Origin of the sequence: Streptomyces sp. NPDC048057 (assembly GCF_040653095.1) — a bacterium.
Classification (GTDB): domain Bacteria; phylum Actinomycetota; class Actinomycetes; order Streptomycetales; family Streptomycetaceae; genus Streptomyces.
The window spans coordinates 1-46,487 of sequence record NZ_JBEZNF010000045.1 but is presented as its reverse complement, the minus strand read 5'-3'; the positions used below and the strand labels follow the sequence as shown (position 1 = coordinate 46,487).

General features: G+C 72.4%; 42 protein-coding genes and 3 pseudogenes. 20 read left to right on the top strand and 25 right to left on the bottom strand.

Features of this window, described 5'->3' with window-relative positions; all coding sequences use genetic code 11:
• The first annotated feature begins 222 nt into the window (after window positions 1–222).
• The gene (purU, locus tag AB0E05_RS34145; RefSeq protein ID WP_361971053.1) at window positions 223–1,074 is read left to right on the top strand and encodes a formyltetrahydrofolate deformylase; all 852 of its coding nucleotides are present in this window, start codon (window positions 223–225) and stop codon (window positions 1,072–1,074) included.
• A gap of 97 nt (window positions 1,075–1,171) precedes the next feature.
• Here purU and AB0E05_RS34140 read toward each other — a convergent pair whose 3' ends face one another.
• Both AB0E05_RS34140 and AB0E05_RS34135 read right to left on the bottom strand, forming a co-directional pair.
• Window positions 1,172–2,632 carry a zf-HC2 domain-containing protein gene (locus AB0E05_RS34140; RefSeq protein ID WP_361971051.1) on the bottom strand — a complete coding sequence of 487 codons (1,461 nt, stop codon included), beginning with the start codon at window positions 2,630–2,632 and terminating at the stop codon, window positions 1,172–1,174.
• A complete protein-coding gene (locus AB0E05_RS34135) occupies window positions 2,632–3,213 on the bottom strand; it encodes a sigma-70 family RNA polymerase sigma factor (protein WP_361971049.1) in 582 nt (193 codons plus the stop codon). The genes AB0E05_RS34140 and AB0E05_RS34135 overlap by 1 nt, the downstream gene beginning before the upstream one ends.
• A gap of 414 nt (window positions 3,214–3,627) precedes the next feature.
• Between AB0E05_RS34135 and AB0E05_RS34130 the strand changes: the two genes are divergently transcribed.
• Entirely contained in the window at window positions 3,628–4,143 is a 516-nt protein-coding gene (locus AB0E05_RS34130; protein WP_361971047.1) for an EF-hand domain-containing protein, read from the top strand.
• 189 nt (window positions 4,144–4,332) lie between these two features.
• On the opposite strand, the gene AB0E05_RS34125 is transcribed toward AB0E05_RS34130, so the two are convergent.
• Both AB0E05_RS34125 and AB0E05_RS34120 read right to left on the bottom strand, forming a co-directional pair.
• The gene (locus tag AB0E05_RS34125) at window positions 4,333–4,986 is read right to left on the bottom strand and encodes a response regulator transcription factor (RefSeq protein ID WP_361971045.1); all 654 of its coding nucleotides are present in this window, start codon (window positions 4,984–4,986) and stop codon (window positions 4,333–4,335) included.
• Window positions 4,987–5,219: 233 nt separating this feature from the next.
• Window positions 5,220–6,365, bottom strand: coding sequence for a histidine kinase (locus AB0E05_RS34120; RefSeq protein WP_361971043.1), 1,146 nt, complete (start codon window positions 6,363–6,365; stop codon window positions 5,220–5,222).
• A 426-nt stretch (window positions 6,366–6,791) separates the two neighbouring features.
• On the opposite strand from AB0E05_RS34120, the gene AB0E05_RS34115 reads away from it, so the two are divergent.
• Window positions 6,792–7,835, top strand: a complete 1,044-nt coding sequence (locus tag AB0E05_RS34115; protein ID WP_361971041.1) for a CPBP family intramembrane glutamic endopeptidase — start codon at window positions 6,792–6,794, stop codon at window positions 7,833–7,835.
• On the opposite strand, the gene AB0E05_RS34110 is transcribed toward AB0E05_RS34115, so the two are convergent.
• Window positions 7,810–9,366 carry an MFS transporter gene (locus AB0E05_RS34110; protein ID WP_361971040.1) on the bottom strand — a complete coding sequence of 519 codons (1,557 nt, stop codon included), beginning with the start codon at window positions 9,364–9,366 and terminating at the stop codon, window positions 7,810–7,812. The two genes, AB0E05_RS34115 and AB0E05_RS34110, sit on opposite strands and share 26 nt — an antisense overlap.
• Before the next feature lie 150 nt (window positions 9,367–9,516).
• On the bottom strand, window positions 9,517–11,088 hold the full coding sequence (locus AB0E05_RS34105; protein WP_361971038.1) for an AMP-binding protein: 1,572 nt from the start codon (window positions 11,086–11,088) through the stop codon (window positions 9,517–9,519).
• A 166-nt stretch (window positions 11,089–11,254) separates the two neighbouring features.
• Between AB0E05_RS34105 and AB0E05_RS34100 the strand changes: the two genes are divergently transcribed.
• From AB0E05_RS34100 to AB0E05_RS34090, 3 genes are all read left to right on the top strand, one after another.
• Window positions 11,255–12,400 carry an acyl-CoA dehydrogenase family protein gene (locus AB0E05_RS34100; RefSeq protein ID WP_361971035.1) on the top strand — a complete coding sequence of 382 codons (1,146 nt, stop codon included), beginning with the start codon at window positions 11,255–11,257 and terminating at the stop codon, window positions 12,398–12,400.
• A 1-nt stretch (window position 12,401) separates the two neighbouring features.
• Window positions 12,402–13,310, top strand: coding sequence for an acyl-CoA dehydrogenase family protein (locus tag AB0E05_RS34095; RefSeq protein WP_361971033.1), 909 nt, complete (start codon window positions 12,402–12,404; stop codon window positions 13,308–13,310).
• Between the two features lie 400 nt (window positions 13,311–13,710).
• A complete protein-coding gene (locus AB0E05_RS34090; protein ID WP_361971031.1) occupies window positions 13,711–14,181 on the top strand; it encodes an ATP-binding protein in 471 nt (156 codons plus the stop codon).
• A 268-nt stretch (window positions 14,182–14,449) separates the two neighbouring features.
• Here the strand turns inward: AB0E05_RS34090 and AB0E05_RS34085 are convergent, their stop codons facing one another.
• On the bottom strand, window positions 14,450–15,376 hold the full coding sequence (locus AB0E05_RS34085) for a cyclase family protein (RefSeq protein WP_361971030.1): 927 nt from the start codon (window positions 15,374–15,376) through the stop codon (window positions 14,450–14,452).
• Between the two features lie 126 nt (window positions 15,377–15,502).
• On the opposite strand from AB0E05_RS34085, the gene AB0E05_RS34080 reads away from it, so the two are divergent.
• From AB0E05_RS34080 to AB0E05_RS34070, 3 genes are read left to right on the top strand one after another with little or no spacing between them, the layout of a single operon-like run.
• On the top strand, window positions 15,503–16,408 hold the full coding sequence (locus AB0E05_RS34080) for an SDR family oxidoreductase (protein ID WP_361971028.1): 906 nt from the start codon (window positions 15,503–15,505) through the stop codon (window positions 16,406–16,408).
• Window positions 16,409–16,421: 13 nt separating this feature from the next.
• A complete protein-coding gene (locus AB0E05_RS34075) occupies window positions 16,422–17,600 on the top strand; it encodes an acyl-CoA dehydrogenase family protein (protein ID WP_361971026.1) in 1,179 nt (392 codons plus the stop codon).
• Window positions 17,597–18,646, top strand: a complete 1,050-nt coding sequence (locus AB0E05_RS34070) for an alcohol dehydrogenase catalytic domain-containing protein (protein WP_361971024.1) — start codon at window positions 17,597–17,599, stop codon at window positions 18,644–18,646. The genes AB0E05_RS34075 and AB0E05_RS34070 overlap by 4 nt, the downstream gene beginning before the upstream one ends.
• A 42-nt stretch (window positions 18,647–18,688) precedes the next feature.
• On the opposite strand, the gene AB0E05_RS34065 is transcribed toward AB0E05_RS34070, so the two are convergent.
• Window positions 18,689–19,414 carry a hypothetical protein gene (locus tag AB0E05_RS34065; protein ID WP_361971022.1) on the bottom strand — a complete coding sequence of 242 codons (726 nt, stop codon included), beginning with the start codon at window positions 19,412–19,414 and terminating at the stop codon, window positions 18,689–18,691.
• A gap of 123 nt (window positions 19,415–19,537) precedes the next feature.
• Entirely contained in the window at window positions 19,538–20,527 is a 990-nt protein-coding gene (locus AB0E05_RS34060; RefSeq protein ID WP_361971020.1) for a helix-turn-helix domain-containing protein, read from the bottom strand.
• 71 nt (window positions 20,528–20,598) lie between these two features.
• Here AB0E05_RS34060 and AB0E05_RS34055 point away from each other — a divergent pair, with 71 nt between their 5' ends.
• Window positions 20,599–21,897, top strand: coding sequence for an MFS transporter (locus AB0E05_RS34055; protein ID WP_361971018.1), 1,299 nt, complete (start codon window positions 20,599–20,601; stop codon window positions 21,895–21,897).
• Between the two features lie 253 nt (window positions 21,898–22,150).
• Here AB0E05_RS34055 and AB0E05_RS34050 read toward each other — a convergent pair whose 3' ends face one another.
• From AB0E05_RS34050 to AB0E05_RS34030, 5 genes are all read right to left on the bottom strand, one after another.
• Window positions 22,151–22,657: an FBP domain-containing protein gene (locus AB0E05_RS34050; RefSeq protein WP_361971016.1), complete on the bottom strand. Its 507-nt coding sequence runs from the start codon at window positions 22,655–22,657 to the stop codon at window positions 22,151–22,153.
• A gap of 19 nt (window positions 22,658–22,676) precedes the next feature.
• Window positions 22,677–23,345, bottom strand: a complete 669-nt coding sequence (locus AB0E05_RS34045) for a flavin reductase family protein (RefSeq protein WP_361971057.1) — start codon at window positions 23,343–23,345, stop codon at window positions 22,677–22,679.
• Window positions 23,346–23,408: 63 nt separating this feature from the next.
• Window positions 23,409–24,218 carry an enoyl-CoA hydratase-related protein gene (locus AB0E05_RS34040; protein ID WP_361971014.1) on the bottom strand — a complete coding sequence of 270 codons (810 nt, stop codon included), beginning with the start codon at window positions 24,216–24,218 and terminating at the stop codon, window positions 23,409–23,411.
• Window positions 24,215–26,446 carry an acetate--CoA ligase family protein gene (locus AB0E05_RS34035; RefSeq protein WP_361971012.1) on the bottom strand — a complete coding sequence of 744 codons (2,232 nt, stop codon included), beginning with the start codon at window positions 26,444–26,446 and terminating at the stop codon, window positions 24,215–24,217. Before AB0E05_RS34035 ends, AB0E05_RS34040 begins: the two co-directional genes overlap by 4 nt.
• A 444-nt stretch (window positions 26,447–26,890) precedes the next feature.
• The gene (locus AB0E05_RS34030) at window positions 26,891–28,174 is read right to left on the bottom strand and encodes an NAD(P)/FAD-dependent oxidoreductase (RefSeq protein ID WP_361971010.1); all 1,284 of its coding nucleotides are present in this window, start codon (window positions 28,172–28,174) and stop codon (window positions 26,891–26,893) included.
• A gap of 147 nt (window positions 28,175–28,321) precedes the next feature.
• Here AB0E05_RS34030 and AB0E05_RS34025 point away from each other — a divergent pair, with 147 nt between their 5' ends.
• Window positions 28,322–28,807 (top strand): OB-fold domain-containing protein, encoded by a 486-nt coding sequence (locus tag AB0E05_RS34025; protein WP_361971008.1) that lies wholly within the window; start codon window positions 28,322–28,324, stop codon window positions 28,805–28,807.
• A gap of 24 nt (window positions 28,808–28,831) precedes the next feature.
• Here the strand turns inward: AB0E05_RS34025 and AB0E05_RS34020 are convergent, their stop codons facing one another.
• The 4 genes from AB0E05_RS34020 to AB0E05_RS34005 form a co-directional block, all read right to left on the bottom strand.
• Complete coding sequence (locus AB0E05_RS34020) at window positions 28,832–29,524, bottom strand: pyridoxal 5'-phosphate synthase (protein WP_361971006.1); 693 nt, start codon at window positions 29,522–29,524, stop codon at window positions 28,832–28,834.
• 5 nt (window positions 29,525–29,529) lie between these two features.
• Window positions 29,530–30,069 carry a tetratricopeptide repeat protein gene (locus tag AB0E05_RS34015; protein ID WP_361971004.1) on the bottom strand — a complete coding sequence of 180 codons (540 nt, stop codon included), beginning with the start codon at window positions 30,067–30,069 and terminating at the stop codon, window positions 29,530–29,532.
• A gap of 176 nt (window positions 30,070–30,245) precedes the next feature.
• Complete coding sequence (locus AB0E05_RS34010) at window positions 30,246–30,593, bottom strand: VOC family protein (protein ID WP_361971055.1); 348 nt, start codon at window positions 30,591–30,593, stop codon at window positions 30,246–30,248.
• Window positions 30,594–30,684: 91 nt separating this feature from the next.
• Window positions 30,685–31,818 (bottom strand): acetyl-CoA acetyltransferase, encoded by a 1,134-nt coding sequence (locus tag AB0E05_RS34005; protein WP_361971002.1) that lies wholly within the window; start codon window positions 31,816–31,818, stop codon window positions 30,685–30,687.
• A 345-nt stretch (window positions 31,819–32,163) separates the two neighbouring features.
• Between AB0E05_RS34005 and AB0E05_RS34000 the strand changes: the two genes are divergently transcribed.
• Window positions 32,164–33,402, top strand: a complete 1,239-nt coding sequence (locus AB0E05_RS34000; RefSeq protein WP_361971000.1) for an acyl-CoA dehydrogenase family protein — start codon at window positions 32,164–32,166, stop codon at window positions 33,400–33,402.
• Window positions 33,399–33,902, top strand: coding sequence for a nitroreductase family deazaflavin-dependent oxidoreductase (locus tag AB0E05_RS33995; RefSeq protein ID WP_361970998.1), 504 nt, complete (start codon window positions 33,399–33,401; stop codon window positions 33,900–33,902). Before AB0E05_RS34000 ends, AB0E05_RS33995 begins: the two co-directional genes overlap by 4 nt.
• 14 nt (window positions 33,903–33,916) lie before the next feature.
• Here the strand turns inward: AB0E05_RS33995 and AB0E05_RS33990 are convergent, their stop codons facing one another.
• On the bottom strand, window positions 33,917–34,627 hold the full coding sequence (locus AB0E05_RS33990; RefSeq protein WP_361970996.1) for a L,D-transpeptidase family protein: 711 nt from the start codon (window positions 34,625–34,627) through the stop codon (window positions 33,917–33,919).
• Window positions 34,628–35,401: 774 nt separating this feature from the next.
• Between AB0E05_RS33990 and AB0E05_RS33985 the strand changes: the two genes are divergently transcribed.
• From AB0E05_RS33985 to AB0E05_RS33970, 4 genes are all read left to right on the top strand, one after another.
• A complete protein-coding gene (locus AB0E05_RS33985) occupies window positions 35,402–36,244 on the top strand; it encodes a hypothetical protein (protein WP_361970994.1) in 843 nt (280 codons plus the stop codon).
• Window positions 36,245–36,317: 73 nt separating this feature from the next.
• Window positions 36,318–37,445: a helix-turn-helix domain-containing protein gene (locus AB0E05_RS33980; RefSeq protein WP_361970992.1), complete on the top strand. Its 1,128-nt coding sequence runs from the start codon at window positions 36,318–36,320 to the stop codon at window positions 37,443–37,445.
• Window positions 37,442–38,062 (top strand): transcriptional regulator, encoded by a 621-nt coding sequence (locus AB0E05_RS33975; protein WP_361970990.1) that lies wholly within the window; start codon window positions 37,442–37,444, stop codon window positions 38,060–38,062. The genes AB0E05_RS33980 and AB0E05_RS33975 overlap by 4 nt, the downstream gene beginning before the upstream one ends.
• A complete protein-coding gene (locus tag AB0E05_RS33970) occupies window positions 38,059–39,534 on the top strand; it encodes a pyruvate, phosphate dikinase (protein WP_361970988.1) in 1,476 nt (491 codons plus the stop codon). The genes AB0E05_RS33975 and AB0E05_RS33970 overlap by 4 nt, the downstream gene beginning before the upstream one ends.
• Before the next feature lie 32 nt (window positions 39,535–39,566).
• Here AB0E05_RS33970 and AB0E05_RS33965 read toward each other — a convergent pair whose 3' ends face one another.
• Both AB0E05_RS33965 and AB0E05_RS33960 read right to left on the bottom strand, forming a co-directional pair.
• Window positions 39,567–40,154 carry a histidine phosphatase family protein gene (locus AB0E05_RS33965; protein WP_361970986.1) on the bottom strand — a complete coding sequence of 196 codons (588 nt, stop codon included), beginning with the start codon at window positions 40,152–40,154 and terminating at the stop codon, window positions 39,567–39,569.
• A 189-nt stretch (window positions 40,155–40,343) separates the two neighbouring features.
• Entirely contained in the window at window positions 40,344–41,276 is a 933-nt protein-coding gene (locus tag AB0E05_RS33960; RefSeq protein WP_361970984.1) for an NmrA/HSCARG family protein, read from the bottom strand.
• 103 nt (window positions 41,277–41,379) lie between these two features.
• Between AB0E05_RS33960 and AB0E05_RS33955 the strand changes: the two genes are divergently transcribed.
• Window positions 41,380–41,964: a helix-turn-helix domain-containing protein gene (locus AB0E05_RS33955; RefSeq protein WP_361970982.1), complete on the top strand. Its 585-nt coding sequence runs from the start codon at window positions 41,380–41,382 to the stop codon at window positions 41,962–41,964.
• A 248-nt stretch (window positions 41,965–42,212) separates the two neighbouring features.
• Here AB0E05_RS33955 and AB0E05_RS33950 read toward each other — a convergent pair whose 3' ends face one another.
• Together AB0E05_RS33950 and AB0E05_RS33945 are read right to left on the bottom strand one after the other, a co-directional pair.
• On the bottom strand, window positions 42,213–42,569 hold the full coding sequence (locus AB0E05_RS33950; protein ID WP_361970980.1) for a peptidase inhibitor family I36 protein: 357 nt from the start codon (window positions 42,567–42,569) through the stop codon (window positions 42,213–42,215).
• Between the two features lie 519 nt (window positions 42,570–43,088).
• Window positions 43,089–43,817: pseudogene (locus AB0E05_RS33945) on the bottom strand (methyltransferase domain-containing protein); the annotation flags it as partial.
• Window positions 43,818–43,845: 28 nt separating this feature from the next.
• On the opposite strand from AB0E05_RS33945, the gene AB0E05_RS33940 reads away from it, so the two are divergent.
• On the top strand, window positions 43,846–44,283 hold the full coding sequence (locus AB0E05_RS33940; protein WP_361970978.1) for a MerR family transcriptional regulator: 438 nt from the start codon (window positions 43,846–43,848) through the stop codon (window positions 44,281–44,283).
• Window positions 44,284–44,644: 361 nt separating this feature from the next.
• On the opposite strand, the pseudogene AB0E05_RS33935 reads toward AB0E05_RS33940, so the two are convergent.
• Window positions 44,645–44,806, bottom strand: a pseudogene (locus AB0E05_RS33935) (nucleotidyltransferase); the annotation flags it as partial.
• 112 nt (window positions 44,807–44,918) lie between these two features.
• Here AB0E05_RS33935 and AB0E05_RS33930 point away from each other — a divergent pair.
• Window positions 44,919–45,251: pseudogene (locus tag AB0E05_RS33930) on the top strand (IS5/IS1182 family transposase); the annotation flags it as partial.
• A 214-nt stretch (window positions 45,252–45,465) separates the two neighbouring features.
• Here AB0E05_RS33930 and AB0E05_RS33925 read toward each other — a convergent pair.
• Entirely contained in the window at window positions 45,466–46,224 is a 759-nt protein-coding gene (locus tag AB0E05_RS33925) for a MerR family transcriptional regulator (protein ID WP_361970977.1), read from the bottom strand.
• Between the last annotated feature and the right edge of the window lie 263 nt (window positions 46,225–46,487).

Here is a 46,487-nt window from a genome sequence, read left to right as displayed (position 1 = left end):
CGCCAATACTCCGCATTGGCTCCCTCCTCCGCCTTGAGATCCACGGCACCAGACCCCGCTCCCTGATCCAGCCTGATCCATAAGACACGCCCTAGGTCGCGCCCGGGCGCACCGCACGGGGCACCGTGCTGCCGATTGCATGGCTTTTGTCCGTGAATGTTCCGCCTGTCCGCACGGCGGACGTGAGCGCCTCCGGGGCGGCCGGTGTGGCACGCTACGAGGATGACGGACCAGTACGTTCTGACGCTCTCCTGCCCGGACAAACAGGGCATCGTGCACGCCGTGTCGAGTTACCTCTTCATCACCGGGTGCAACATCGAGGACAGCCAGCAGTTCGGGGACCAGGACACGGGTCTGTTCTTCATGCGGGTGCACTTCTCCGCCGAGCCGCACGTGACCGTGGACAAGCTGCGGGCCAGCTTCGCCGCCGTCGGCGACGCCTTCCAGATGGACTGGCAGATCCACCTCGCCGACGAGCCCATGCGGGTCGTGCTGATGGTCAGCAAGTTCGGCCACTGCCTGAACGACCTGCTCTTCCGCTCCCGGATCGGCGCCCTGCCGGTCGAGATCGCGGCCGTGGTCTCCAACCACCGGGACTTCGCCGAGCTGGTCGGCTCGTACGGCATCCCCTTCCACCACATGCCGGTCACCAAGGACAACAAGGCAGAGGCCGAGGGCGCGCTGCTGGAGCTGGTGCGGGAGCTGGACGTCGAGCTGGTGGTGCTCGCCCGCTACATGCAGGTGCTCTCCGACGACCTGTGCAAGCAGCTCAGCGGCCGGATCATCAACATCCACCACTCCTTCCTGCCGAGCTTCAAGGGTGCCAAGCCCTACCACCAGGCGCACGCCCGCGGCGTGAAGCTGATCGGCGCGACGGCGCACTACGTCACCGCCGACCTCGACGAGGGCCCGATCATCGAGCAGGAGGTCGAACGGGTCGGCCACGACCTCACGCCGGAGCAGCTGGTGGCGGTGGGCCGGGACGTCGAGTGCCAGGCGCTGGCGCGTGCGGTGAAGTGGCACGCGGAGCACCGGATCCTGCTGAACGGCAGCCGTACGGTCGTCTTCGCCTGACGTCCACCGGACCGTCGGTCGTGGTGCGCGTCGGGCGGTGCGGCAGGCCGGGTCGGTCGGGTCGGTCGGGTCGGTTGGGTCGGGTCGGGTCGGCGTGTCACATGCGGCTGAGCGACGCGGCTGCGAAGAGCACGTCCCGAATCGCCTCGCGGTCTCCGTACTGACCGACCGCCGCCTCCTCCGGCGGCACGTGCCCGGCGACCAGCTTGCAGAACTCCACCCCTTCGAGGGCGACCTGCGCCACCGCGCGGTCCGGGGAGCCGAGGGCCGCCGGCGAGTCGAGCGAGATGTACCAGTCGCCGCCGCCCGCGCCCTCCACCTCCAGCCGCACCGAACGCCCCGGCGCTCCCGCGGCCACCAACTCCTTCACCGGCCCGGCGAGCCCGGCCCGCCTGCGCGCGGCGAGCGTCGCCGGCAACAGCCGTGCCACCAGGTCGATCATCCGCTTGAGGTGCGCACCGCGCGGCGGGTCGTACGGATAGTCCACCGCGTCCGCGATGTCGTCGGCGTGGATCCAGCACTCGAAGGCGCGGTCGACGAGCGCGTCCCGCAGCGGCAGCGAGAAGTCCCCGTACGACACGGACATCTCGGCCGCGCCGTGCGCCGCGAAGGACACCGTACGGATGAGGGTGTGGCTCTGCGCCCGCCACAGGCGGTGCGCGGCGCGCCCGGTGGGGAGGTTCTCGGAGCGCCAGAACTTCTCGGTGCGCTCCGTCGGCGGCTTCGGGCCGTCGCGGCCGAGCGGGTCGTCGAGACCGAGGGCGTTCGCCACGAGTCCGTCGACGGTCATCAGATGGCCGATGACGCCGCCGACGGTGGTCATGCGCCGCACCGACTCGCGGCCGTCGAACCACAGCAGGTGCAGGGGTGCGTCCCACTCGGCGTCGCCGATGTCCCGCAGCAGTGCGTCCAGCCGGGCGGTCTCCGCGTCGTACGGCGTGGCCCAGTCGGGCACCGGGATGCGGGCGGGCCGGCGACCGAGGCAGTTCTCCAGCACCCGGAAGCGCAGCGAGGGCGGAAGGTCGAGCTCGCGTTCGGTGTGCAGCAACTCGACGGCGCCGCGCAGCCGCTGTGCCTCGTCGTGGCAGGGAGCACAGACCTTCAGGTGCGCGTCGACGGCGGCGGTCTCCTCGGCGGAGCAGGCGGACAGGGCCCATGCGCCGAGCAGGGACTTGAGCACGCCGTGGGAGGGCGGCGACGCGGGCACGGCGCGGTCGGCTACCTCCGGGCTGTCGCCCGTGCCTTCGGCACCCGCGGTCTTCGCCGGCTCTTCTCGTTCGTCCGTTGCTGCTGCTGACTCTGGTGTTTCGGGCATATCGGCCTCGGCCGGTCGGTCGGCTGGCGTGGTTCCGTTGGCGGGCGGGGAGGTCTGGCGCGACGTGGGCGCTGGGGGAGGCGGGGGGACGCGTGGTGCGACGTTCCTCCTGGGCCGGGGCACCCCGGAGTCCTTCCGACGCGGGGGCGGCGCGAGGCCGTCACCGGCCCGCCGGGGGGCGGGTATGCGGGGTACGCCCTGCACCTCCTCGTGCTCGCCGTCGCCGTCGTCCCAGTGCGCCATCACAGGGAGCGCCCGTATCCAGGGGGTGACGAGCCCTCCACGGGCCGCGTGTGCGCCGTGGACAGCAACTGGAGGCCGAGCCGTAGTCTGCGCCTGGCCTCGTCATCGGTCACTCCCAGATGCGCTGCGGTCTGTCGGTAGTCACGTCGCTCGAAGTAGGCCAGCTCCAGCGCCTTGCGCAGGGGAGCGGGCATCGAGGTGCGTATGTAGTCGGCCCGGGCCTCGGCCGCCGCCCTGCGCACCCGCTTCTCCAACTCCTCGGTGGTGCCCGTGCCGCCGTCCGCGAGCGCGGCGGCACCGGTGCGACGCAGTCGCGACACGGAGTGCTGGTTGGTCAGCTTGGCGACCCAGGACCGCAGGGAACCCTGCTTGGGGTCGTACTCGTCCGGATGCTCCCAGACGTAACCGAACACCTCACGGGTCACCTGGTCGGCCGCCTCGTCGTCGTCGAGCACCCGATGGGCCAGGCTGTGCACGAGGGAGGCGAGCTTGTCGTACAGCTCGCCGAGTGCCGCGGCCTCGCCCCTGGCGAGCCGCTGCTGCATCTTGCGGTCCCAGCGCGGCTGCGTGTCCTTCGCCATCCGTTCCGTCCCCCAAGCCTTGCTCGCGCGTACCGCCCTTGCCTGTGGACACCGACCCTCGCGCCGTGCGCCGCTCTCCGCGGTGTCCCACGGAGCGTCACGATGCAGTTGGTGCCCTCGATGTCCTTTCCCCGTCAACGAATGTAATGCGCGTGACGATGCCCGCACGCCCCTTTGCTCCAAGTGCGCCCCCGAAGGAGGGTTGAGGTGGTAGAGGGACTTCGGCCCCGAAGTGCTCCCGTTCGAGGCCCGAAGGGGACCCCGAGCGGGACCCTGGGGGATCCCGAGCGACGCCCGGCGACCTCGCCTTCGAAACTGTGATCACCCCTTCACCTGTGGTTGGTTTCACGTTCCCGAGCAGGCAATTGGCGGGTACTTGCACGCGTCAGCCTCCCGGGGCCGTACGCTCCCCGCATGGACAGCGCAGAGTACGAGCGCAAGATCGCGTCTCGCTTCGCCGCATTCGATCAGGACGGCAACGGCTACATCGACCGCGAGGACTTCAGCGGGGCGGCGGCCCGCCTGCTCGCCGAGTTCTCCACCACTCCCCGCTGCGACAAGGGGCAGGCCCTCTACAACGGCGCCGAGGCGTTCTGGCAGGGCATGGCCGGCATCGCCGACGTGGACGGCGACCAGCGCGTCAGCCGCCAGGAGTTCGTCACCGGGGCGGTGAAGCGCCTCCGCGACAACCCCGAGCGCTTCGCGGAGATCGCCCGCCCCTTCCTGAGCGCCGTGATCGCCGTGGCCGACGCCGACGGTCAGGGCATGACCCCCGCAGCGGCCGAGCGGGTCCTACGAGTCCTGGGCGTCGGCACCGAGGTGACGGCCCAGGTCGCCACCGCCCTGGACACCGACGGCGACGGCCGCATCGGCGAGGACGAGGTCCTACGAGCCTTCGCCTCCTACTACGTGACGCCGGAGCAGCCCTAACTCCTGGTGGGGCCTGGAACTCCCTGGAACTCCCGACGGAGCCGGGGGCTCTAAGCGGAGCTGGGAACTTCTGGTGGAGCCCGGGAGCTGCTGGAAGCTTCGGGTGGCTTCCGGGCGCTCCCGTTGGCTTCCGATGGCTTCCGGTCAGTGCCCCCGGGGCGTGTTCCGTTCAGGAGCATTTTGTTCCGTTCAACCGCCGTTCACATAGTCCTCCCCGGGGATCACCAGGCCCGATTCGTACGCCATCACGACCGCCTGTGTGCGGTTCTGCGCATCGAGCTTCATCAGGACGTTGCTCACATGCGTCTTGACGGTCTCCAGGCTGACCACGAGCCGCTGCGCGATCTCCGGGTTGGACAGCCCCTTCGCCATCAGCCGCAGGGTGTCCTGCTCCCGCCCGGTGAGCGGTAGCGGCAAGGGCGGTACCGCCGACGCCGGGCGGGCGGTCACCAGCCGGCGGACCGCGTCCGGAAAGAGGAGCGAGTCGTCCGTGGCGACCAGGTGGACGGCGCGGGCGATGCGGTCCGACGGCGCCCGTTTCAGTACGAACCCGTCCGCGCCGGCGCGCAGCGCTTCGTACACGTACTGGTCGCTCTCGAACGTGGTGATCACCACGACCTTCGGCGGCTCGTCCAACTCGGCCCGCAGCCGCCGCGTGGCCTCGATGCCGTCCATGCCGGGCATGCGGACGTCCATCAGGACCACGTCCGGCCGCAACTCGGCCACCAGCGGCAGCACCTCCGTCCCGTCAGCGGCCTCACCGACCACGTCGAGCTGTGGCTTCGCCGACAGCAGCGTCCGCAGACCGGTGCGGGTCAACTCCTCGTCGTCCGCGATGAGCACGGTGACGGCACCAGCTGACCCCGCGTCTGCCTCAGTCTCCGTATCTGGCCCCGGCCCCGGCCCCGGCGCCAACGCCAACGCCGAGGCCGTTGTCGTGCCGGCGGGTGCGGGTGAGGGGCTTGGTGGGGTGGCCGTGGCTGCGGTCGCAGTGACGGGTGTGGGCTGGGGCGATGGTGCGCGTGCGGTCGGGGCAGTGGTGTCGTTCATCGACCCCTCCTCTCCTCGTCCGTGGGTCATGGCTCCGGGTGCAGCGGGAGGCTGGCGGCGAGCCGCCAACGGCCGTCGGGCGTGGGGCCGCAGTCGAGGTCACCGCGCAACAGGCTGACTCGTTCCTCCAGATTCTTCAGTCCGTAGCCGAGACGGTCGGCCCGGGCCGGGCGGAACCGTCGGACGGCGGACTTCGGTATCTCGTTGGTCAACTCGACCTCCAACCGGTCCGATGTCACAGTCAGTCGCAACTCCATGGTGGGCTCGACCGCGTGGCGCAGCCCGTTCGTCAGCCCCTCCTGCACGATCCGGTACGCCTCCCGGGAGACGGGGCTCGGGATCCGTTCCAGCTCGCCACTGATTTCTATCTGGACCTCGACGCCGACCTGGTGCACTCGGTCGACCAGCGCGGGCAGCTCGGCCAGCGTGGGCCCGACCACGGTCGCGGCCGGGGCGCCACCGCCCCGCCGCAAGGCACCCAGAACGTGGTCCAGGTCGTCCAGTGCGTCGCGCGAGGTCTCTTCGATGCTGTTGAGGGCGCGCCGTGCGGCTGCCGGGTCGCTGTCCATCAACTCACCGGCCACCGCTGCCTGGATCGTGGCGGCGGTGAGGGTGTGGCCGATGGAGTCATGCAGCTCCTGCGCCAGACGATTGCCCTCCGCCAGCACGCGCATCCGCTCTTCCAACGCGGCCACCCGCTCGGCCTGTCCCGGCCCGATGAACAGCGGCGCGAGCCAATGGAGCGCTGCGGTGCCCAGAGCGACGACGAACCAGGTGAACAGCAGCGCGACAACGGCCAGCGGCACCGTCCACGCTCCGTGCCACCCCGCCGCGACGTCCGTACTCACGGTGAGGAAGCGAAGGTCCTCCCCACCGCCGTTGAGCCACACCGCGATGGAGAGGAGCGCAACGGCGGTCGATATCGCCGCCACCACCGTCACGCATCCGCCGACGACTGAACTCACCAGCAACCACGCTCCCGTACGCAGCCGCTCGGGCGCCTCCGCACGGGTGGGCGCGGGCAGCTCGGTGCCGAGCGACGCGTTGGCCAGCCACACGGCACGGCGGCGGGCGGAGTGCAGCAGCCCGCAGATCACGACGAGGTCCGCCGCGAGCGCGCCGACGGCGAGCGTGCGCCAGCCGGAGGACCACGTGCGGGTGCTGGCTCCCAAGAAGAGGAGCGCGGTCAGCAGCGCGATGAGACCGATGCACGTGCCAACGACGACGTGCCCGAGGCCGCGCACGGTATGTCGAGGGCGAAGGTGCTGGCGCACCGAGCGGCCCGACAGGCCCGCATGGCCTGCGAGGTGTTGACGCGGGCGGGTTATCGCACGCGCTGGAGAGTCCGGACGGGTGGCTGGACGAGTCGGAGGTGTTGGCAGGGATGAGGGACGGTCGTGGGCCTGTTTGCTCTTCCACACCTCTCCGATTTTGCAGATGGCTGCGCGATGCCGCCTCCCCCAGGTGAGGGAGATCCAATCTCGCTCACGATCGCGATGTGGCGGCCGGCCGGCCGGCGGACAGTGGTCGACATGCTGCGTGCCCCACGAGCCGCAGAAATCCACAGTCATGCCCATGGGAGAGAAGGTCTGCACGCCATGACGTACGTCGTCCCGACCAAGGCCACACCACTATCGAGGAAGGACCGCACCCGCGGGTTGTGGGTGTTCTTGTTGATCACTTTCGGTGGCGCGTGGGTGGGGATGTTCCTGCCGCTGTTCACCGACCTCTCTCCGCTGAACCCGTTCGGGCAGATCATCTTCGGCTGCATGCCCGCTCTCGGCGCGGTGGTCGCCCGCCTCGCCACGGGCGAAGGCTTCGCCGATGCCGGGCTCCGCCCTCGTTTCCGCCGTGCGTGGAAGCACTATCTGCTGGCCTGGCTCGGGCCGTTGGCTTTTGCCGTCACGGCGTTGGGGACAGCTCGCGTGCTCGGTGTCTGGGATGGTGACCTGACGCAGCTCGGCGACGGGGTGGGCGGAGTGCCGGGGTGGGCGGTGGTGCCGCTGCTGATGCTCGCGGCACTGCTTCTGACGCCCATCTACTGGGGCGAAGAGTTCGGTTGGACCAGCTATCTCAGGCCCCGGCTGTGCAACGGACGGCCCTTGGCGGCGGTGGTCGTCGCGGGCGCGATCTGGGCGGTGTGGCACTATCCGCTGGCCTTCAACGGCTACATCGAGTTCGAGCATCTGCTGCTCGGGCTGGCGATCTGGTCGATGGCCTTCCTCATCCAGCAAGTCATGCTCGCGGCGCTCGCCGTGCGCAGCCGCACGGTGTGGACCGCGTCGCTCGCCCATGCGGGGAACAATCTCGTGCTCTCCCTGCTCATGGAGATCCTTGTCCTGAACGGCGGCGACGGCAAGGGCGGCGGGCCCGGTCAGATAACGGTCACGCTGTTTCCCCTGCTGCCCATGGCGCTGGTCTGCATCTGGATCCTGTGGAGCGGCAAGCTGGCGGCCCCGGGCGGTGACGCAGGCGATGAGAGCGAGCGCAGGGGGCTTGCCTCCCAAGACTTTTCGGCGCTGACCTCCAGCTCGCTCAACACCTCCATATCCTCCGCGACCTCCACGACCTCGAAGTCCTCTGCGTCTTTCGATTCTTCTGGTTCTTCCGGCTCCTTCAGTGCCCCGAGGAGGTCACGATGAAGCGACGCGGCACCAAAGCCGTCACCAGGACCGTCACGGTGGCCACGATGCCTACGGACACCCATGACGTCGTCGTGAGCGCGGCGTCGAAGGCAGTCCGGGCGGCGGCCAGGACGTCGGGGTCGCCCAGTTGCTCGGCGTCGCCGATGGACTGTTGCGCGGCCGATGGTTGGCCCGTCATGCGGTCCGCATATGCGGCGGCGTGGATGGAGCCCAGCAGCGCCACCCCGAGGCCCACTCCGAGTTCGTACGAGGTCTCCGAGACGGCACCGGCCTGCCCGGCGCGTTCCGCAGGTACCGCCGACACCAGGACCGCGGCTGCCGTGGTGATCGCGATGCCGTCGCCGAGCCCGAGGGCGATCAGGACCACCGCGACGTACGGATACGTTGTCGGCTCCGGGGACAGCGCGAGGACGAGGAAGCCGGCGACGAGTCCGCTCAGCCCGAGGGCCATCGCGGCGCGCACCCCGATCCGGCGCATCAGCCAGGGAGCGGAGAGCGAGCCGACGAGCGTGGCGAGCGCCGCAGGCAGGGTGCGGACACCGGCCTGTGAGGGGGAGTAGCCGTGGACGTACTGCATCCACAGCGACAGCAGGTACAGCGCTGCGCCGATCGCGAGCATCGCCATCAGGGTCGCCAGTGCCGCCGCCGTGAAGGCGCGGCGGCGGAAGAGCCGTACGTCGAGGAGCGGGTCGGGTCGGGCGAGTTGGCGGCGGGCGAAGAGTGCCAGCGCGATGATCCCCAGGGCCAGTGCGGCCGGACCGCTCGCTTCGACGCCGTTCTTGGCGAGGTGTTTGATGCCCCAGGCCAGGGTGATGACGCCGACGACGGAGAGCACGGCCCCGACCCAGTCGAGCCGCCCGTGTCCCGCGTCCTTGAACTCGGGCAGGAGCCAGAGCCCGGCCGCGACGGTCGCCACGACGACGGGCACGTTGACCCAGAAGGCCGCCGACCATCCGTACTCCTCGACGAGGACACCGCCGACCAGGGGGCCGATCGCGGCGCCCGCGCCGGCGACGGAGGCCCACACGCCGATGGCGAGCGTGCGTTCGTGCGGGTCGGTGAAGATGTTCCTGATCAGCGAGAGCGTGGAGGGCATCACCATGGCGCCGCCGATCGCGAGCAGCACCCGCCCGCCGATCAGCTGCGCGGACGAGGCCGCGGTGGCGGCGAGGACGGAGGCGGCTCCGAAGAGGACGAAGCCGCTGACGAAGAGCAGTTTGCGGCCGTAGCGGTCGCCGATGCCCCCGGTGGTGACGAGCAGGCCGCCGAGGACCAGCCCGTAGACGTCGATGATCCAAAGCTGTTGGAGCGCATCGGGCTCCAGGTCGTCGATGAGGGAGGGCAGTGCGACGTTCAGGATGGTGGCGTCCATGGCCACCAGCAGGAGGCTGGCGCACAGGACCGCGAGCATGCTCCAGCGCCGGGCCCGGCTGAAGCCCGGTGGCGCCGAGCCGCTCGACGGGGGCTGCGGCGGTTGGGGCGGTTGCGGGGCCTGCGGCCCCGGTGGATGCTGCGCCGTACCGCCCATGCCGTCCCGTCCCTTCGTGACCCCCGCCGAGGAACACTGCCGTGGCGGGGGCCGGCCGCCGCGGAGACGGGCCCGGCGCTTGCCCCGAACGGCGCACGGCCTTCGGCGCCGGCCGCCGGGGACGTGTCCCGGGCAGTCGTTGTCACGGGATCAGGAGAAGCGCTCCCGCAGCTTGTACTTCAGGACCTTCCGGAGAGTGTCGTTGCGGGGCAGGGCGTCCACCACCTCCAGTTGCTCCGGCAGTTTGTAGGGGGCGAGGCCCTGGGACCGCAGGAAGGCGGTGATCGTGGGGAGGTCGAGCCGCGCGCTTGCGGCCCGCTGCTCCAGGACCGCGCAGACCCGTTCGCCGCGTTCGTCGTCCGGCAGCCCGATCACGGCCGCGTCGGCGACGTCCGGATGGGTGTGCAGCAGGTCCTCGACCTCCTTCGCGGAGATGTTCTCGCCCTTGCGGATGATGACGTCCTTGAGGCGGCCGGTGAGCACCAGGTGTCCGGACGGCGTCAGACGGCCGAGGTCGCCGGTGATGAGGAAGCCGTCCTCGTCGAAGACGGCGTCGGACTGGACGGGATCGAGGTAGCCCCGGCAGACGGCCTCGCCCCGCAGCCGCACCTCACCGTCGACGATCCGGATCTCCATTCCCGCCGGTGGCCGCCCTTCGGTGGTGGCGAGGTCCTCCACGGAGTCGTCGGGGGAGCCCATCGTGATCATGGGTACTTCGGTCATGCCGTAGCCGTGAGTGAGTTGGCAGCCCAGCTCGCGTACGACGGAGTGGTACAGCTCCGGGGGCTTGGGCGCTCCGCCGCCGGCGAGCAGCCGCAGCGTGGGGATCAGTTTCCGGTCGGGCCGCTTGCGCTGTTCGGCGAGGAAGAGGGAGTAGAAGGCCGTGGAGCCGCCGGCGGTGGTGACGCCGTGGCGCCGGTAGTCGTCGAGCGCGCCGGGAAGGGCGAACTTCTCGAAGAGGACTGCCGGGAAGCCATACAGCAGCAGCATCACCAGGTAGTCGGCTCCGCCGATGTGGGCGAAGGGGAAGGCGATGGAGCCGATGTCCTCGGGGGTCAGTTGCAGCGCGTGCGCCAGGCAGGAGCCGCCCGCGATCAGGGAGCGGTCGGTGTGCAGGACCCCCTTGGGGTCGGATGTGGTGCCCGAGGTCCAGTAGATCCAGCGGACGTCGGTGCCGTTTTCGGGCGGGGGCGGCAGGGTCGCGGGGTCGCCGGAGGGCAGCGAGCCGTAGCCGTCGAAGACGCCCCGAGCTCCGATGCGGACGGCCATCGCCCCGTGGTCGAAGTCGCGCCAGACCCCGGGCACTGCGAAGTGCTGCGCCTTGGACTCGCGCAGGGCGAAGGAGACTTCGCGGTCCCGGTAGAAGGGGATGATCGGGGTCTGCACGGCGCCGAGCCGGGCGAGGGCGACGCACAGGACGACGGTCTCGATGGTGGTGGGGAGCTGCCAGGCCACAACCGTGCCGGGCCGCACGCCCCGGGCGTACAGTCCGGCCGCGGTCTCCTCGGCGGCCGTGCGCAGACCGCCGAAGGTGAGCGACCGCTCCCCCTGGAGGAGGGCACGCCGGTGCGGGGTCAGCTCGGCGCGTCGGGCGACGAGGTCCCAGAGGGTGGGGGAGTCGCTGAGCGTGTGTGCGGTGTTCTTGCCGTCGGTGTCGGGCGCCCTGTCGTTGTCGCCTGCGCTGTGCGTGCCGTCCGTGTCCTGCGTGTCGTCCGTGCGCATTGGGCGTACGCCTCCATCCACCCCGGGCCAGCCGACCTCGTGTCTGACGCATCGTCAGGGATGGTCGAGAGGGTAGGTCTCCGGAGCTTGTCGGTCCAGGGGTGCGCGGCTAGCCTGAAATATCTGATGCAGCGTCAGATTTCTGTGGTGAGGGGCGGGTCGCGTCTTGGATCTCAGCTTTACGGAAGAGGAAGAGGCGTTCCGGGCCCGGCTGCGGGACTGGCTCGGCGTCAGCCTGCCGAAGCTCCCGCCGAAGCCCTCGCCCGACGACTGGCCCGCCCGACGTGCCTACGACACGCTCTGGCAGCGGATGTTGTACGACGCGGGCTATGCCGGCCTCCATTGGGGCGCGCCCCCCACTCAGCGGCTGATCTATCTGGAGGAGACCGAGCTGGCGGGCGCGCCGTACGTGGGGGCGAACTTCGTCGGACTGCTGCACGCCGGCCCCACCATCGCGGCCGAGGGCACCCCCGAGCAGCGGGACCGCTGGCTGGAGCCCATCCTGCGCGGCGACGAGGTCTGGTGCCAGGGCTTCAGCGAGCCGGAAGCCGGTTCGGACCTCGCGGCCCTGCGGACCCGGGCGGTGCGGGATGGCGACGAGTACGTGATCACCGGGCAGAAGATCTGGACGTCGCACGCGGAGGTCGCCGACTGGTGCGAGTTGCTGGTGCGCACCGACCCCGATGCGCCCAAGCACCGGGGGATCTCCTGGCTCGCTATGCCGATGGACGCGCCCGGCGTCACGGTTCGTCCGCTGCGCACGCTGGCCGGTTCGGCGGAGTTCGCCGAGGTCTTCCTGGACGAGGTGCGGGTCCCGGTCTCGCACCGCGTCGGTGCGGAGCACGACGGTTGGCGCGTCACCATGGTGACGCTCTCCTTCGAGCGGGGCACCGCGTTCGTCGGCGAGGTCGTCGCCTGTCGCCGCACCTTGCGGGAGGTCGCCCGCGCTGCCCGAGCCAACGGCAGCTGGGACGACGCGGTCGTGCGCCGCCGCATCGGCCGGCTGAACGCGGAGTTCACCGCGCTCTGGCGGCTCACCCAGTGGAACGTCAGCGAGGCGCAGGCCACCGGCGGCGTGCCCGGGATCGGCGGCTCCGTCTTCAAGCTCCGTTACTCCCAAGCCCGCCAGGAGCTGTACGAGGCGGCGGCGGAGGTGTTGGGGCCCGATGCGCTGGACCTGGGCCGTGAGTGGACCGCGGACCGGCTGTCCTCGCTCTCGTACACCATCGCCGCCGGCACCTCCCAGATCCAGCGGAACATCATCGCCGAGCGCATCCTCGGTCTCCCCAAGGCCCCGAAGGGCGGTGCCTGACATGCGATTCCAGTTCACCGACGACCAGCGGGTCCTGAAGGCCGCCACGCGCGAGCTGCTGGAGCGCGTCTGCCCGGCCGAAGTGCTGCGGGCCGCGCTGGCGGGGTCGCCGGGCCTCGACCGTCGGGTGTGGGCGGCGCTCGGTGAGGCCGGAGTGTTCGCGCTGCGGTTGCCCGAGGAGACGGGAGGTGTGGGCCTTGGGCGGGTGGAGGCCGTCCTGGTCTTCGAGGAGCTGGGGCGTGCCCTGGTCCCCGGGCCGCTGGTGGCGACCCATCTGGCCGCCGGCGTCGTGCCGGGCGCGGCCACCGGGGAGCGGGTGGTGGCCCGGGAAGACGGAGGGCTGGTGGCGTGGCTGGCCGCGGCGGACGCCGTCGTCACCGCGGATTCGGGCGGCGCGCCCGTGGACACGTCCCGGGGCGTGCCCCTGCGGTCCCTGGACCCGCTGACGCCGTTGCACCGCGTCCCCCCGGGAGGGGAGGCGGCGGGCTGGGACGTGGAGGGCGCCTTGCTCGTTGCCGCCGAGCAGTTGGGCACCGCGGCCCGGGTCACCGATCTGGCCGTACGGTACGCGAAGGAGCGCGAGCAGTTCGGGCGGCCGGTGGGCGCCTTCCAGGCGGTGAAGCACCTGTGTGCCGACATGCTGGTGCGCACGGAAGTCGCTCGTGCCGCGCTGTACGGGGCCGCCGTCACGGGGGACCGCGTCGAGGTCGCCGGTGCGAAGCTGCTCGCGGACGACGCGGCCGTACGGGGCGCCCGGGACTGCCTCCAAGTGCACGGAGGCATGGGCTTCACCTGGGAGGCGGACGTCCATCTGCACCTCAAACGCGCATGGGTGCGGGCCCGGATGCGGCCACGGGCCGCCGAGGCGGAGGAGGTCCAGGCGCAGGCGCTGACCGTCGCGTCGCTATAGCACCATCAGACGTCACGGTGCGTCGATATCGGGTTGTGTCCTTCGGATGACTCGTCACGGGCCGTCGTCGGGCACTCGCTCCGGTACGCTCCGTGAGGTGCGAGTCGTTCCGAGGCGTAACGGCGCCGGTGTTGCCCCTGTGGCGGCTCCGAGCGCGGGAAAGTGCGCCGCTCACACCCCTGGTGAGCGGGCCATGCGCCGCTGTTCGACTCGCTGCAGCAGGCGTCGCACAGTATGCACCAAGCGTCATCCTTCGTGCTGGAATATGCCCGAAGCGCTTGTTGCCGTGACTGTACGTCAACCATGCTGTCCCGTAGGGGAGTCACGCACGGTGACTCTCTCGGGAGAGACCCAGTCGAGGCGCGAGGCGATGTGTCCGCCGGTTCGGATGGTGTGAGCAGTGCAGGTGCTCCAGGTTCAGTTGGAGGTCGGGCCCGATCCCGCGGAGGTGGGGCGGGCTAGAAGGTGGGCGCGTTCCCGGCTGGTGGGATCCGGCATACAGCACGATGAGCCGCTGGCGGAGACGCTGATCCTGTTGATCTCCGAACTGGTCACCAATGCCGTGGTGCACACCGGCTGCCCCGCCGTGCTGCGGGTGCTCTTCGGTTCCGGCAAGGCGGAGGCGGGCACGGTGCGCGTGGAGGTCGCGGACAACTGCGCCCGTCCGCCGCGGCGGCGCACCGCCGAGGACGACGAGACCAACGGCCGCGGGCTGGAGTTGGTCGACGGCCTCGCGGACCGGTGGGGCTGGGAGCGCGAGGGCGCCGGCAAGGCGATCTGGTGCGAGGTGGACCGGGGTGTGCCGGTGATCGCGTCGTACCGGAGGGACGTGCGGGCGGGGGTGCGGGTGCTGGCGGGGGCGCACCGGTAAGGCGCGGCGGGATGCCCTGCGGCCGGCTTGGGCGTGAGGGTGTGGGTGGTTCCTCTTGCGGCCCTGACGCCCTCGCCTCCGTCGGCCTGCGGCCGACCGGTCTCTGCGGGTGCGTTGTGGGCTTGTCGCTCCGTTCTCCCCCTGCGCCCAGAGGGTGGGGGAGCTGCCTCCACACGCCCCTCGCATGCCTCGCTCGCCCCGGGCACCTGCGGGGTGCTTTGTGGTTGTTTGCGCGGTTCTCCTGGTGCGCCCTGTGGGCGCCGGGCCGCTAGAGGATCGCCACGGGGGAGACCGGGGTGCCGGTGGCGCCCAGGAAGGGTTCGGGCATGGCGGAGAGGAGGAAGGCGTAGCGGGATTCTTGTGCACAGGCTGTGGACAAGTTTTCCAGGTTCCAGTTCTGGCCCTGGAGCATGCCCATGTCGACGAGGTCGAGGGCGTGGACCGCCAGCCAGAGGTCGTCGATCTCCGGGGGGATGATCTCGAACGAGAGGGTGTCCGTGGCGACCGCGGACACGTCGTGGGTGTGGAACCACTCCGGCGTGCGGATCGAGAGGCCCGGGGACGGGAAGCCGTAGGCGTGTTTGTCGCCGTCCAGGAGGACCCGCATCTGGCCCGTGCGGACGAGGAGGACGTCGCCCGTGTTCAGGGTGACGCCGCCGAAGTCGGCTGCTTCCGAAAGGTCCTCGGGGGTCACGGCGTGGTCGGACGGTAGGCGGTCGAGGCCCTTGGCGCGGGCCACGTCCAGGAGGACGCCGCGCGAGACCACGTGGGGGACCTTGTCGATGCCGCTGAAGCGCGCGCGGTCGTGCGGGGTGACGGTGGTCGCCGGGCGGCCGTTGTAGATCTTGCCGCTGTGGGAGACGTGAGTGAGGGCGTCCCAGTGCGTGGCCGCCTGGAGCGCCATGGTCACGGTGTCGTCGCTGGTGGCGACGGCGTCGGGGCCGAACATCTCGTAATTGATCTGGATCATGGTGTGCAGGGGGTTCGTGCGGCCCGGGATGAGGCCCGTCTGGAGGCCGTCGCGGTGCAGCGGCAGGGCCAGCGGGATGCGGCGGCCGGTGCGGACGGTCGCGGCGGCGGCCCGTACGACCTCGTCCGTGACGAGGTTGAGGGTGCCCAGTTCGTCGTCCGCGCCCCAGCGGCCCCAGTTGTTGACGCGCCGGGCGATCTCGTGGAACTCGGGCGGCAGCGGCATCGGAACCGACCTCCAGGGGGCGCCTCGGAAATGCCTCGGGGATGCCCCGGGGACGGGGGGTTGTGCTGGGGCGACCCGCTCGCCGTAAAATCTAACGGTCCGTCAGAAACCGTGGAAGGGGCCGGTGTGGGTAACTTCTTGGCAGGCAAGGTCATCGCCGTCACCGGGGCGGGGCGCGGCATCGGGCGGGCCGTCGCCGTCGCCGCCGCGGCCGAGGGCGCGCACGTCGTCGTCAACGACCACGGCGTCTCGATCGAGGGCGCGGAGCCGACGTCCGAGGTCGCCGAGGCCGTCGTACGGGAGATCGTGCAGGCCGGCGGCAGCGCGACCGCCGTCGCCGACGACATCGCGACCATGGCCGGCGGCCAGCGCCTGGTGGACGTCGCGCTCGCCGAGTACGGCCGGCTCGACGGCGTCGTCTGCGTCGCCGGCATCCTGCGCGAACGCATGCTCTTCAACATGTCCGAGGAGGAGTGGGACCCGGTCGTCGCCACCCACCTCAAGGGCACCTTCACCGTCTTCCGCGCCGCCTCCGCCGTGCTGCGCAAGCAGGGCTCCGGCACCCTCATCGGCTTCACCAGCGGCAACCACCAGGGATCCGTCGCCCAGGCCAACTACTCCGCGGCCAAGGGCGGCGTCATCTCGCTGGTCCGCAGCGCCGCGCTCGGCCTGCACAAGTACGGCGTGACGGCGAACGCGGTCGCGCCCGTGGCCCGCACCCGGATGTCCGCGAACGTCCCCGTGGAGCTGAAGGAGATCGGCGAGCCCGAGGACGTCGCCGCGCTCGTCGTCTATCTGCTCTCCGACCGCGCCCGCGAGATCACCGGGCAGGTGTACACGATCGCCGGCCCCAAGATCGCGGTGTGGGCGCAGCCGCGGGAGCTGCGCGCCGGGTACGCCGAGGGCTCTTGGACGCCGGAGAAGATCGCGGACTTCCTGCCCGGCACGGTCGGCGTCGACCCCATGCCCATGCTCGCCGCCCTGGAGGAGATGGCGCGCGCCGCACGGTCCGGCGACCGTCCCAATGCCTGAGGAGGGGCGGGCCGTGGAGGGCGACGCCGACTTCCTGCGCCGGGCCCGCGCCTGGCTCGACGCGCACGTCACCGAAGCCCACCGGCGCATCGGCGGCGGCCCCGGCAGCGAACACCTGGGGGTGGCCGAACGCCGCGCCTGGGAGCGCGAGCTGGGCCGGGACGGCTGGATCGGCCTCGGCTGGTCCGAGTCCGGTTGGGGCAACCGCACCGCGACCCTCGCCCAGCAGGTCGGGTGGGCGGAGGAGTACGCGCGTGCCGGCGCGCCCGCCCGCGTCGGCCACATCGGCGAGAACCTGCTCGCCCCCACCCTCATCCGCTTCGGCTCCCCGGCCCAGAAGGAGCGCTTCCTGCCGCCCGTCGCCCGCGGCGATGAGCTGTGGTGCCAGGGCTACAGCGAGCCCGACGCCGGATCCGACCTCGCCGGGGTGCGCACCTCGGCCGTCCGCGACGGCGACGCGTACCGCATCACCGGGCAGAAGATCTGGACCTCCCTCGCGCAGGACGCCGACTGGTGCTTCGTGCTCGCCCGTACGGAAGCGGGCTCGGCGCGCCACCGCGGGCTGTCGTTCCTGCTGGTCCCGATGGACCAGCCCGGCGGCCGGATCGAGGTGCGGCCGATCCGGCAGCTCACGGGGACGAGCGAGTTCAACGAGGTGTTCTTCGACGGGGCCGTGGCCAGTGCGGAGCACGTCGTCGGCGGGGCGGGCAACGGCTGGCGGGTCGCGCTGGGCCTGCTCGCCGTCGAGCGCGGCGTCTCCACCCTCGCCCAACAGATCGGCTTCCAGGCGGAGCTGCGGGAGGTGGTCCGTACGGCCGTCGCCACGGGGGCGGCGGGCGACCCGGTGCTCCGCGCCCGGCTCGTCCGGCAGTGGGCGGAGCTGCGCACCCTGCGGTGGAACGCGATCCGGACGCTGGACGAGGACGGCGACGCAGGGGGAGCGCCCAGCGTGGCCAAGTTGCTGTGGGGCGGCTGGCACCGGCGGCTGGGGGAGCTGGCGGTGGCCGTGCGGGGCGCCGCGGCGACCGTCGGCCCGGACGACTGGCGCCCCGCCGACCCGTACGGACTCGACGCCGCGCAGCGGCTGTTCCTCTTCACCCGGGCCGACACGATCTACGGCGGCTCGGACGAGATCCAGCGCAACATCATCGCCGAGCGGGTACTGGGCCTACCGAGGGAGCCACGGGCATGAGGGGTGTCGTGTTCGACGGGAGCCGGCCGCGGGTCGTCGACGACCTGGAGGTACGGGCGCCGGGCCCGGGCGAGGTGCTGGTGGCCGTCGCCGCCGCCGGGCTGTGCCACAGCGATCTGTCGGTGCTGGACGGGACGATTCCGTTCCCGGTGCCGGTGGTGCTGGGGCACGAGGGCGCGGGCGTCGTGGAGGAGGTCGGGTCGGGGGTGCGGCACGTGGCGCCCGGGGACCACGTGGCGCTGTCGACGCTCGCCAACTGCGGGGCGTGCGCGGACTGCGACCGCGGCCGGCCGACGATGTGCCGCGCCGCGATCGGCCGTCCGGGCCGGCCGTTCTCGCTGGGCGGCGAGCCGCTGTACCAGTTCGCGGCGAACTCGTCGTTCGCCGAACGCACCGTCGTCAAGGCGGTGCAGGCGGTCCGCATTCCGCGCGGGATCCCGTTGACGTCGGCCGCGGTGCTGGGCTGCGGGGTGCTGACCGGCGTCGGCGCGGTGCTGAACCGGGCGAAGGTCGGCCACGGCGAGAGCGTGGTGGTGATCGGCGTGGGCGGCATCGGCCTCAACGTCATCCAGGGCGCGCGCATCGCGGGCGCCACCACGATCGTGGCTGTGGACACGAACGCGGCGAAGGAGGCGCCGGCCCGCACCTTCGGCGCCACGCACTTCCTCGACTCGACGACGCAGGTCAAGGAGGTGCTGTCGACGGGCGCCGACCACGTCTTCGAGTGCGTGGGCCACACCGGACTGGTGCGGCAGGCCGTCGACCTCCTCGACCGCGGCGGGCAGGCCGTGCTGCTGGGCATGACCCCGCCGAAGGCGGAGGCGAGCTTCCTGCCGGCGTCGATGTTCCTCGACAAGTCGATACTGGGCTGTCGGTACGGGTCGTCCCGCCCGCAGCGCGACATCGCGCTGTACGCGGAGCTGTACGGGCGCGGGGCGCTGCTGCTGGACGAGTTGGTGACGGAGACGTACCCGGTCGCGGAGTTCACGAGGGCGGCGGACGACGCGCACCACGGGCGGGTGGCGCGGGGCGTGCTGACGTTCTGACGGGTACGGGTACGGGTACGGTCCGCGGGCCTGCGTCCCGGATCAGTTCTTCTCGTGGGTCTCCCAGGACACCTGGAAGTAGCTCTCGGGGCGGAAGTGCACCTGGAACACCGTGTCGTGGCGCTCGCGCAGCTGGGCCACGGTCGTGCCGGCCGGCTCGTTGACACAGCGTCCGCTGTCTTCGGGTGGCGGAGGGTCGGGGCAGTACATGACCGGTTCCTGGATCGTGGTCCCGCGCAGGGAGTCGTCCCACGACACCTCGACGGTGGGGTCGGCCAGCCGCGGGGATCCCAGCTCGACCCCGCCCTGCACGCCCTTCAACCGGTAGTAGTCCAGGGCGCGCTCGACCGTGCCGTCCCCGCCCGGCGCGGTGCCCCACTCGCCGAGCGCGGCGGCGTCGATCTTGCGCAGCACGGTGGGGACGGGGGTGTCGGTGCCGTAGTACGCGTACGCCTGCATGGAGCAGTTGAAGGCGTACGGGTCCTGCTGCGCGTCGAACAGCTCCGGACGCTGGCCGCCGCCGCAGCTCCACTGGAGGCGGAGGAGCGTCAGATCCAGGTCCGTCCCCTTCGTGAAGGCGGCCACGCGGTCGCGTAGGGCCCGTTCCGCGTCGGCGCGGTTCGACCTGGCCTGCGAGGAAGAGCCGTAGCGGCGCATCTCGTCGTCGCTGGGCTCTCCGTTGTCGAAGGCGCAGGAGGCGAGGGAGGCGAGGGAGCCGGTCAGCAGCAGGGCGCCCGTCAGCGCCGCCCACTTCGTACGCCGTCGCATCGCACCCGCCCTCCCGTACCCGTGCCCGACCGCCATGGTCGTTCGACGCCGTACCGGCCGGACACGGGGTGCCTACTCAGCGGGATGAGTACGCGTACGGATGCGCGGCGGGCTCGGCGGCCGTCAGGCGCAGGGGCTGTGGACGCCGTCGGCGCGGAACGTCCTGCGGTACGCCGTCGGGGACACCCCGAGCGCGGCTTGGAGGTGGCTGCGCATGGACTGCGCCGTGCCGAAGCCCGCGCCGCGGGCGACCCGGTCGACGGAGAGGTCCGTGGACTCCAGCAACTGCCGGGCGCGTTCGACGCGCTGCTGGGTGAGCCACTGGCCCGGGCTGACGCCGACCTCCTCGCGGAAGCGGCGGGTGAACGTCCGTACGCTCATCGCCTCCTGCTCCGCGAGGTCCCGCAGCTGGATGGGCTCGTGGAGGCGGTCCAGCGCCCACGTCCGGGCCGCGGACGTGGTGGCGAGCTGGGCCTCGGGCACCGGGCGGCTGATGTACTGCGCCTGGCCGCCGTCGCGGTGCGGCGGTACGACGCTCTTGCGGGCGGTCTCGTTGGCGACGGCGGCGCCGTGGTCGCGGCGCACGATGTGGACGCACAGGTCGATGCCCGCGGCCACGCCGGCCGAGGTGAGGACGTCGCCGTCGTCCACGTACAGCACGTTCGGGTCGACCCGCACGGCGGGGAACAGCTGCTGGAAGCGGTCCGTCCACCCCCAGTGCGTGGTGGCCGGGCGGCCGTCGAGGCGGCCGGCGGCGGCGAGGAAGAAGCTGCCGGTGCAGATGGAGGCGATCCGGGCGCCCGGGCGGATCGCCGCGAAGACGTCCGCGAGCTCCGCCGGGAGGCGGCCCTCGGTGTACAGCTCCGCGGGGTGGTAGGCGGCCGGCACGATCACGGTGTCCGCGGTGGCCAGCTCCTCCACGCCCCGCGTCACGTGCACGTCGAAGTCGGCGGTGGTGCCGACCGGGCCCGGGACCGGAGTGCAGCTGACGACCTCGTACAACGGGTCGCCGGTGGGCGTGGTGGCCCGGCCGAAGATCCGGTGGGGGATGCTCAGCTCGAACGGGATGACCTCGGGGAGGACGAGGACCACGACGCGATGGAGACCGGCCATGGCCCGATCCTAGCGAATGCTGTCCTTCGGGCCACTCGATGCGGGAGATCGGGGCGCGGAAGCTGTACGCCGTGACCACATCGCAGATCGAAACCCCGGGCGTCGGCGGGGCGGGGGCGCCCGGGCAGGGCGGCGCCCGCCGTACGCCGCGCGTCCACCGCGCCTGGTTCGTGGCCGCCGTCACCTTCGTGACGATCATCGGTGCGGCGGCCTTCGCGTCCCTCCCGGGCCTGTTGATCGACCCGCTGCACGAGGAGTTCTCCTGGTCGCGCGGCACGATCGGCTTCGCGGTCTCGGTGAACCTTGCGCTGTACGGGCTCACCGCGCCCTTCGCCGCGGCGCTGATGGACCGCTTCGGCATCCGCCGGGTGGTGGCCGTCGCGCTCACGGTCATCGCGGTCGGCTCCGGGCTCACCGTCGTGATGACGGCCGCGTGGCAACTGGTGCTGTACTGGGGCGTCCTCGTCGGCCTCGGCTCCGGCTCGATGGCGCTCGCCTTCGCCGCGACCGTCACCAACCGCTGGTTCGTCGCCCGCCGCGGCCTGGTGACCGGCATCCTCACGGCGGCGGGCGCGTCCGGGCAGCTCGTCTTCCTGCCGCTGCTGTCCTGGCTGGTGGAGCAGCACGGCTGGCGCCCCGCGGCGATCACGGTCGCGCTCTCCGCGCTGGCCGTCGTCCCCTTCGTCTGGCTGCTGCTGCGCGACCACCCGGCGGACGTCGGGCTCGCGCCGTACGGCGCGGCCGAGGCGGTGGCGAAGCCGGCGCCGGTACGGGGGGCTGCGCGGCGGGCGCTCTCCGCCCTGTTCAAGGCGGCCCGCACCGGGCCCTTCTGGCTGCTGGCCGGCACCTTCGCGATCTGCGGCGCGTCCACGAACGGCCTGATCAAGACCCACTTCGTGCCCGCCGCGCACGACCACGGCATGGCGATCACCGCGGCGGCGTCGCTGCTGGCGGTGATAGGCGTCTTCGACGTCATCGGCACGATCGCCTCCGGCTGGCTCACGGACCGCTTCGACGCGCGGCGGCTGCTGGCGGTGTACTACGCGCTGCGGGGCGTCAGCCTGCTGTTCCTGCCGATGCTGCTGGCGCCGACCGTGCAGCCGCCGATGATCTTCTTCATCGTCTTCTACGGCCTGGACTGGGTCGCCACCGTGCCGCCGACGATCGCGCTGTGCCGCGAGCACTACGGCGAGGACAGCGCGATCGTCTTCGGCTGGGTGCTGGCGTCGCACCAGGTGGGCGCGGCGGTGGTGGCGTTCGCGGGTGGGGTGGCGAGGGACGCGTTCGGGTCGTACGACGTGGTCTGGTACGCGTCTGGCGCGGTGTGCGCTGCGGCGGCGCTGATGTCTTTGGTCATCCGTCGCGCGTAGCGCGACGTATCCCCGCCTTCGCCCTGCGGGCGGCGTGGCGGACGCGGGTGCGGTGTGCTGCGCGTGTGGCCGACGTCGCGCCGTTCCCTGCGGGAGTGTTGGTCCCCGCGGCCCGGTGGGGGGCGGAACTGCGCGACCAACCACAATGCACCCGCAGGGGCCGTCCCGCCCGCAGCGCAACGGCGCAATCGTCGGGCGCACGAACGCTACGGCGCAGGGAGGAGCCGGGGTGCGTGGAGGACCAGCGCGAGCGTCAGGCGGCGGTCACCTTGGCGACGAACGTCGACAGGTTGCGGTGGAGGCGCTCGACCTTCTGCTCAAGGGTCAGGCTTTCCTCGCTGCGTATGGTGCGGAGCATCGGCGTTCGCTTTCCCCGGACGTACAGCGAGCACGCCAGGTCCGCGCACATGTACGCACCCACCGTGCTGCCCTCCCGGCCGCGCGGGCCCGCCAGGGGCGCGGCGAGGAGGCTGACGCCCGAGGACGCGTGGGACGTGATGCAGAAGTCGCAGATGCTGGACTTGAACGCGCTGGTGTTCTTCGTGCTCGGGACCCGCAGGCTCAGGCCGAGCGGGTCGCCCGTCGGCTGCGGGACGACCAGGTACGCCCGCAGGGGCGCGCCGGGGTCGATCCAGCCGAGGAAGTCGAGGTCGGTCCAGGGCAGCTCGGCGAAGTCCAGGGGGAGGCGGAGCCGCTTCGCTTCGCCCTTCGTGCAGTTCACGAAGGACGCGCGGATCTGTGGGTCGCTGAGCGGTTCCATGAAACGGACGATACGCAGCTCACGACGGTGCGGCACCATCTTTTTCCAGGCGCCGGAACCGACCCCGGTGGAAGACCAGCGGATCCCCGTCCCCGTCCGCGCCCAGCGCGGTGACCCGGCCCACCACGATCAGGTGGTCGCCCCCGGTGTGCACGGCGTGGACGGCGCAGTCCACCCAGGCCGTGACGCCCGTCAGCAGGGGCGCGCCGCTCACCGGGGCGGGGCGGTGGGTGACCCCGGCGAACTTGTCCGCGCCGCTCACGGCGAAGCCGCGGCACAGCTCGCCCTGCTCTTCGTCGAGCACGTTGACGCAGAAGGAGCCGGCGCGGGCGATCCGCGGCCAGGTCGTGGACGTGCGGCCGACCATGAAGGCGATCAGCGGCGGGTCGAGCGAGAGGGAGGAGAAGGACTGGCAGGCGAAGCCGGCCGGGCCGTCGTCGTCGTGCGCGGTGACGACGGTGACTCCGGTGGCGAAGTGGCCCAGCACGCGGCGGAACTCGCCGGGGTCCAGCGGGGGCCGCTCGTCCTGGCGTACGGCCCGCAGTTCGGGGCGGGGGTGGGCTTCATAGGGCGCCGACGGCGTCCCGGCGTCCGTGGCCGCGGCGCTCACGGAACCGGTGCTCATGGAGCCGGTGCCTACGGAGGCGGCGCTGACGGACCTGAGGTAGCGGACGGCGGTGGCGGCCATGGCTGCGTGTCCCATCACCCGTCCATTGAAACTGACGGTACGTCAGAAGGGAAGGCCGCCACCTCAGCGACCCTCGTACTCCGGCGTCCGGCGCGCCACGAAGCTCGCCACGCCCTCCTGCGCGTCGCGCGTCCCCATGTTCAGCTCCTGCGCCGTCGCCTCCGCCGCGAACGCCGTCGCGCGGTCCGACTCCAGGGACGCGTTCACCAGCTGCTTCGTCAGTGCGATCGCCCGCGTCGGGCCCCGGGCCAGCCGCTCCGCCCACTCCCGCGCCACGCCCTCCAACTCCCCGGCCGGCACGACGCGGTTGACGAGTCCGATGCGTTCGGCCTCCGTCGCCGACAGCGCGTCGCCGAAGAACATCAGCTCCTTCGCCCGCTGCGGGCCCACCAGCCGGGGCAGCAGATACGCCCCGCCGCCGTCCGGGACCAGCCCGCGGCGTACGAACACCTCGATGAAGCGGGCGTCTTCGGAGGCGAGCACCAGGTCGCAGGCGAGGGCGAGGTGCGCACCGAGCCCCGCCGCCGTGCCGTTCACCGCCGCGATCACCGGCTTCTCGCAGTCCAGCACGGCCGCCACGAAGCGCTGCGCACCGCTGCGGATCATCCGCGCCACGTCCCCCACGACCCGCTCCCCGGCAGCGCCGCCCGACGCGCCGCGCAGGTCCGCGCCCGCACAGAACCCCTTGCCGACCGCGGTGATCACCACCGCCCGCACCTGCGGATCCGCGGACGCGTCGGCGAGCAGCGCCGTGATCCGCTCCCGCTGCTCCCAGGTGATCGCGTTCATCGCCGCGGGCCGGTTCAGCGTGATCCAACTGACGCCGTCCTCGACCCGGTGCAGCACCTCCGCCGCGCCGCCGGCCGCGGTCACCGGCACACCGCCAGCGCGTCCAGCGCCACCGCGCCCTGACCGCGCGGCAGCACCATCAGCGGATTGACGTCCAGCTCCACCAGCTCGTCACCCAGCTCCAGCGCCATCCGCTGCACCCGGAGCACCACCTCCACCAGCGCGTCCACGTCCAACGGCGGCCCGCCGCGCACCCCGTCCAGCAGCGCCCGGCCGCGCAGCTCGTCCAGCATGGCGCGCGCCTGTCCCTCCCCGAAGGGCGGTACGCGCACGGCCGCGTCCTGCAACACCTCCACCAGGACCCCGCCGAGCCCGACCGTGACCGTGGGCCCGAACAGCACGTCCTGCGTGACGCCGACGACCATCTCCACGCCCTGCTCCACCATCTGGCACACGAGGATCCCGTCCAGGTCGACCTCCTCGTACCGGGCGATGTCGGTCAGTTCGCGGTACGCGTCGCGCACCTGGCTCGCGGAGGTCAGTCCGACCTTCACCAGCCCCAGCTCGGTCTTGTGGGCGAGCCGGGTGCCGGACGCCTTCATGACGACCGGGTAGCCGACCAGCGCGGCGGCGCGCACGGACGCGGCGGCGCTCGTGACGAGCTGCTCGCGCGGGACCCGTATCCCGTACGCCCGCAGCAGCTGCTTCGCCGCGTGCTCGCTGAGCTGCGCACCGGGGCGCAACAGGGCCTGCGCCTTGCGGAACGAGGGGGACGGGGTGCGCGGCGCCTCGTCGAAGGGGGAGAGGTAGGAGGAGGCGAAGCGGTGGTGGTCGAGGTAGGCGCGCACGGCGCTGATGCAGTTCGCGAAGGTACGGAAGGTGGCGACCCGCGACGACCCGAGCAGGGTGGTGCGGTACGCCTCCTCCGTCCCCACCGGCGAGCCCCACACCACGCACACCAGCTTGTCGGTGGCCTCCGCCGCCGCGACCAGGTCTTCGGCGAGCTTGTCGCTCATCGGCGGGAAGGGGCCGGTGATCGGACAGATCAGCACCCCCACCCCGGGGTCGGTCAGGATCGCGTCGATGATCTTCCGGCCGCGCCAGTCACCCACGGGGTGGCCGCCGTTGTCGACCGGGTTCGCCACGCTCAGGTACTCCGGTATCCACTGGTGCAGCTCGGCCTGTTTCCCCTCGCTCAGCCGGGGGAGCCGCAGGCCCGCCGCGGTCGCCAGGTCGGAGAAGTGGGCGCCGGTGCCGCCGGAGATCGAGTACACGACGACGCCGTCCGCGAGCGGCTTGCGGGCCCGGGCCAGCAGGGCGGAGGTGTCCTGGAGTTCGTCGAGCCCGTCGACGCGGATCACTCCGTACTGCCGCATCGCCGCGTCCACGACCTGGTCGGCGCCGGTGAGCTTGCCGGTGTGGGAGGCGGCCATCCGCGCGCCGGCCTCGGTGCGCCCCACCTTGACGGCGACGACCGGAACGCCGCGGCGTGCCGCCCGGTCGGCGGCGAGCAGGAAGGAACGGCCGTCCTTGAGGCCCTCGACGTAGCAGGCGATCGCGCCCACCTCGGGGCGCTCGGCGAAGTACGAGATGAAGTCGGCGGTCTCCAGGTCGGCTTCGTTGCCCGTGGGGGCCCAGTGCGACAGGCGCACGCCGAGCTGCTGGAGGGTGAACACCGGTCGGCCCTGGTGTCCGGACTGGGTGATCAGGGCGATGGCCGGCCCTTCGAGGTCGTCGCGGAACTCCTCGAAGGCGTTCAGATTGGTGTTCGGGCCGAGCAGGCGCACGCCGGCGCGCTCCACGGCCGCGGCGAGCTGTGACTGGGCCGCCGCGCCCTCCTCGCCGGTCTCCGCGTAACCGGAGGCGAAGGCGACGGCGAACTTGACCTTCGCCTCCGCCAGTTCGTCGATGAGCGGCAGCGGGTCGCCGACCAGCAGCACCGCGAGGTCCACCGGCTCGGGCAGCGCCTTGACGCTCGGGACGCAGGGCAGGCCGAAGACGTGCGTGCGCCGGGGGTGCACGGGGTGCAGCCGGGCGCCGACGCGTTCGGCCCAGGCGATGAGCTGACGCGTGATGCCGGTGTTGGGGCGGCCCTCGGCGTCGGAGGCGCCGACGACGGCGACGGACGCGGGGCGGAAGAAGCGGTCGAGATCGGGGACGGGCGCGTACAGGGGGCGTCCGCTGACGTCCGTGTCACCGTCCGACGCGGTGTGCGACGCGGCGTCGTGGACGGCGTCGCGGTGCTGTTCGCCGCAGGCGACCACGCGCGCACGGAGGTCGGAGGTGAGGGTGCCGTGAGTAGATCCAAGCATCGGTGAGCCCCGCTCCTGCTCGTTCTCGGTCTCGTTCCGGGTTCGGTCTTCTGTGGGGTGTCCTGATCGTCGGGTGTGGTGGTCGGTGGATGTGGTGGCCGGTGGATGTGGTGGCCGGTGGATGTGGTGGTCGGTGGACGGGTGGCGGCGGTCGGGGGATCCGGTCGTGGTCGTGGGTTCCGGTCGTGATCGCGCTCGAAGCTGACGCGTAGTCAGGTTACAAGAACTGACGCCACGTCAGGAACGGGTGTGCGGGCAAAGGCTGGTCGGTGGCTGACCGGCCGTACAGGACGAGGGGGCGCGCAAGCGTGACCTACCCAGCGGTAGGCGCGCCGACGCGCCGGTTTTCGGCCGAGGGCCACCATCCACCGGAACGGGGAAGGCGCGCGTGGGGGTACCTCCCGGGTCCTCCCGGCAGCCCCACCGGACCGCCGGGCCGCAAGCTCAGCCGCGCGCCAGCGACTTCGCGATCCTGGGGGCGTCGAGCGCCATTTCGCGCAGCATTCCGCTGATGGGGTTGGTGAAGCCGGTGAAGTACAGGCCGGGGGCCCGCTTCGGGGAGCGTCGGCCGCGGGTCAGCGGACGACCCCTCTCGTCCAGGACGTCGAGGTGGCCGAGGACGCCGTCCAGCCCGCGGGCGTACCCGGTCGCCGCGATCACCGCGTCGGGGCGGATCCGGGTGCCGTCGGCCAGGACGACCTCGTCGCCGTCGAAGGAGTCGACCGCCGCGACGGGTTCCACCGCGCCCCGTCGCACGGCGCGGACGAAGCCGACGTCCTGCACCGGGATCGCGCCCTGGCGGGCCCGGGTGTACAGGCCGGTGCCCGCGCGGGGGAGCCCGTGGGCGGCGAGGTCGGGCACGGCGACCCGCACGAGGGCGGCGGCCAGTCCGTCGACCACGCGCACCGGGAGTCGGCGGACCAGTACCGCGGTGCGCTGCGCGGGCCAGCCCAAGGTGCTGCGGCGCACGATGTGCGGGGGCGTGCGGACCGCGATGCGCACCCGGGCCGCGGCGCCCTCCCCGGCCGCGCCGCGCTTGCCGGGCTCCTTGCCCTCGGCGAGGTCCACGGCGATCTCGGCGCCCGTGTTGCCGACACCGACGACGAGGACGTCCTTGCCCGCGTACGGGCCGGGCTCGCGGTACGCGCTGGCGTGGATGACCTCGCCGGCGTACGCGTCGAGGCCGGGCCAGTCCGGCAGCCGGGGCGTGTGGTTGTAGCCGGTGGCGACGACGACCGCGCGGCCGGTGAGCCGGCGTCCGCCGGTGGCGTGCAGCAGCCAACCGGGGCGGCCGGGGCGGTGCTCGTCGGCGGGGGCGGGCTCGACGCGGGTGACCTCGACGCCGGTGACCACCTCCAACTCGTGGACCTCGGCGTACTTCTCCAAGTACCGCACCACGTCATCCCGGTGGACCCAGCGACCGAACGACCGGGGCATGGGCAGGCCGGGCAGGGCCGACATGCGGCGGGTGGTGTGCAGGCGGAGGCGGTCGTAGTGGCCGCGCCAGGAGGTGCCGACCGCGCCGGACTTCTCCAGGACGACGGCGTGTACGCCGCGTTCCCGCAGCGCCGCCGCGACCGAGAGCCCGGCCGGGCCGGCGCCGATGACGTACACGGGTCGGTCGTCCGGGGCGCGCCGGCCGCCCCGGCCCTTCCTCCCCGTCACGTCCTGCCGGTCGGCTCTGCCGGAGCCGTCGTCGTCCTTGCCGTCGGTGCGGTCGATCCCCATGGGGCCTGAGCGTAACGGCGTCGTCACTTGTTGGGTCTCGGTCAAGACGGGAATGGATTGCGAACTGATCACAAGTGGGCGCAGCGCTTTCGAACCCGATCGTTCTGCCCCGCCCCTTGCGCGGTTGGGGGAAGTCACATTGAACTGATGGAGCGTCAGATTGACTGCCTGGAAGGGATCCCCGCCGTGACCGCAGCGACGCCCGACATCGACGACTTCAGCCGCGCCTACTGGGACGCAGCCGCCGGAGGCGTGCTGTTGATCCGCCGCTGCCGCGGCTGCGGGCAGCCGCACCACTACCCGCGTGAGTTCTGCCCGTACTGCTGGGGCGAGGACGTGGAGTGGGAGCGGGCCAGTGGGCGCGCCACGCTCTACACCTGGTCCGTCGTCCACCGCAACGACCTGCCGCCCTTCGGGGAGCGCGTGCCGTACGTGGCCGCGGTGGTGGACCTGGTGGAGGGGCCGCGGATGATGACCGAGGTGGTGGAGTGTGCGGAGGGGCGGCTACGGATCGGGATGGAGCTGACGGTCACCTTCCGGACGGAGCCCTCCCTGACGGAGCCCTCCCTGACGGAGGGCGACGGCGGCGCGCTGGCCGTGCCCGTCTTCCGGCCCGCGTCACCGCGCTCCTGAGTCGTCCCGCCCCGCGTCGCCGGCTCACGGCCACAACAACTCGCGCACCCAGCCGCCGTCGGGGTCGCGCCGATAGCGCAGCCGTACGTGCCGGCGCGCCCCGTCGCCCTGGAAGAACTCGACCTCGCGCGGCGCCAGCGCGTAACGCCTCCAGGTGGGTACGGGTGCGTCCGGCTCCGCCTCCGCCCGTACCCAGGCGGCCCGGGACGCCACCGCCAACTCTTCGGCGGAGGAGAGCACGTCGCTCTGGTGGCCGGTGAGCGCGGCGGCCAGTGCGCCCGTGGACCGGGCGCGCAGATCGGCCCGGCTCTCGACGGCGCCGGCCGCGGTGACCGTGCCCCGCACCCGCACCTGGCGGCCCTGCGCGGCCCAGTAGAAGCCCAGCGCCGCGTCCGGGCGGACGGCGAGTTGGCGGCCCTTCGCGCTGGTGGCGTGGGTGGCGAAGTGCCAGCCGCGCGCGTCGGCGTCGTGCAGCATCAGGGTGCGCACGTCCGGGCGGCCCTCGGCGTCCACGGTGGCCAGGGTCATGGTGTGCGGCTCCGGCTGCCCCGCGGCCACCGCCTCCGCGAACCACCGGTGGAACAGCGGCAGCGGTGCGTCGGGCGCCCGCGTCGGGTCGAAGGAGGGCAGCTCGACGTCCCACACGCGCTGGGAGTGCAGCAGCGCCCGGAACTCCTCGCCCTCGTCGCCGTACTCGTTCTCGTCCGTGGTGTTCATGGAGGTCAGTGTGGCCCGGGCGCGGGGGCGACGAGCGCGGCGGCGTACGCGGCCATCGACCGGTCGTACCGCGGCAGGTGCCGGGCGAGCGCGCCCACCGCCAGCGCCACGGCTTCCCGCTCCCGCCCGGCGTCCGTCAGCGCCAAGGCGAGTACGGCGTCGACCGCGTCCCCGAGCCCGCGCGTGGCGTCGTCGAGCCCGGCCGGGTCCTTCGCCCGTTCGGCCCGCAGCAGCGCGATGCTCTCCGCCAACTCGCCGAGGTTGCGCAACGTGGAGGAGAGTTGGATGTGGGCCCGGCGCTCGCGGTACGGGTCGAGTCCGCCGGCGAGCGCGGCGCGGTACAGGGGCGCGGCCCGGTCGGGGCGGCCGGTGCTGTCGTTGGCGCACGCCAGCTCGAAGGCGATCAGCGGGTGACCCTGGGGCAGTTCGTCGACCAGTTCCCGTACGAGGGCGCGGAAGGCTGCCGGTTCGTGCTCGTCGATGGCGGCCCACAGCTCTGTGCTGCGGGCTTCCCAGGTGGGGGAGGGGGCGGGTGCGGTCGTCATGGCGCGAGCGTCGCACGGGGCGGAGGCGGCGCGCGAGGAGTTTCCCGCGGGCCGGCCGCGGCCCGCGGTCAGCTGCCGCGCAGGCACCCGAACGCCCGCGGCCGGCCGCCGGCGTTCGGGTGCCTGCGCGGCGCGTCAACTCGGTGTGCTCCTGGTCGAAGGACGCCCACTGAGGGTCAGGCTGCGGGGTTCTCCAGCAGTGTGACCCGGTTGCCGTCCGGGTCTTCCAGGGCGGCGAACCGGGTGCGCGTACCACCGGCCTGCACCGGCCCCGCAGTCAATCCGCGTTCCTTGAGCTGTGCAAGCGCCTCGTCCAGATCGGGAACTTCCAGATTGAGGAGCGTCGCACCGGCACGCTCGGCGTCCTCGAAGACCGAGAGCCAGCCCCCTGTCGTGAGATGCCAGTCTGCCAGCGACGGCATCGGCCGGGTGTCCGCCGGGCGTCCCAGCAACCGTTCGTACCAGGCCGCCGCAGTCTCAACGTTCTTCACGGGCGCAACCATCAATACACGGGCAAAATCCATGAATGCCACCTTTTCGCAGGCTCGGTTCCGTGTCCCTTCTCCAGACTGTTTGAGCCGACGGAACTCATCGCACGTTGCCGAACGCGCACACTCAGTCGCGCCCCAGGACGACCGTCGCCGACGAGCAGAACCAGCCGCCCGTCGCCGACGCCACCGCCAGCCGCGGCGGGCTGCCGTCGGGGCGCAAGCACTGGTGGGAGCCTGCTTCATTGCGGAGTTGGCGTACCGCCTCCACCAGGAGGAACAGCCCGCGCATCCCCGGGTGGCAGGCGGAGAGACCGCCGCCGTCCGTGTTCACGGGCAGTTCGCCGCCCGGCCCGATGCGGCCCTTCTCGACGAACGCGCCGCCCTCGCCCTTCGCGCAGAAGCCGAGGTCCTCCAAGGTCACCAGCGTCATGTAGGTGAAAGCGTCGTAGATCTCGGCGATGTCCATCTCGGCGGGGGTCAGGCCCGCACGTCCGAAGGCGAGGCGGCCGGAGACCGCGGCCGGGGAGACGGTGAAGTCGTCCCACTGCGACATCGCGGTGTGCGAGGCGTACTCGCCGGTGCCGAGGATCCACACGGGCGCCTTCGCCGCGTCCGGCACGTACTCCTCGGCGACGAGCAGCACCGCGCACCCGCCGTCGCTGCGGATGCAGCAGTGCAGCTTGGTGAAGGGGTCCGCGATCACGGGCCCTTCGAGGACGTCGTCGACGGTGATCGGGTCGCGGAACAGGGCGTCCGGGTTCGCGACGGCGTGCGCGCGGGCCTGTACGGCGACCTGGGCCAGCTGCTCCAGGGTGGTGCCGTACTGGTGCATGTGCCGGCGCGCCGCCATGGCGTACTTCGCGATCAGGGTGTGTCCGTAGGGCACTTCGTACTGGAGCGGGCCGCGGCTGCCGAAGGAGAGGTTCGCGGTGCGGCGGCGCGCCTTGACGTCGGCCCGGGCGGTGGATCCGTACACCAGCAGCACGGCGTTGGCGTGCCCCGCGGCGATCGCGTCGGCCGCGTGCGCCGCCATGACCTCCCAGGTCGCGCCGCCGACCGCGGTGGAGTCCACCCAGCGGGGTCGCAGTCCCAGGTACTCGGCGACCTCGATCGGGGCGAGCGCGCCGAGTCCGGCTGAGGCGAAGCCGTCGATCACCGTCCGGTCGAGGCCGGCGTCGGCGACGGCGCGCCGGGCGGCCTGGGCGTGCAGCGCGTACGGCGTGCGGTCGTCGACCCGCCCGCAGTCCGCGAGGGCCACGCCGGCGACGGCGACCTTGCGACGGGGCGAGGGAGCCAGGGCCTTTCTTGCGGATCTTGCTGGGCTCGCGTGCCCTGGTGCCGCTCCCCCTGGGCCTTCGGCCCGGGAGGTGCCACCACTCCGCGTTGTCGTCGGTCGCGATGGCTCCGCCATCGCTTCCTCCTCCGCCTTGGATTCGACGGCACCAGGCGCCGCTCCTTGCTCCACGGGACAACTCGCCACAGGCCCTAGCGCGGTCATGAATCTGACGGTACATCAGCTAACGGTGGTGCGGTACGCCGCGCGGGTCTGTCCATCTCCGACCTCCAGCCCTAACATGACGCTCCGTCAGAAAGGGGCTCGCTGATGGACATGGACACGGACACCGGGGATGCCGGGTACGCGGAGGACGGTGAAGGTGCCGGCGAGCGGGACGAGATCCGCCGCACCCTGCGTGCCCTGCTCACCGAACGCGCCGCGCCCGACCGGGTGAAGGCGGCCGTCCGCACCGAAGCCGGCCACGACCCCGACCTGTGGGCGCAGCTCTCCCGCGACCTCGGGCTGCCCGGCCTCGCGCTCCCCGCCGCGTACGGGGGAGTGGGCTGCGCCCTCGCCGAACTCTCCGCCGCCTGTGAGGAGACCGGCCGCGCCCTGCTGCCGTCCCCGCTGCTCGCCACCTGTGGCCTCGTCGCGCCGCTGGTCACCGCCGTGGGCACCCCGGCGCAACGCACCGCCCTGCTGCCGCGCATCGCCGACGGCTCCCTGACGTGCGCGCTCGCCGTACCGGGGGGCAGCCTCGCGACCGCGCTGGGGCTGGTCGGAGCGGGCCGGCCCACCGGCGACTGGGCGGGCGGCGGCCGGTCCGGCGGCGTCCAGGCGAGGACCGCCCCCGGGGCCGGCTGGCTGCTGTACGGGGAGGCCGCCCAGGTCCTCGACGGCCACCGCGCCGACCTGCTCGTCGTCGCCGCGCACACCGGCGGGTTCCCCCGCAGCCGCACCCTCCTCTTCCTCGTCCGCGCCGACGCCGCCGGGCTGTCCCGCCGCCGGCAGACGACGCTGGACGAGACCCGCTGCCAGGCCCGGGTGGAGCTGCGCGACTGCCCCGCCGAACTCCTCGGGACGGACGGTGCCGATGGCCCATCGGCGCTGGACGCGCTCGCCACGACGGGGACGTGGGCCGCGGCCCTGATCGCCGCCGAAGCGGTCGGCGCGGCGGAAGGCGCCCTGGAGCGCACGGTGGCGTACGTCCGCCAGCGCGAGCAGTTCGGGCGGGCGATCGGCTCGTTCCAGGCCGTCAAGCACCGCCTGGCGGACCTGTACGTCAGCACGCGCGCGGCCCGCTCGGCGGCGTCCTGGGCCGCCCGGCACCCCGCCGACGCGGGGCTCGCGCTCGCCCAGTGCCTGGAGGCGCTGCGCACGGTCGGTGCGGAGGCGGTCCAGCTCCACGGCGGCATCGGCTTCACCTGGGAGCACGAGGCGCACCTCTTCTTCAAACGGGCCGCGGCCGACGAGTTGCTGTTCGGCCCGGTGCACCGGCTGCGGGCGCACGCGGCGGAGGCCGCGGGCCTGTTCGCCGCAGCGGAGCGGGAGGCGGTGACCCGATGACGAACGGGAACGAGAGGAGGAAGTCCGGGCGAGGGTTCGAGCGCTTGGTCCAACGGGTCTCCGCCACCCGCGGCTTCGCCAAGGTCGCCCCGCGCTTCCTCCCCGCCCTGGACCGCGCCGTCCACCGCCTGACCCGCGGCCGGGTCCTGCTGACCGCCCGGATGCTGCCCGGCCTCGTCCTCACCGCCCGCGGCGCCCGCTCGGGCCTGCCCCGCGCCACCCCGCTCGCGTGCCTGCGTGAGGACGGGACGGACACCTGGCTCCTCGTCGGCTCCAACTTCGGGCGCGACCACCACCCCGCGTGGACGGCGAACCTCATCGCCCACCCGGACGTCGAGATCAACTGGAAGGGCCGGGACGTCCCCGTCCGCGCCCGGCTGCTGGAGGGCGACGAACGGGCCCGGGCGTGGGACGGCGCGCTGGAGTTCTGGCCGCCGTACGCCGCGTACCAGGCGCGCATCGGCCGACAGATCCGGCTCTTCCGGCTCACCCGCAGGTAGCTTGCCGGGGCCCGCTACGGGCCCCGGGTGCCCCAGACGTACACGGGGTCGTTGAGCCGCAGCCCCTGCCAGAGGCGCTTGGCGTCGTCATAGCGGAGGTTGACGCAGCCGTGGGAGCCCGGCTCCTCCCAGATGTTGCGGTAGCTGGCGTGCAGCGCCTGACCGCCGTCGAAGAACTGGCTGAACGGCATCGGCCCCTCGTACAGCTCCGACCACTGCTTCTCGACCCGCTCGTAGATCCTGTGCTCGCCGGTGCGGGTGGCGTAGCCGGACTTGCCGGTCCTGATCGGCACCGGGCCGGTGGCGACGTGGTCGCCGTCCCAGACCCACAGCAGCTGCCGGTGCAGGTCGACGCAGACGATCAGGCGCGTGCCGTGCGGACAGCCCGTGAGCGCGGACGGGTCGGCGACGGCCCGCTCGTACTGGACGATCCGCCAGGTCTCGGGGCCGGCGCGGCCGGTCGCGGGCTCCATGCCGTGGCGGGTCTGGAGCGTGCGGATCGCGGCGCAGTCCGCCGCCGACTGAACGCCGTCCACCGTCAGCTTGAGGTGGCGTTCGACGGTCTTCTGGTACGGGCCCGCCTCCGTCGAGCACTCCTCGGCGTGGCCGGCAGCAGCAGCGGGTGCGGCGCCCGGACCGAGCGCCGCACCCAGGGCGGCGAGGACGAGCGCCAGCGCGGCGCGGGGCAGTGAGCGGCGGACACGGCGTACGGATATGGCGTGCATCGGTGGTGGGCCTCCACGGAAAGGGGCACGGAACGGGTACGGACGGGCACGGAATGGTTGCTTCCACGATGCGTGTCGCCAGTGGGGAGCGCGTGTCGGCGCAGTGTCGTGCGCGGCCGGGCAGGGAGCCGGGCCCGCCCCGGCTGCGGATCGGGCGTGGGCCGGACGGGCGACCGTCGGCCCGTTCGTCACCCGGGCGGCCCAACTCCGTTGGCCGCACCGGCCACCGGGTGCCCCGCGCCGACGGCGCCCGCACGTCCGCAAGGGCGTTGCGCCGCTGGAGCGACGGCGGTGCGCGCGGCGGCCGTTGACCGCGTCGCGACCGCTCCGGTACCGGGCCGTCGCCAGGGCTGCTCCGGCCGGCTGACGGCGTCAGCACTCCTCGGGTGACGTCCGGCCCGGCGGCCACGGAGCGTGCCCGGTTCCTCCGCGGCGTGCGGTACTGCTGTGCCCCGGGGGCGCGTAGCGGATGACCTGAAGAATCCTGACGAACGGAGTGCATGTCCACATGCGTGGTTCACCCGGCAGACGGCGCCGCATCGGCGCCCTCGCCTCCGCGGGCATCGTCCTCGGCGCCCAGGCCCTGGCCCTGGGCGCCGCCCTGCCCCTCGCGGGCGCCGCGTTCGCGGCCCCGGCTCGCCCGGCCTTCCCCAGGGCCCGACGGTCGCCTTCAACGAGAACTTCGACAACGCGACGGGTCAGACCCCGATCCTGCTGACCGCCTACGTCGGCGCGCCGCCGATCAACCCGACGTACACCGCCGACCCCGCCTGGGTGAACGCGGCGCGCTGCGACGGGATCATCCTGAACCAGTCGGGTGCGAACAACGCCGCCTGTCAGAACCAGAACCCGACCGCCATGGCGGAGCTGAAGTACATGGCGAACGTTCTGGGGCAGGTCGCGGGCTCGGCGACGCCACAGAACAACCACGCGGTCTCCGCCTACACGGACGGCGCGAACCCCGGGGCGAACAAGGGCGAGCTCCAGACCGTGAACCCGATCCCGCTCGTCACCTCGAACCGCTTCATCACCTTCTCCGTCGACGTCGCGGCGGTGAACTGCAACGTCTCGGCGCCGCTGCTGAACTTCTTCCTCACCGGCTCCGGGCCGGACATCCCGGTCACCAACCAGCCGATCAACCCGTGCACGGACCCGCGCTCCAGCACGTACAACGTCGGCCCGCGGCCCATCCAGGCCGGTTCCTTCGCGACCGACTCGTCGGTGCTGTTCACCGGCCCCTCGGTCGGCATCAAGATGACCAACGCCAACGGCAGCGGTCTGGGCAGCGACCACGCGTACGACAACATCCGCATCCTGGACATCACCCCGCAGCTCGACAAGGAGTTCAACCCGGCCTCGATCCCGCAGGGCGGCACCTCCACGCTGACGTTCACCGTCACCAACACCTCGGAGCTGGCGGAGAAGAACGGCCTCGCCTTCGCCGACGCGCTGCCGGCCGGGGTGACCGTGGCCGCCGTCCCGAACGCCACCACCACCTGCGGCTCCGCGTCCCTGACGGCGGTGCCCGGGACCGGCCCTGGCACGGCCGCCTCGGGCGGTTCGCGCAGTCCGGGCTCCAGCGCGGTGAACCGTGTGGCCGCGCGCCCGAGGACTTGAGATGTCGACATCATCTGGATGGTGTGCATATCCTGATTGCCTCGACGGGGGTCGGTGAGGGAGGGAGCGGGCGGTGGCTCGACTGACGCGGGTCCAGCAACAGGCGCGTACGCGGGCATCGGTCCTGGTGGCGGCCCGGGAGGAGTTCATCGCGCACGGATACGCCGCGGCGAAGGTCGACCGGATCGCCGAGCGCGCCGAACTGACCCGGGGCGCGGTGTACTCGAACTTCCCCGGCAAGCGCGCGCTGTACCTGGCGGTCCTCGTCGACCTGGTCGACGGCGCCGCCCCCACGCCGCCCGCGGTGCCGCCGGCCTCGCTGGCCGACGCGCTGGGAGCCTTCGCCCGCGCATGGCTGGAGCGGCTGCCGCTGGTCGACGACACCGCGGCCGGTGGCCGCCTCCAACTGCGCTCCCTGGTCGGTGTGGTCGACGACGAACAGGGCCGTACGGTGCTGGCGCAGCTCGCCGGACTGGAGGCGCTGCTGCTGGGGCTCGCACTGGAGCCGTACGCGTCCCGGGGCGCGCCCGTCGGGGCGCCTGCGCGGCAGGTGCGGCTGGCCGAGCTGGTGCTGACCCTGCTCGGCGGCGCCGGCTTCCTCGCCGAACAGGCGCCGGGCTTCGGCGACCCCTTCGACCGGGCGCGCGCGTGCGAGCACCTCGCCCGGCTCGACCTCGCCGACCGCTGGGCCCCCGCGTACCTGCCCTACGTCCCGCCCGCCGAGGAGTGCCGGCAGCCCTGGTCCCCGCCCGCGGGCCTGGTCGACCTGCTCACCGGTGAGCCGGTCGACCTCGGCGCCGACGGCCTGGTGGCGGTGGTCGGCGCGGGCCGCGTCGCCGCCGCGGAGGAGGCCGTGCGCTCCGCCGGACCCGGCGACCGGGTCACCGTCGTCGTCACCACCGCCGACCCGGCCGAGACCGGCAGTCTCGTACGGCTCAAGGTCAGGGACCTGGCGACCTGTCTGCGGGCCGTGTTCCCACCGGCAGGCCGGCAGCGCCTGCGCCTGGTCATCGACGACGGGGCGTCCGTGGCGTCGGCGGCGGGGCTGATCGACGACGACGCCGACACGGAGGCCGCCGTACGCATCCACGGCGGCGCGATCGTCGCCCGCGCCCACGGGCGGGGCGCGGCCCACGCCGTAGCGACCGCACCGACGGTCGCCCCTTCGGTGCGCACGCCGACGCGAAGGGGCGAAGCGTGATCGAGCTGCCCGGCACCGACAGCGCGCCCCCGGTGCTCCACGCCCTGCGCTGCGGGGGCTTCGCCGGCGTCGCCCGGCTGTCCGCCGCCACCGGGCTGGACGGGTCGACGGTCGAGTCCGAACTGCTCGACCTCGCGGTCGCCGGCCTCGTGACGTATCTGAGCGGGACCTTCGGCGGCTGGGGCCTGACCGACGCCGGCCGCGTCGCCGACGCCGGCCGCACGGCGCGGGAGCTGGAGTCGACCGGCGCCCGCCCCGCGGTCCTCGCCGCGTACGAACGCTTCCTCGTGCTCAACGCCGAACTGCTCGACCTCTGCACCGCCTGGCAGTTGCGGACCGTCGACGGGGTGCCGACGGCCAACGACCACCGGGACGCGACGTACGACGCGCGCGTCCTGGACCGGTTCCTCGCCCTGCACCTGCGGGCCGCGATCGTCTGCGCCGAGGTGACCGCCGTACTGCCCCGCTTCACCGGTTACGGGGTGCGGCTCACGGAGGCCCTGAACCGGGCGGTGGCGGGCGAGTTGGAGTACGTGACCGACGACACCGCCTCGTACCACACCGTCTGGGCGGAGCTGCACGAAGACCTGCTCGTCACCCTGGGGATCCCCCGGTGAGGTGGATCCGCCCGCTGTCCGCCGAGGTGGAGGAGTCGGCGGAGGTGCTGGGCGGGAAGGCGCGGGGGCTCGTGGAGCTCCAGCGCCTGGGGCTGCCGGTGCCGGCCGGGTTCGTCGTCACGACCGGGGCGTGCCGGGCGTTCCTGCGTGACGGCCGTCCGCCCGAAGGGTTCGCGGCGGAACTCGCCGTCGCGGTGGGCGAACTGGAGGCTGCGACGGGGCGCCGGTTCGGCGGTCCCGACCACCCGCTGGTGGTGTCCGTCCGCTCCGGGGCGGCCGTGTCGATGCCCGGCATGATGGACACCGTCCTGAACCTCGGACTGACGGCGGAGACGACGGCGGCGCTCGCCCGTGAGACCGGCGACGCGCGGTTCGCCGAAGCCGCGCGGCAGCGGCTCCTGTCGACGTTCGCGGCGGCCGGCGAGGTGGCCGTGGCGGATGACGCCGCCCGCCAGTTGGAGCTGGCGCTCGGCGCGGTGTTCTCGTCGTGGCACGCGCCGCGCGCCCGGACGTACCGCGCACTCCACGACGTCCCGCACGACCTCGGCACCGCGGCGATCGTGCAGACGATGGTCTTCGGCAACCGCGACGCCCGCAGCGGCACCGGCGTCGCCTTCAGCCGCAACCCCAACACGGGGGAGGACGTCCCGTACGGCGACGTCCTCTTCGGCCACCAGGGCGACGCCGTCGTCTCCGGCCGCACCCGCCCCCACCCGCTCCACGCCCTCGCCGAGCGCGAACCCGCCGTGTGGGCCGCCCTCGTCGCCGCCCTGCGCCGCATCGAGGAACACCTGCGCGACGCGGCTTACGTCGAGTTCACCTTCCAGAGCGGCGAGCTGTGGTTCCTCCAGGCCCGCCCGGGCCGCTTCACCGCGGGCGCGGCCGTGCGCCTCGCGACGGACCTCGCCGACGAGGGAACGATCACCCGCCGGGAGGCGCTGCTCAGGGTCACCCCCCACCACCTGCGCCACGCCCGCACCCCCCGCATCGCCGCGTCCCCGGACGTCGACGTCGTGGCCCGGGGCGTGGGCGCCTGCCCCGGCGTGGCCGTCGGCCGGGTCGCGACCACGACGGCGGGCGCCGTCCGCATGTCCGCGCAGGGCCCCGTCGTCCTCGTCCGCCCCGAGACCTCCCCCCACGACATGCCCGGCCTCGCGGTCGCCACCGGCATCCTCACCGCCCGCGGCGGCCCCGCCAGCCACGCGGCGGTCGTCGCCCGCGCCCTGGGCAAGCCCGCCGTCGTCGGCGCCCCCTTGCCGTCCGGCGACCGCGCACTGACCGAGGGCACGCTCATCACGATCGACGGCACGAGCGGCGAGGTCGCCCTGGGCACCCCGCCGATCACCACGACGGAGTCCAACGCGTCAGTCGAACGCCTTCTCAGGTGGGCGGACGAGATCTCCACCACCGACGCGAACGACGACGAGTCCCGCCTCGCCGCGGCCCGGGCGGTGCTCCGGGGCGCGGGCTGACCCGTAGGGCGGCGCCCTCCTCCGGGTGCCCCCTACGGCCGGACGCCCGGCCCGAAGCCCGTCCAGCGCAGGTCGTCCGGGAGGTGGCCCATGTCGTTGTACGTCAGCACGCGCGGCGCCGCGCCGTCCGCGTAGTCGATCGCCGTGAGCGCCGCGTTCCCGCAGCTCAACCCCAACCACCGCACCGGCGGCGCATCGAGGGCGTGCCGGACCAACCACGCCACTTGGTAGGCGTGGGTGACCAGCACCTCGTGGGTCTCCCGCGCGGCCGGGCGGGCGAAGCGGTCGACGAGGGCGTCCGCGATGCGGGCTTCCGCGTCCGCCTCGACGGGGTCGTACCCGTCGAAGAACCCGGCCCAGGCCGGCGGGACGTCCGTCGGTACGTACGGGACGTGGTCCACCAGCTCGGCGGCCTCCCGCACGGGCACGCCCCCCAGGCGCTCGCCGACGATCCGCGCGGAGCGCACCGCGCGCGGCAGGGGCGAGTGCCACACCGCGTCGACCGGGAGGGCGGCGATGCGCTCGGCCAGCAGCGCCGACTGCTGCCGCCCCACGTCGGTCAGTTCGCCGAACGCGTCCGCCATGCCGTGCCGCACCACGTACAGATGTCGAGTCGCCACAACGCCCTCCCCGGTGTTCAGGGCACCCCAGGGCCTGTCTTACGGATCTTGCTGGGCTCGCGTGCCCTGGTGCCGTGCCTCTCCGCGTTGTCGTCGGTCGCCAATGCTCCGCATTGACTCCCTCCTCCGCCTTGAGATCCACGGCACCAGACCCCGCTCCCTGATCCAGCCTGATCCGTAAGACAGGCCCTAGCGGGCGGTGGTCAGATGCTTCCGCGCCCAGTCCTCGAAGCGCGTCAGCGGGATGCCGAGTTCCTGTGCGTACTCCGGGCGGGCCGGCTGTTCGAACGCGTTCTGCCACGCCTGGGCGGTCGTGAGCAGCGTCGACAAACCGGCGGCGACGGCCTCCGCCTCCGTCGTGTCCCGCGCGGTCAGGGGTACGCCCAGGGCGCGGGAGAGGACATCGGTGATCTCGGCCATCGACAGGCGGTCACCCGCCAGCTCCAACTCCACCCGGTGGAAGCGCTCCGGCGCGGCGACGGCCGCAGCGGCTGTCGCGCCGATGTCGTCCACGGCGATCACGGGCAGGACGGTGCTCGGCTTCAGCAGGGTGACCAGGCCGCCCTCGACGCCGCGCGGGAACAGGTAGCCCTCGGAAGGGAGTGCGTTCTCCATGAAGAAGCCCGGTTTGATGAGCGTCCAGTGGGTGAAGCCGGCCGTGCGGACCGCGTCCTGGACCGCGCACTTGGCTGCGTAGTACGGCTCCATCGTGGCCCAGCGCCCCTCGGCCCAGCCGGGAGCCTCGGTGTGTTGGTCGGCGCCGCTGACGGAGGTGTGCACGAACTGCGGTACACCCGCGGCCTTCGCGGCCTCGACGAGGTTGTGGCCCTGGGTCACCTCCCCGTCGAAGTCGAAGCCCTGCTCGTTGACGGGCAGTTGTACGGAGAAGACGGCGCGGGCGCCCTCCGCGGCCCGGACCAGGGAATCGCGGTCGTGGAGGTCGCCGACGACGAGCTGCGCGCCGAGCGCTTCGACGGCCTTGGCCCGGTCGGTCGACGCGTCGCGGACCAGTGCGCGGACGGGGACGCCCCGCGCGAGCAGGGCCCGGGCGGTCGCGCCGCCCTGCTTGCCGGTGGCGCCGGTCACCAGGACGGGCGCGGAAGCTGCGGGATCTGCGGACATGTCGCTCCTAAGGATGGGCATCCAATAAGTGGCGGGCCCCGCCGTTTACGTTTCGATACGATACGGCGGAGCCCGCCACTTAGCAACGCCGGAGGTGAACGCCATGCCGAAGCAGCCCGAGCGACCCGTGCGCCAACGCGCCGACGCCCGCCGCAATTACGAGCGGATCCTCGCCGTGGCCGAGGAGGAGGTCGCCGCCCACGGGGCCGACGCGTCCCTGGAGAAGATCGCCCGCACGGTCGGCGTCGGCTCGGCCACCGTGCGCCGCCACTTCCCCACGCGCCGCGCGCTGCTGGAGGCCGTCGCCCAGGAGCGCATCGCGGGCCTCAGCGCCCGCGCCCACGAGCTGACCGCCCACGACGACAGCCGCGCCGCGCTCCTGGAGTGGATGGGCGGGGTCGTCGAGTACTGCGTGTGCGCCCGGGGCCTCGCCGCCGCCCTGTCGTACGACTTCGCCGAGACGGATCCGGTCCACGAGAACAGCTGCGCCGCCGACCTGGAGGCAGCGGCGGCCCCGCTGCTGGAGCGCGCGGTCCGGGACGGCGCGGTCGCCCCGGAGGTCACCACCGCCGACCTGATCGCCCTGGCCGTCGGCATTGCCCTGGCGACGGCGGGCCATCCCGACCCCGTCGCCCGCGCGAACCGGCTGTTCCAGCTCGCCGTCGCGGGGATCAGCCCGCAGAGCTGACGCCGGAGGCGATGGGTGCGGTGTGAATTTCGGCTCTCGGTGTCGTGCTCGTTGCTGGTGGAACTCGGGTGGGGCGCGTTTTGATGTGACGGATGTCGAGTGGGCTCTTCCCGCTCTTTGTTCTGTGGAGAATTCAGCGAAGCAATCTCCTGGATGCACAGACGCGCCACGTGACCCGCGGCCGGGGGAGCCGACGCCTTGGCTCCCTCCGTGCCGACGCCCGACCGGTGCGCACGACGTCGCATCCGTCAGCAGGAGTCACCGATCTTGGTCCAGGCGAGGGTGCGCGAATAGTTGCTGGTCCAGGCATGTGCGTTCCCGCCGGGGAAGGAGCCCAGGCAGGGGATCAGCCACCCGTCGTAGGACTGGTAGTGAATGATGATTTTGAAGCGGACGTCCGTCGATGTGTTGTTGACGACGGACAGGCCGGACTTTGCCGGCAGGTCGTAGAGGTCCGTGGTCGACTTCCACGTGGGAGGACCGGAATACGTGGCGTTGCCCCAGACGCAGAAGTGCTCTTCTGGGCATTCGCCGTCCCCACCGGCCGCTGCCGAGGGGGCGAAGGCCAGGCCCGCGGTGCACAGGGAGAGGGAAAGGGCGCCCATCGCCGCAGTTCTCCATAAGTTCTTCATCATGACCTTCCCCTGCCCTGTTTGGATGGCACCCTTCTAGCCGGAGTGCAGGACATGGGGAAGGGTCAGAAGGCAATGTTCCGGCCGTCCCTGCAATGGCCGGAACGCCCGTTGGTACCCGTGTTCCGGACCTCGAATTCAACTCTGCGCTTCGGTCCGGCGGCGGGCGGCGGGCGGCGGGCGGCGGGCGGCGGGCGGCAGGCGTCAGCGCCAGTGGTTGTTGCTGGTGTGGTCGCCGGCGAGCCAGCGGGCGAGGTCGGCGTGTGCTGTGGTGCGCCGCTCGGCGTCGATCTTCTCCACGTCGGGGTGGTCGACGGCGAACTCCAGTATCAGCCCGTTGGGGTCCGTGATGTACAGCGAGACGCAGAACCCGTGGTCGAGCACGTGGGCGTTCGACTCGGGGTAGCCGGCCGCGGTGATGCGCTCCAGCCGTAGAGGGCGTGGCTGTAGGCGCGTTCGACTCCGGACAGCACCGCGCGTTCGGTCCAGGTGGAAGTGCCCGGCCTCGGCGCGCCCGCGCTGCTCGGCGAGCCATGCGTCCGCCTCCGCGCGGCCAACGGCACCGCTGGCGCAGGCCGGCTCGGCGAGCCGCGCGACCAGCGGCAACATCGCTGGGTCGGTGAACACGCTCGTGTGCACCTCGACCGCGACGCCGTCGAAGCCGCCGGCCAGCAGCAGGCTGCGGTACTGCCGTGCGGCGCGGGGCGCACCCAGGAGGTCGGCGCGGGCGCGCACGATCGTGCGGGTGAGCGCCGCGTCATCCGAGTCGATCACGATGGCGTCCCAGTCCTGGCCGACCAGGACGATCCTGCCGCCCGGGCACAGGACCCGTCGCCCCTCCGCCACCGCGCGCGCCGGCTCCTGGAGTACGTGGAGGACCTTGTCGGCACGGTAGCCGCGCACACTCCCATCGGCGAACGGCAGATCCTCAGCCCCCGCCTCCCGGAACTCGACCCCCGGTCACCGCTCCCGGGCCGCGGCCAGCATCCACGCATCAGGGTCCACGCCCACCGCGCGTACGCCCCGTTCTGCCAGCTCGGCGACGGCCCGCCCGGCGCCGCAGCCGACGTCCACGACGGTCGAGTCCGGAGCGGGACGCAGCAACTCGTACGAACGGTCCCGTAGTTGTTTCGCGCTCGCTTCCTGATCCGCGGCAGCGAGCACCGCCAACAGGGCTTCGGTGTCGCGGCGCTCTTCCACCGCTTCCTGATCCTTGAACATGTCCGTCATGCTGCGACTTAATGTCGACATGAAGTCAAGCGAAGGCGACAGCGCCGCCGGCACATTGAGCATCGGCGCCATCGCGGCACGGTTCGACCTGGCCACGCACGTGTTGCGGCACTGGGAGACGGTGGGCCTGCTGCGCCCCGCCCGGGACGCCGGCGGGCGTCGCCGCTACGGCGCGGACGATCTCACCCGCGTCGCGACGATCCTCATCATGAAGGAGGCCGGCCTCGATCTGACCACCATCAGAAGGTGGTTCGGCACGAGCGACCGCGCCACCCGCCACGACGTCCTGCGTCCCGCGGCCGACGAACTCCGGTCGAGGATCGCGGCGGCCCAGGCGTCCTTGGAACTCGTCGAGGGCGGCCTGAACTGCGAGCACGAGGACGCCACGCAGTGCCCGAACTACCGCCGCCTCATCACCGAACGGGCCGGCCCCGAAAGCTGGCCGCAGAGTCGGTGAACTTCGGAGTACGCCCCGACTCGTTTGACGGGACAGTCCTCATGTCCGCCCGGGGAGCAACAAGTCAGACATCTGCCGTTGGAGATGTGCAGGGTGAAGGCGTCTGGCCCAGGTGCTCCAGCCCGCGTCGTAGGCGTCGAGGACGGGCTCGATGTGCTGCCGCAGTTTGACCGGTGCGCCCTCGCGCACGGCCCACCCGCTTCCGTCGGGGGTGAGGGTGGCGGCCGATCCGGTGGCGACGGTCAGCGCGTGTTTCTCATCGGTAGTCAGGTGCTAAGCGTGGCGCCGGGCGGCACCCCGCTGGACGGCTGCGTGGTGAGGTCGACTCATGGGGTGGGGGAACGGGCCTTGTCCGTCACAGGATACTGCCGTAGAGGTAGGCGCTGTGCAGGCGAGTCCTGCCGAACGTTGCGGTGATACGAGCGCGGGCCGCATCGACGACAGGGACGAACGCTGCTGGCACTCGGTCCAGCGCACCTTCGCGTGCGATCGTTCCGTCGCGGTCCAGCCCTCGTTCATTCACGGGGCCACTGTCCCTTGTGCTGTTGTGTGCTGCCGAGCAGCGTCTGGACCCCAACCACCCCCTCGCAGCGTTCGAGGCGCGTCGACGGCCGCCGCTCGAAGGTCGCCGTCGTCGTGTCGGGCTGGGCCGGCCGCGGGTTCGTCCGTTGCGGGTGCGGGTGCGGGGCGACAAGGCGTATTCGTCGCGCGCGAATCGTGCGTACCCACGTGGGCGCGGGATCCTCTGCACGATCCCGGAGTCTGCCGATCAGGCCGGCCACCGCAAACGCCGGGGAACGGCTGGCGGGCGGCCTCCGGCTTTCGACCGCGAGGACTACAAGGCCCGGCACGCGGTTGAGTGCGGCACCAACCGACTGAAACAGAACCGGGCGGTGGCAACCCGGTTCGACGAACTTGCGGTGCGCTTCGAGGCAAGCGCACCGCAACTATCAACGAAATGGCTGTGACACGGCGTAAGGGTCAACCCTGGGTGGCTGTGTTCACGAGTGCCAGCAGCGATCGTCAGGCGCCGGTTGGAAGGCACGCATTCGGCCAGGGTTCGATGGGCGCGAGGACGGGCAGCACCTCGCCCGGCCACCGGTAGGCCGGGCGAGGTGGACCAGTTGGTGCGACGGACCGACTGGTTTCCGGGCCGGTGCCCTGGGACAGCCCGGAAAGCAGTCAGCTGAGCCGGGTCGTGGCGTACGCCTCGATGGCGTCGCGCTGGTACGCGGCCAGGCCCGGTGCGATCGCCTCGTAGGCGGAGCGCCAGGCGCTGTTGTCCACGCAGGAGCGTCCGACGGCGCGGTACTCCTCGGCCGACACGGGCCGCAGTTCGGCCATGGCCTGGTACTGGGTGTCGATCTGGGCCTGCACGGGAGCTGCGTCGGCCGGGTGGCCGGCGGCCATCAGGTCGGCCAGCAGGATCATCTGCGTGGTGCGCTCGCGCTGCCCTTCCTCGATGTCCTGCGGGGTCATCGCGGCGACCTTTCGGGCGACTTCCTCGGCGTGCGCGGGGAAGTCGCTCAGGCTCTCCTGGTACTGGGAGGGCTGGATGCCCTCGAACAGGTTCTCCGGTCGGTTGATGGTCATGGGGCTGCCGTCCTTTCTGGACTGTTCCAGGTCGGCGATCGTGCGGGAGACGGTGCCTGCCAGGGCGTCGAGCCGGTCCCGCTCGGCGAGCAGTCGCAGGTGGTGGCCGCGCAGGGCGTCCACCTCGTCGACCTGCTCAGCCAGGATCCGGCCGACCTCAAGAAGCCCTACGCCCAACGCCCGCAGCACGAGAATCTGCTGCAGCCGCAGCAACTGGGGCTCCTCGTAGTAGCGGTGGCCGTTGGCGCCGATCCGGGCGGGCGGCAGCAGGCCGACCTCGTCGTAGTGGCGCAGGGTCCGGGCGGTCACGCCCGACATCCGGGCGACCTCCGCGATAGGCCAGTCCATCGCTGTCTCCCTCGCGATCGTGGTACCGGGCCGGTTTCTCCGGCCTCGTGAAGGACGGTAGAAGCTGCCGCAGCGGCAACCGCAAGCCTGCACCCTCACCATCTGGAGGCGACCCGCGGCTTCCCCCGGCGGCCCACCCGCACCCCAGCAAGATCCGTGAGACAGGCCCTAGTAGTGCTTCGTTATCTTGAGTGATCTTGCTTGGTGGTGGGCATCTTTGTGGTGTGAAGCTGGGGGATGTTGAGCGGCTCCGGGGTGAGTTG

Coding starts and splice junctions, on each gene's coding strand:
- purU (WP_361971053.1), top strand. CDS start 223: ATGACGGACCAGTACGTTCTGACGCTCTCCTGCCCGGACAAACAGGGC.
- AB0E05_RS34060 (WP_361971020.1), bottom strand. CDS start 20,527: ATGGCCGGTCTCCATCGCGTCGTGGTCCTCGTCCTCCCCGAGGTCATC.
- AB0E05_RS34035 (WP_361971012.1), bottom strand. CDS start 26,446: ATGCTTGGATCTACTCACGGCACCCTCACCTCCGACCTCCGTGCGCGC.
- AB0E05_RS34010 (WP_361971055.1), bottom strand. CDS start 30,593: ATGGATTTTGCCCGTGTATTGATGGTTGCGCCCGTGAAGAACGTTGAG.
- AB0E05_RS34105 (WP_361971038.1), bottom strand. CDS start 11,088: ATGCGCACGGACGACACGCAGGACACGGACGGCACGCACAGCGCAGGC.
- AB0E05_RS34025 (WP_361971008.1), top strand. CDS start 28,322: ATGGAGCGTCAGATTGACTGCCTGGAAGGGATCCCCGCCGTGACCGCA.
- AB0E05_RS34085 (WP_361971030.1), bottom strand. CDS start 15,376: ATGCCGCTGCCGCCCGAGTTCCACGAGATCGCCCGGCGCGTCAACAAC.
- AB0E05_RS34045 (WP_361971057.1), bottom strand. CDS start 23,345: ATGGCCGCCACCGCCGTCCGCTACCTCAGGTCCGTCAGCGCCGCCTCC.
- AB0E05_RS34065 (WP_361971022.1), bottom strand. CDS start 19,414: ATGCGACGGCGTACGAAGTGGGCGGCGCTGACGGGCGCCCTGCTGCTG.
- AB0E05_RS33955 (WP_361970982.1), top strand. CDS start 41,380: ATGCCGAAGCAGCCCGAGCGACCCGTGCGCCAACGCGCCGACGCCCGC.
- AB0E05_RS33925 (WP_361970977.1), bottom strand. CDS start 46,224: ATGGACTGGCCTATCGCGGAGGTCGCCCGGATGTCGGGCGTGACCGCC.
- AB0E05_RS34095 (WP_361971033.1), top strand. CDS start 12,402: ATGCGATTCCAGTTCACCGACGACCAGCGGGTCCTGAAGGCCGCCACG.
- AB0E05_RS33960 (WP_361970984.1), bottom strand. CDS start 41,276: ATGTCCGCAGATCCCGCAGCTTCCGCGCCCGTCCTGGTGACCGGCGCC.
- AB0E05_RS34050 (WP_361971016.1), bottom strand. CDS start 22,657: ATGGAACCGCTCAGCGACCCACAGATCCGCGCGTCCTTCGTGAACTGC.
- AB0E05_RS33950 (WP_361970980.1), bottom strand. CDS start 42,569: ATGGGCGCCCTTTCCCTCTCCCTGTGCACCGCGGGCCTGGCCTTCGCC.
- AB0E05_RS34000 (WP_361971000.1), top strand. CDS start 32,164: ATGGACATGGACACGGACACCGGGGATGCCGGGTACGCGGAGGACGGT.
- AB0E05_RS34015 (WP_361971004.1), bottom strand. CDS start 30,069: ATGACGACCGCACCCGCCCCCTCCCCCACCTGGGAAGCCCGCAGCACA.
- AB0E05_RS34115 (WP_361971041.1), top strand. CDS start 6,792: ATGACGTACGTCGTCCCGACCAAGGCCACACCACTATCGAGGAAGGAC.
- AB0E05_RS34030 (WP_361971010.1), bottom strand. CDS start 28,174: ATGGGGATCGACCGCACCGACGGCAAGGACGACGACGGCTCCGGCAGA.
- AB0E05_RS34110 (WP_361971040.1), bottom strand. CDS start 9,366: ATGGGCGGTACGGCGCAGCATCCACCGGGGCCGCAGGCCCCGCAACCG.
- AB0E05_RS34140 (WP_361971051.1), bottom strand. CDS start 2,632: ATGGCGCACTGGGACGACGGCGACGGCGAGCACGAGGAGGTGCAGGGC.
- AB0E05_RS33940 (WP_361970978.1), top strand. CDS start 43,846: ATGAAGTCAAGCGAAGGCGACAGCGCCGCCGGCACATTGAGCATCGGC.
- AB0E05_RS33995 (WP_361970998.1), top strand. CDS start 33,399: ATGACGAACGGGAACGAGAGGAGGAAGTCCGGGCGAGGGTTCGAGCGC.
- AB0E05_RS34070 (WP_361971024.1), top strand. CDS start 17,597: ATGAGGGGTGTCGTGTTCGACGGGAGCCGGCCGCGGGTCGTCGACGAC.
- AB0E05_RS34130 (WP_361971047.1), top strand. CDS start 3,628: ATGGACAGCGCAGAGTACGAGCGCAAGATCGCGTCTCGCTTCGCCGCA.
- AB0E05_RS34020 (WP_361971006.1), bottom strand. CDS start 29,524: ATGAACACCACGGACGAGAACGAGTACGGCGACGAGGGCGAGGAGTTC.
- AB0E05_RS34135 (WP_361971049.1), bottom strand. CDS start 3,213: ATGGCGAAGGACACGCAGCCGCGCTGGGACCGCAAGATGCAGCAGCGG.
- AB0E05_RS33990 (WP_361970996.1), bottom strand. CDS start 34,627: ATGCACGCCATATCCGTACGCCGTGTCCGCCGCTCACTGCCCCGCGCC.